Source organism: Tardiphaga sp. 709 (assembly GCF_032401055.1).
Classification (GTDB): domain Bacteria; phylum Pseudomonadota; class Alphaproteobacteria; order Rhizobiales; family Xanthobacteraceae; genus Tardiphaga.
Genome location: NZ_CP135529.1, coordinates 2,837,751 through 2,893,605, shown reverse-complemented (window position 1 = coordinate 2,893,605; position 55,855 = coordinate 2,837,751). Strand labels below are relative to the sequence as shown.

The 55,855-nt window shown below is 62.1% G+C and carries 57 protein-coding genes and 1 pseudogene (2 of these 58 only partly in view); 33 read left to right on the top strand and 25 right to left on the bottom strand.

The features are described 5' to 3' along the window. From RSO67_RS14230 to RSO67_RS14185, 9 genes are all read left to right on the top strand, one after another. Nucleotides 1–798, top strand: the 3' portion of a protein-coding gene (locus RSO67_RS14230) for a class 1 fructose-bisphosphatase (protein ID WP_315843973.1). It extends 240 nt beyond the left edge of the window; only the last 798 of its 1,038 coding nucleotides appear in the window; its start codon lies off the left edge, out of view; its stop codon occupies nucleotides 796–798. Between the two features lie 16 nt (nucleotides 799–814). Continuing rightward, complete coding sequence (locus RSO67_RS14225; protein ID WP_315843972.1) at nucleotides 815–1,690, top strand: phosphoribulokinase; 876 nt, start codon at nucleotides 815–817, stop codon at nucleotides 1,688–1,690. Further along, nucleotides 1,687–3,723, top strand: coding sequence for a transketolase (tkt, locus tag RSO67_RS14220; RefSeq protein WP_410001856.1), 2,037 nt, complete (start codon nucleotides 1,687–1,689; stop codon nucleotides 3,721–3,723). Before RSO67_RS14225 ends, tkt begins: the two co-directional genes overlap by 4 nt. 34 nt (nucleotides 3,724–3,757) lie before the next feature. Beyond that, complete coding sequence (fba, locus tag RSO67_RS14215; RefSeq protein ID WP_315843970.1) at nucleotides 3,758–4,843, top strand: class II fructose-bisphosphate aldolase; 1,086 nt, start codon at nucleotides 3,758–3,760, stop codon at nucleotides 4,841–4,843. Between the two features lie 49 nt (nucleotides 4,844–4,892). Then, nucleotides 4,893–6,356 (top strand): form I ribulose bisphosphate carboxylase large subunit, encoded by a 1,464-nt coding sequence (locus tag RSO67_RS14210; RefSeq protein WP_315843969.1) that lies wholly within the window; start codon nucleotides 4,893–4,895, stop codon nucleotides 6,354–6,356. Between the two features lie 11 nt (nucleotides 6,357–6,367). Continuing rightward, nucleotides 6,368–6,793 (top strand): ribulose bisphosphate carboxylase small subunit, encoded by a 426-nt coding sequence (locus RSO67_RS14205; RefSeq protein WP_068729086.1) that lies wholly within the window; start codon nucleotides 6,368–6,370, stop codon nucleotides 6,791–6,793. A 5-nt stretch (nucleotides 6,794–6,798) separates the two neighbouring features. Beyond that, on the top strand, nucleotides 6,799–7,713 hold the full coding sequence (cbbX, locus tag RSO67_RS14200; RefSeq protein WP_315844249.1) for a CbbX protein: 915 nt from the start codon (nucleotides 6,799–6,801) through the stop codon (nucleotides 7,711–7,713). Nucleotides 7,714–8,112: 399 nt separating this feature from the next. After that, complete coding sequence (locus RSO67_RS14190; protein ID WP_315843968.1) at nucleotides 8,113–8,277, top strand: hypothetical protein; 165 nt, start codon at nucleotides 8,113–8,115, stop codon at nucleotides 8,275–8,277. 120 nt (nucleotides 8,278–8,397) lie between these two features. Then, a complete protein-coding gene (locus RSO67_RS14185; protein ID WP_315840826.1) occupies nucleotides 8,398–9,558 on the top strand; it encodes an IS30 family transposase in 1,161 nt (386 codons plus the stop codon). A gap of 27 nt (nucleotides 9,559–9,585) precedes the next feature. Here the strand turns inward: RSO67_RS14185 and RSO67_RS14180 are convergent, their stop codons facing one another. From RSO67_RS14180 to RSO67_RS14110, 15 genes and pseudogenes are all read right to left on the bottom strand, one after another. After that, nucleotides 9,586–10,371: an amino acid ABC transporter ATP-binding protein gene (locus RSO67_RS14180; protein WP_315843967.1), complete on the bottom strand. Its 786-nt coding sequence runs from the start codon at nucleotides 10,369–10,371 to the stop codon at nucleotides 9,586–9,588. Beyond that, nucleotides 10,368–11,144 (bottom strand): SDR family NAD(P)-dependent oxidoreductase, encoded by a 777-nt coding sequence (locus RSO67_RS14175; protein ID WP_315843966.1) that lies wholly within the window; start codon nucleotides 11,142–11,144, stop codon nucleotides 10,368–10,370. Before RSO67_RS14175 ends, RSO67_RS14180 begins: the two co-directional genes overlap by 4 nt. Then, nucleotides 11,141–12,124: an NAD(P)-dependent oxidoreductase gene (locus RSO67_RS14170; RefSeq protein ID WP_315843965.1), complete on the bottom strand. Its 984-nt coding sequence runs from the start codon at nucleotides 12,122–12,124 to the stop codon at nucleotides 11,141–11,143. Before RSO67_RS14170 ends, RSO67_RS14175 begins: the two co-directional genes overlap by 4 nt. 1 nt (nucleotide 12,125) lies before the next feature. Next, nucleotides 12,126–12,797, bottom strand: a complete 672-nt coding sequence (locus tag RSO67_RS14165) for an amino acid ABC transporter permease (RefSeq protein WP_315843964.1) — start codon at nucleotides 12,795–12,797, stop codon at nucleotides 12,126–12,128. A gap of 9 nt (nucleotides 12,798–12,806) precedes the next feature. Next, the gene (locus tag RSO67_RS14160) at nucleotides 12,807–13,478 is read right to left on the bottom strand and encodes an amino acid ABC transporter permease (RefSeq protein ID WP_315843963.1); all 672 of its coding nucleotides are present in this window, start codon (nucleotides 13,476–13,478) and stop codon (nucleotides 12,807–12,809) included. 75 nt (nucleotides 13,479–13,553) lie between these two features. After that, nucleotides 13,554–14,417: an ABC transporter substrate-binding protein gene (locus tag RSO67_RS14155; RefSeq protein ID WP_315843962.1), complete on the bottom strand. Its 864-nt coding sequence runs from the start codon at nucleotides 14,415–14,417 to the stop codon at nucleotides 13,554–13,556. 34 nt (nucleotides 14,418–14,451) lie between these two features. Beyond that, the gene (locus RSO67_RS14150) at nucleotides 14,452–15,363 is read right to left on the bottom strand and encodes an allantoinase PuuE (protein WP_315843961.1); all 912 of its coding nucleotides are present in this window, start codon (nucleotides 15,361–15,363) and stop codon (nucleotides 14,452–14,454) included. Nucleotides 15,364–15,374: 11 nt separating this feature from the next. Further along, nucleotides 15,375–15,884, bottom strand: a complete 510-nt coding sequence (locus tag RSO67_RS14145) for an ureidoglycolate lyase (protein WP_315843960.1) — start codon at nucleotides 15,882–15,884, stop codon at nucleotides 15,375–15,377. Between the two features lie 197 nt (nucleotides 15,885–16,081). Next, nucleotides 16,082–16,702 carry a GntR family transcriptional regulator gene (locus RSO67_RS14140; protein ID WP_315843959.1) on the bottom strand — a complete coding sequence of 207 codons (621 nt, stop codon included), beginning with the start codon at nucleotides 16,700–16,702 and terminating at the stop codon, nucleotides 16,082–16,084. A 403-nt stretch (nucleotides 16,703–17,105) separates the two neighbouring features. After that, a pseudogene (locus RSO67_RS30495) lies at nucleotides 17,106–17,255 on the bottom strand (flagellar protein FlgN); the annotation flags it as partial. Between the two features lie 148 nt (nucleotides 17,256–17,403). Further along, nucleotides 17,404–19,122, bottom strand: a complete 1,719-nt coding sequence (locus RSO67_RS14130) for a bifunctional protein-serine/threonine kinase/phosphatase (RefSeq protein ID WP_315843957.1) — start codon at nucleotides 19,120–19,122, stop codon at nucleotides 17,404–17,406. Between the two features lie 71 nt (nucleotides 19,123–19,193). Further along, nucleotides 19,194–20,015 carry a formate/nitrite transporter family protein gene (locus RSO67_RS14125; protein ID WP_089265759.1) on the bottom strand — a complete coding sequence of 274 codons (822 nt, stop codon included), beginning with the start codon at nucleotides 20,013–20,015 and terminating at the stop codon, nucleotides 19,194–19,196. A 47-nt stretch (nucleotides 20,016–20,062) separates the two neighbouring features. Continuing rightward, a complete protein-coding gene (gene nirD, locus RSO67_RS14120; protein WP_374725601.1) occupies nucleotides 20,063–20,407 on the bottom strand; it encodes a nitrite reductase small subunit NirD in 345 nt (114 codons plus the stop codon). Between the two features lie 2 nt (nucleotides 20,408–20,409). Next, complete coding sequence (gene nirB / locus RSO67_RS14115) at nucleotides 20,410–22,887, bottom strand: nitrite reductase large subunit NirB (protein ID WP_315843956.1); 2,478 nt, start codon at nucleotides 22,885–22,887, stop codon at nucleotides 20,410–20,412. A 412-nt stretch (nucleotides 22,888–23,299) separates the two neighbouring features. Next, nucleotides 23,300–24,850 (bottom strand): methyltransferase domain-containing protein, encoded by a 1,551-nt coding sequence (locus RSO67_RS14110; RefSeq protein ID WP_315843955.1) that lies wholly within the window; start codon nucleotides 24,848–24,850, stop codon nucleotides 23,300–23,302. A gap of 227 nt (nucleotides 24,851–25,077) precedes the next feature. Here RSO67_RS14110 and RSO67_RS14105 point away from each other — a divergent pair, with 227 nt between their 5' ends. From RSO67_RS14105 to RSO67_RS14095, 3 genes are all read left to right on the top strand, one after another. Continuing rightward, on the top strand, nucleotides 25,078–25,314 hold the full coding sequence (locus tag RSO67_RS14105) for a ribbon-helix-helix domain-containing protein (RefSeq protein WP_315843954.1): 237 nt from the start codon (nucleotides 25,078–25,080) through the stop codon (nucleotides 25,312–25,314). A 94-nt stretch (nucleotides 25,315–25,408) separates the two neighbouring features. Next, the gene (locus RSO67_RS14100; protein WP_315843953.1) at nucleotides 25,409–26,665 is read left to right on the top strand and encodes an aminopeptidase; all 1,257 of its coding nucleotides are present in this window, start codon (nucleotides 25,409–25,411) and stop codon (nucleotides 26,663–26,665) included. Between the two features lie 51 nt (nucleotides 26,666–26,716). Further along, nucleotides 26,717–27,661 carry a GlxA family transcriptional regulator gene (locus RSO67_RS14095; protein ID WP_315843952.1) on the top strand — a complete coding sequence of 315 codons (945 nt, stop codon included), beginning with the start codon at nucleotides 26,717–26,719 and terminating at the stop codon, nucleotides 27,659–27,661. A gap of 149 nt (nucleotides 27,662–27,810) precedes the next feature. Here the strand turns inward: RSO67_RS14095 and RSO67_RS14090 are convergent, their stop codons facing one another. After that, nucleotides 27,811–28,473, bottom strand: coding sequence for an XRE family transcriptional regulator (locus RSO67_RS14090; RefSeq protein WP_315843951.1), 663 nt, complete (start codon nucleotides 28,471–28,473; stop codon nucleotides 27,811–27,813). Nucleotides 28,474–28,607: 134 nt separating this feature from the next. On the opposite strand from RSO67_RS14090, the gene RSO67_RS14085 reads away from it, so the two are divergent. From RSO67_RS14085 to RSO67_RS14065, 5 genes are all read left to right on the top strand, one after another. After that, nucleotides 28,608–29,501: a glutamine amidotransferase family protein gene (locus RSO67_RS14085; RefSeq protein ID WP_315843950.1), complete on the top strand. Its 894-nt coding sequence runs from the start codon at nucleotides 28,608–28,610 to the stop codon at nucleotides 29,499–29,501. After that, on the top strand, nucleotides 29,501–30,187 hold the full coding sequence (locus RSO67_RS14080; protein WP_315843949.1) for a protein glxC: 687 nt from the start codon (nucleotides 29,501–29,503) through the stop codon (nucleotides 30,185–30,187). The genes RSO67_RS14085 and RSO67_RS14080 overlap by 1 nt, the downstream gene beginning before the upstream one ends. Further along, complete coding sequence (locus tag RSO67_RS14075; RefSeq protein WP_315843948.1) at nucleotides 30,187–31,518, top strand: FMN-binding glutamate synthase family protein; 1,332 nt, start codon at nucleotides 30,187–30,189, stop codon at nucleotides 31,516–31,518. Before RSO67_RS14080 ends, RSO67_RS14075 begins: the two co-directional genes overlap by 1 nt. 36 nt (nucleotides 31,519–31,554) lie before the next feature. Further along, the gene (gene glnT, locus RSO67_RS14070) at nucleotides 31,555–32,859 is read left to right on the top strand and encodes a type III glutamate--ammonia ligase (RefSeq protein ID WP_315843947.1); all 1,305 of its coding nucleotides are present in this window, start codon (nucleotides 31,555–31,557) and stop codon (nucleotides 32,857–32,859) included. A 90-nt stretch (nucleotides 32,860–32,949) separates the two neighbouring features. Next, complete coding sequence (locus RSO67_RS14065) at nucleotides 32,950–34,101, top strand: DUF3095 domain-containing protein (protein WP_315843946.1); 1,152 nt, start codon at nucleotides 32,950–32,952, stop codon at nucleotides 34,099–34,101. Between the two features lie 14 nt (nucleotides 34,102–34,115). On the opposite strand, the gene RSO67_RS14060 is transcribed toward RSO67_RS14065, so the two are convergent. Both RSO67_RS14060 and RSO67_RS14055 read right to left on the bottom strand, forming a co-directional pair. Continuing rightward, nucleotides 34,116–34,559, bottom strand: coding sequence for a DUF2147 domain-containing protein (locus tag RSO67_RS14060; RefSeq protein ID WP_315843945.1), 444 nt, complete (start codon nucleotides 34,557–34,559; stop codon nucleotides 34,116–34,118). A gap of 144 nt (nucleotides 34,560–34,703) precedes the next feature. Continuing rightward, entirely contained in the window at nucleotides 34,704–35,228 is a 525-nt protein-coding gene (locus RSO67_RS14055; protein ID WP_315843944.1) for a GNAT family N-acetyltransferase, read from the bottom strand. A gap of 115 nt (nucleotides 35,229–35,343) precedes the next feature. Between RSO67_RS14055 and RSO67_RS14050 the strand changes: the two genes are divergently transcribed. From RSO67_RS14050 to RSO67_RS14000, 11 genes are all read left to right on the top strand, one after another. Further along, nucleotides 35,344–36,585 (top strand): MFS transporter, encoded by a 1,242-nt coding sequence (locus RSO67_RS14050; protein ID WP_315843943.1) that lies wholly within the window; start codon nucleotides 35,344–35,346, stop codon nucleotides 36,583–36,585. A 112-nt stretch (nucleotides 36,586–36,697) separates the two neighbouring features. After that, nucleotides 36,698–37,297: a superoxide dismutase gene (locus RSO67_RS14045; RefSeq protein ID WP_115032938.1), complete on the top strand. Its 600-nt coding sequence runs from the start codon at nucleotides 36,698–36,700 to the stop codon at nucleotides 37,295–37,297. A 170-nt stretch (nucleotides 37,298–37,467) separates the two neighbouring features. Further along, complete coding sequence (gene crcB, locus RSO67_RS14040) at nucleotides 37,468–37,842, top strand: fluoride efflux transporter CrcB (protein WP_315843942.1); 375 nt, start codon at nucleotides 37,468–37,470, stop codon at nucleotides 37,840–37,842. 89 nt (nucleotides 37,843–37,931) lie between these two features. Further along, on the top strand, nucleotides 37,932–38,144 hold the full coding sequence (locus tag RSO67_RS14035; protein WP_315844248.1) for a hypothetical protein: 213 nt from the start codon (nucleotides 37,932–37,934) through the stop codon (nucleotides 38,142–38,144). Continuing rightward, nucleotides 38,141–38,899, top strand: coding sequence for an ABC transporter ATP-binding protein (locus RSO67_RS14030; protein ID WP_315843941.1), 759 nt, complete (start codon nucleotides 38,141–38,143; stop codon nucleotides 38,897–38,899). The genes RSO67_RS14035 and RSO67_RS14030 overlap by 4 nt, the downstream gene beginning before the upstream one ends. 5 nt (nucleotides 38,900–38,904) lie before the next feature. Next, a complete protein-coding gene (locus tag RSO67_RS14025; RefSeq protein ID WP_315843940.1) occupies nucleotides 38,905–39,774 on the top strand; it encodes a metal ABC transporter permease in 870 nt (289 codons plus the stop codon). A gap of 11 nt (nucleotides 39,775–39,785) precedes the next feature. After that, nucleotides 39,786–40,679: a metal ABC transporter substrate-binding protein gene (locus RSO67_RS14020; protein ID WP_315843939.1), complete on the top strand. Its 894-nt coding sequence runs from the start codon at nucleotides 39,786–39,788 to the stop codon at nucleotides 40,677–40,679. Nucleotides 40,680–40,734: 55 nt separating this feature from the next. After that, nucleotides 40,735–41,775 carry a CobW family GTP-binding protein gene (locus RSO67_RS14015; protein ID WP_231079121.1) on the top strand — a complete coding sequence of 347 codons (1,041 nt, stop codon included), beginning with the start codon at nucleotides 40,735–40,737 and terminating at the stop codon, nucleotides 41,773–41,775. Then, complete coding sequence (locus RSO67_RS14010; RefSeq protein ID WP_410001855.1) at nucleotides 41,775–42,797, top strand: WD40 repeat domain-containing protein; 1,023 nt, start codon at nucleotides 41,775–41,777, stop codon at nucleotides 42,795–42,797. The genes RSO67_RS14015 and RSO67_RS14010 overlap by 1 nt, the downstream gene beginning before the upstream one ends. A gap of 96 nt (nucleotides 42,798–42,893) precedes the next feature. Continuing rightward, a complete protein-coding gene (locus tag RSO67_RS14005) occupies nucleotides 42,894–43,610 on the top strand; it encodes an MgtC/SapB family protein (RefSeq protein WP_315843938.1) in 717 nt (238 codons plus the stop codon). A gap of 106 nt (nucleotides 43,611–43,716) precedes the next feature. Continuing rightward, a complete protein-coding gene (locus RSO67_RS14000; RefSeq protein WP_315843937.1) occupies nucleotides 43,717–44,055 on the top strand; it encodes a hypothetical protein in 339 nt (112 codons plus the stop codon). 24 nt (nucleotides 44,056–44,079) lie between these two features. Here RSO67_RS14000 and RSO67_RS13995 read toward each other — a convergent pair whose 3' ends face one another. Then, complete coding sequence (locus RSO67_RS13995; RefSeq protein WP_410001888.1) at nucleotides 44,080–44,565, bottom strand: MaoC family dehydratase; 486 nt, start codon at nucleotides 44,563–44,565, stop codon at nucleotides 44,080–44,082. 218 nt (nucleotides 44,566–44,783) lie between these two features. Between RSO67_RS13995 and RSO67_RS13990 the strand changes: the two genes are divergently transcribed. After that, entirely contained in the window at nucleotides 44,784–45,524 is a 741-nt protein-coding gene (locus RSO67_RS13990; protein ID WP_315843935.1) for an acetoacetate decarboxylase, read from the top strand. A gap of 159 nt (nucleotides 45,525–45,683) precedes the next feature. Here RSO67_RS13990 and RSO67_RS13985 read toward each other — a convergent pair whose 3' ends face one another. The 6 genes from RSO67_RS13985 to RSO67_RS13960 form a co-directional block, all read right to left on the bottom strand. Then, complete coding sequence (locus tag RSO67_RS13985) at nucleotides 45,684–47,129, bottom strand: homospermidine synthase (RefSeq protein WP_315843934.1); 1,446 nt, start codon at nucleotides 47,127–47,129, stop codon at nucleotides 45,684–45,686. A 128-nt stretch (nucleotides 47,130–47,257) separates the two neighbouring features. Further along, entirely contained in the window at nucleotides 47,258–47,662 is a 405-nt protein-coding gene (rnk, locus tag RSO67_RS13980) for a nucleoside diphosphate kinase regulator (RefSeq protein ID WP_315843933.1), read from the bottom strand. A 271-nt stretch (nucleotides 47,663–47,933) separates the two neighbouring features. Further along, entirely contained in the window at nucleotides 47,934–48,320 is a 387-nt protein-coding gene (locus RSO67_RS13975) for a RidA family protein (protein ID WP_231079129.1), read from the bottom strand. 54 nt (nucleotides 48,321–48,374) lie between these two features. After that, nucleotides 48,375–48,971 carry an N-acetyltransferase gene (locus RSO67_RS13970; protein ID WP_315843932.1) on the bottom strand — a complete coding sequence of 199 codons (597 nt, stop codon included), beginning with the start codon at nucleotides 48,969–48,971 and terminating at the stop codon, nucleotides 48,375–48,377. 148 nt (nucleotides 48,972–49,119) lie between these two features. Then, nucleotides 49,120–50,262: a type III PLP-dependent enzyme gene (locus RSO67_RS13965; protein ID WP_068728986.1), complete on the bottom strand. Its 1,143-nt coding sequence runs from the start codon at nucleotides 50,260–50,262 to the stop codon at nucleotides 49,120–49,122. A gap of 874 nt (nucleotides 50,263–51,136) precedes the next feature. Next, complete coding sequence (locus RSO67_RS13960) at nucleotides 51,137–51,388, bottom strand: hypothetical protein (RefSeq protein WP_068728984.1); 252 nt, start codon at nucleotides 51,386–51,388, stop codon at nucleotides 51,137–51,139. A 131-nt stretch (nucleotides 51,389–51,519) separates the two neighbouring features. Between RSO67_RS13960 and RSO67_RS13955 the strand changes: the two genes are divergently transcribed. The 4 genes from RSO67_RS13955 to hemH all read left to right on the top strand — a co-directional run. Next, nucleotides 51,520–53,610 (top strand): M3 family metallopeptidase, encoded by a 2,091-nt coding sequence (locus RSO67_RS13955; RefSeq protein ID WP_315843931.1) that lies wholly within the window; start codon nucleotides 51,520–51,522, stop codon nucleotides 53,608–53,610. 13 nt (nucleotides 53,611–53,623) lie between these two features. Then, the gene (locus RSO67_RS13950) at nucleotides 53,624–54,259 is read left to right on the top strand and encodes a DUF1007 family protein (protein ID WP_315843930.1); all 636 of its coding nucleotides are present in this window, start codon (nucleotides 53,624–53,626) and stop codon (nucleotides 54,257–54,259) included. Between the two features lie 167 nt (nucleotides 54,260–54,426). After that, nucleotides 54,427–55,518 (top strand): nickel/cobalt transporter, encoded by a 1,092-nt coding sequence (locus tag RSO67_RS13945; protein WP_410001887.1) that lies wholly within the window; start codon nucleotides 54,427–54,429, stop codon nucleotides 55,516–55,518. A 71-nt stretch (nucleotides 55,519–55,589) separates the two neighbouring features. Continuing rightward, on the top strand, nucleotides 55,590–55,855 hold the 5' end (the start) of the coding sequence (gene hemH / locus RSO67_RS13940; protein WP_315843928.1) for a ferrochelatase. The gene runs 772 nt beyond the window's last position; only the first 266 of its 1,038 coding nucleotides appear in the window; its start codon is at nucleotides 55,590–55,592; the stop codon falls past the right edge of the window.

Sequence of the window (55,855 nt, the reverse complement as noted above, 5' to 3'; positions counted from 1 at the left end):
GTGACCCCCGTCGCCGCCATTCTGTCCGAAGAGGCAGACTTGCCAGAAATCCTCGACGTCGCTGCGCCGCTCTGTGTCGCGATCGATCCGCTGGATGGCTCCGCCAATCTTGAGAACAACATTTCTGTCGGCACCATCTTCTCGATCCGTCCGCGCGGCAACGACGCGGTTTCCACCTTCTTCGAGCCCGGCACGGCCCAATGCGCCGCGGGCTTCGTGGTCTACGGTCCCCAGACCACGCTGGTGCTGGCGCACAACGGGCGTGTCGACATCTTCATTCAGGACCGCCGCGCGCGTGAATTCCTGCTCGTCGCACAAGGCGTCAGGATTGCGCCCAATACGCCGGAATTCGCCATCAACGCGTCGAACCGGCGACACTGGCACGGTCCGGTGCGGGCCTATATCGACGAATGCGTGGCCGGCATGGGTGGCGACGGCGGTGCCGATTTCAACATGCGCTGGATCGGCTCGCTGGTCGCCGAGTCGCTTCGCATTCTCGTCCGCGGCGGCGTCTTCCTTTATCCGGCCGATGCGCGCCCCGGATACCGCGAAGGGCGCCTACGCCTTTTATACGAAGCACACCCGATGGCGTTGGTCATGGAATGGGCCGGAGGCTCCGCAACCACCGGCCGTCGCCGCATCCTCGAAGTCTCGGCGCGAACGCCGCACCAGCGCGTGCCGCTGATCATGGGCTCGATGCGCGGCGTTCGCGACGTCGCCGCCATTCACGAGGGGATCGAACCGATGTTCGACAATAGCGACGCGCCGCTGTTTGCGCGGCGCGGCCTGTTTCGCTGAGCCGGGGACAGAGCAAATGTCACGCAGCTATCCCATCATATCGATCACGGGTTCGTCGGGCGCCGGCACCACCTCGGTGAAAAAGACGTTCGAGAACATTTTCCGTCGCGAGAAGGTCGCCGCCGCCTACATCGAGGGCGATGCGTTTCATCGCTACAACCGCGTCGAGATGCGCACGAAGATCCTGGAGGAGGGCGAGAAGGGCAACAAGCACTTCAGCCACTTCAGCCCGGAAACCAACCTGTTCGAGGAGCTGGAGAAAGTCTTCCGCGACTACGGCGAGTCCGGCACCGGCACCGTCCGTCATTACGTGCATGACGAGGACGAAGCCAAATTATACGGGGCGGCACCGGGGACCTTTACCGAATGGAGCCCGCTGCCGGAAAAGTCCGACCTGCTATTTTACGAAGGCCTGCATGGCGCCGTGGTGACCGACAAAGTCAATATCGCCCAGCATGCTGACCTCAAGATCGGCGTCGTTCCCGTCATCAATCTGGAGTGGATCCAGAAGCTTCATCGCGACCGCAAGGATCGCGGTTACAGCCAGGAAGCCGTCACCGACACCATCCTGCGGCGGATGCCGGACTATGTGAACTACATCTGCCCGCAATTCACCGAGACTGACATCAACTTCCAGCGTGTGCCGACGGTCGATACCTCGAACCCTTTCATCGCGCGGTGGATCCCGACGCCGGATGAATCAATGGTGGTGATCCGGTTGAAGAATCCGCGCGGCATCGATTTCCCCTATCTGCTGTCGATGATCCCCAACAGCTTTATGTCGCGCGCCAACTCGATCGTGATCCACGGCTCGAAGCTGGATCTGGCGATGCAGCTCATCCTCACCCCGCTGATCCTGCAATTGATGGAACGCAAAAGGCGCACGGTATGAATATTCAGAGTCCCGCTCCCCAGATGGATCAAGCGACCGTTTCGCACGCGGATATGGCGAATGCGATTCGCTTTCTCGCGATCGACGCGGTGGAAAAGGCGAAGTCGGGCCATCCCGGCATGCCGATGGGTATGGCCGATGCGGCGACAGTGCTGTTCTCACGCTTCCTCAAATTCGATGCCGCCGATCCGTCTTGGCCAGACCGCGACCGCTTCATCTTGTCCGCCGGCCACGGCTCGATGCTGCTCTACGCGCTGTTGCATCTGACCGGATCGGCGGAGGTGACGCTCGATCAGTTGCAGTTGTTCCGGCAATGGGGCTCGAAGACACCCGGCCATCCCGAATACGGCCACACCGCGGGCGTCGAGACGACCACCGGCCCGCTCGGCCAGGGCATCGCCACGGCGGTCGGCATGGCTTTGGCCGAACGCCTGATGAATGCCCGCTTCGGCGACGGTCTCGTCGATCACTACACTTACGTGATCGCCGGCGACGGCTGCTTGATGGAGGGCCTCAGCCACGAGGCGATTTCGCTGGCGGGACATCTGCGGCTCAATCGTCTGATAGTGCTGTTCGACGACAACCAGATTTCGATCGACGGCGCGACCTCGCTGTCGTGTTCGGACGATCAGCTTGCGCGATTCACCGCATCGGGATGGTCGGCTGGCCGCGTCAACGGCCATGATCCCGAGGCCGTGGCCGCGGCGATTGCGCAGGCGCGTGACAACGACCGCCCGTCGCTGATCGCGTGCCGCACGGTGATCGGCTTCGGCGCGCCGAATCGACAAGGCAGTGAGAAGGCGCATGGCGCGCCGCTGGGCGCGGACGAGATCGCGAAGACGCGCGCCGCGCTGCACTGGCCGCACGCACCGTTCCACATTCCCGATGCGGTGGCGCGACAATGGCGCGCGGTCGGCGCGCGCGGACAGACGGCGCATGCGGAATGGGCCGGGCGCGTTGCGCGTCTCGACGGCGCTGTGCGGGACTACTTTCAGGCCGCGCTGAAGGGCCAGCTTTCCGGCGGATATGACGGTGCGCTGGCCAAGATCTGCGCCCATTTCTTGAAGGAGCGGCCGACGATCGCCACCCGGCAGGCCTCGCAGCTCGTCATCGATGTCATTGCCGGTGTCCTGCCGAATTTGCTCGGCGGATCGGCTGACCTCACCCATTCGAACCTCACGCGCGCCAGGATGCAGGCGCCGATCCAGCACGATGCCTTCGACGGCAGCTACGTCCATTATGGCGTGCGCGAGCACGCCATGGCGGCGGCGATGAACGGCGTCGCTTTGCATGGCGGCTTCATTCCCTATGGCGGCACCTTCCTGTGCTTTGCTGATTACAGCCGCCCCGCGATCCGGCTGGCCGCGTTGATGGGCATCCGCGTCATTCACGTGATGACGCATGACTCGATCGGGCTTGGCGAGGACGGCCCGACCCATCAGCCGGTCGAACACCTGGCCTCCCTGCGCGCCATTCCAAATTTGCTGGTGTTCCGCCCCGGCGACGCCGTCGAGACCGCCGAGGCCTGGGATTGCGCGCTACGGACGCCGCATGGGCCGTCGGTGCTCTGCCTGTCGCGCCAGGCGCTGCCTGTGTTCCGCGATGGCATCGATTCCACCAACCGGGTGGCGCGCGGTGCCTATGTCGTCATCGAGCCGGAGGGCGCGCGCGACGTCACCCTGGTCGCAACCGGCTCCGAAGTGTCGATCGCGATTGCTGCGGCCAGGCTGCTTGCCGATGACGGCATTCGTGCCGCTGTGGTCTCGGCGCCGTGTTTCGATCTATTCCGGCAACAAAGCGGCGAGTATCGGGCCGCAACTCTCGGCAGTGCTCCGCGGGTCGGTGTCGAGGCCGCGATCGAAGGCGATTGGGCGCGCTGGCTCGGTGACGGCGGTGAGTTTGTCGGCATGACCGGATTCGGGGCCTCGGCGCCTGCGGACGATCTGTATCGCGAATTCGGTATCACCGCCGCGGCGGTCGCAACGGCGGCGATGCGCTGCATCGCCCGCTCGCGCATCGCCGCAGCCGAATGAGTTGTTCGGGACAAGACAACGAAATGGAGGACCTATGGCACGCATTACACTGAGGCAACTGCTCGATCACGCCGCCGAACATGGCTACGGCGTGCCAGCCTTCAACATCAACAACATGGAGCAGGGCCTGGCGATCATGGAGGCCGCCGCCGAGGTTGACGCGCCGGTCATCATCCAGGCCTCGCGCGGCGCACGCTCCTACGCCAACGACATCATGCTGGCGAGGATGATCGATGCGCTGGAGGAGATGCATCCGCAGATCCCGCTGTGCCTGCACCAGGACCACGGCAACGAAGAGTCCACCTGCGCCACCGCGCTACAGCACGGCTTTACCTCGGTGATGATGGACGGCTCGTTGAAGGCCGACGCCAAGACTGCTGCTGACTACGATTACAACGTCGACATTACGCGTCGCGTGGTCGATATCGCGCACTGGATCGGTGCCTCCGTCGAAGGCGAACTCGGCGTACTCGGTTCATTGGAGCATGGCGGCGGCGAGCAGGAGGACGGCCACGGCGTCGAGGGCACCGTCAGTCACGACCAGTTGCTTACCGATCCGGATCAAGCCGTCGATTTCGTCCGCGCCACAAAGGTCGATGCGCTGGCGATCGCGATGGGGACTTCACACGGCGCCTACAAATTCTCGCGCAAGCCGGACGGCGACATTCTCGCCATGACGGTCGTCGAAGAAATTCACCGCCGGCTGCCGAATACGCATCTGGTGATGCACGGATCGTCATCGGTGCCGCAGCCGCTGCAGGACATCTTCAATCAATTTGGTGGCGAGATGCCGCAGACTTGGGGCGTGCCGGTCGAGGAAATCGTGCGCGGCATCAAACACGGCGTCCGTAAGGTCAATATCGACACCGACTGCCGCCTCGCAATGACCTCTGCCTTCCGCAAAGTCGCCGCGCAAACCAGAGGCGAATTCGACCCGCGAAAATTCCTGAAACCGGCGATGGACGCGATGCGCGACCTCTGCCGCGAACGCTTCGAACAATTCGGCACCGCGGGTCACGCCGCAAGGATCAAGGTGATTCCGCTGGCCGAAATGGCGAAGCGCTATCGCAGTGGCGCGCTCGACCCGAAGATCGGCAACATCGCGCAAGCTGCCGAGTGAACAGACCTTATTCCATCCGGTGACGCCGGATCCAAACGAGGAGGCCACCATGAATGAACATGTTTCGATCACGATCCGCGGCAAGGACCGCTACAAGTCCGGCGTCATGGAATACAAGAAGATGGGCTATTGGGAGCCAGATTATGTACCCAAGGACACCGACATCATCGCATTGTTCCGGGTGACGCCGCAGGACGGCGTCGATCCGATCGAGGCTTCGGCAGCAGTTGCCGGCGAATCCTCGACCGCGACCTGGACCGTGGTGTGGACCGACCGCCTTACGGCCGCGGAAAAATACCGCGCCAAGTGTTTTCGGGTCGATCCGGTGCCGAATTCGCCCGGCCAGTACTTTGCCTATATCGCCTACGATCTCGACCTGTTCGAGAACGGCTCGATCGCCAATCTGTCGGCCTCGATCATTGGCAACGTGTTCGGCTTCAAGCCGCTGAAGGCTTTGCGGCTGGAAGATATGCGGCTTCCGGTCGCTTATGTGAAGACGTTCCAGGGGCCGGCCACCGGCATCGTGGTCGAGCGAGAGCGTATGGATAAGTTCGGCCGCCCACTGCTTGGCGCGACTGTGAAGCCGAAGTTGGGGCTGTCCGGTCGTAACTACGGCCGCGTCGTCTACGAGGCGCTGAAGGGCGGGCTCGACTTCACCAAGGACGACGAGAACATTAACTCGCAGCCCTTCATGCATTGGCGCGAGCGCTTTCTCTATTGCATGGAGGCGGTCAATAAGGCGCAGGCGGCGTCCGGCGAGATCAAGGGCACATATCTCAACGTCACCGCCGGCACCATGGAGGACATGTACGAGCGCGCCGAATTCGCCAAGCAGCTCGGTTCCGTCATCATCATGATCGACCTCGTGATCGGCTACACTGCGATCCAGTCGATGGCGAAATGGGCGCGCAAGAACGACATGATCCTGCATCTGCACCGCGCGGGACACTCGACCTATACGCGGCAGCGCAATCACGGCGTCTCGTTCCGCGTCATCGCCAAATGGATGCGGCTCGCCGGCGTCGATCACATCCATGCCGGGACCGTCGTCGGCAAGCTTGAAGGCGATCCGGCGACGACGCGCGGCTATTACGACATCTGCCGTGAAGACTACAATCCGATGCGGCTCGAACACGGCGTGTTCTTCGAGCAGAACTGGGCCAGCCTCAACAAGATGATGCCGGTCGCATCGGGCGGCATCCATGCCGGCCAGATGCATCAATTGCTCGATCATCTGGGCGAAGACGTCATCTTGCAGTTCGGCGGCGGCACCATCGGCCATCCGATGGGCATCCAGGCCGGCGCCACCGCCAACCGCGTCGCGTTGGAAGCGATGATCCTCGCTCGCAACGAAGGTCGCGACTACCTGCATGAAGGTGAGGAGATTCTCGCCAAGGCGGCGATGACCTGCACGCCGTTGAAGGCGGCGCTGGAGACGTGGAAGAACGTTACCTTCAACTACGAATCCACTGACATGCCCGACTACGCCCCCACCGCCACCGTCTCGCTGTAAGGAGCACGATCATGCGCATTACCCAGGGCTGCTTCTCGTTCCTGCCCGATCTCACTGATGAACAGATTTCAAAACAGGTGCAGTATTGCCTCGCCAATGGCTGGGCCGTGAACATCGAATTCACCGACGATCCGCATCCTCGCAACAATTTCTGGGAAATGTGGGGGCTGCCGATGTTCGATCTGCGCGATGCCGCCGGCGTGTTGATGGAACTGACTGAATGCCGCAAGGTCTACGGCGACCGATACATCCGGCTGTCGGCTTTCGACTCCAGCCACGGCTGGGAATCGGTGCGGCTCTCCTTCATCGTCAACCGTCCGAAGGAAGAACCCGGCTTCCGGCTCGAGCGGCATGAGGTGGAAGGCCGCAACATCCGCTATACGACAAAATCCTACGCCGTCGATCGACCCGAAGGCCAGCGCTACGGTGGGTCGTGAGTACGCTGACGGTGGTCGATAGCGCCGGCGACGCGTTACCTGCGACGCAGGTCGATCTGCGCCGCGAGTTCGACGAGGTCGGCATCGGCGAGGTGCTCGATCAGCTTGATCGTGAATTGATCGGGCTGAAGCCGGTGAAAACGCGGATTCGCGAGATCGCTTCGCTGCTGCTGATCGAGCGCATCCGCAAGCGCATGGACCTGGCGTCGGGCAACCCGACGCTGCACATGTCGTTCACCGGCAATCCCGGCACCGGCAAGACTACGGTGGCGCTGCGCATCGCCAGCATCCTGCATAGACTGGGTTTCGTGCGGCGAGGGCAGGTGGTGTCGGTGACGCGCGACGAACTGGTCGGGCAATATATCGGCCATACCGCGCCGAAGACGAAGGAGATCCTGAAAAAGGCGATGGGCGGCGTGTTGTTCATCGACGAGGCCTACTACCTGCATCGGCCCGATAACGAGCGCGATTACGGCCAGGAGGCGATCGAGATCCTGCTGCAAGTAATGGAATCGCAGCGCGAGGATCTGGTGGTGATCCTCGCCGGCTACGGCGACCGCATGGACAAGTTCTTCGGGAGCAATCCCGGTTTCCGTTCGCGCATCGCCCACCACATCGATTTCCCCGACTATGCCGATGCCGAATTGCTCGCCATTTCCGAGTTGATGCTTGGGGATATGAACTACAAATTCAGCGCCGATGCGCGCGCGGCATTCGTCCGCTACATCGCGCTGCGCAAGACCCAGCCGCTGTTCTCCAACGCTCGTTCGATCCGTAACGCGCTCGACCGCATGCGGCTGCGTCAGGCCAATCGGCTGGTCGCCAATCTCGACCGCGTGCTGAGCGTCGATGATATCATGTCACTGGAGGCTTCGGATGTGCTCGCGAGCCGGGTGTTCTCGAGCGGTCCTGGCGGGTAATGGTGCCCGACCGACACGCTGCCGATTGGTCGATGTCTATTTTTGTGAATCTCGGTCTTCCTAGAAGCGCGGCTCAAACGAAAACACCAGCAGATTGCTGCGCTAATATCTTCCGCGTGGCACGGATCTGTCCCTGCATAGCCAGACTAAGCTCAGCGCAATAGCAACGCAGCTCATGAAACGCCGCGAAAGAGACATCGCTCTATCAAACCCAGCTGAGAAGTTTGCAAAATGTGTTGCAGCGATTTTCGAGGAAGGCAAATCGACCTTCCTAAGGGAGAGCCGGCGACATTCTGAGCGACACGGTGGTGGCATCGAGCATCTCGCTTCGTGAGACCAGATCGGGAGGGGCTTTCGCGCCCCACAATGCGCCGACGCGCAGTTGGTGATTACTGCGGTATGCTCGAATTCAATACGGCGACTGGCACGATCCTCACAATGATGACGGATAACGTCGTGGCCGCATCAACTATTCTCCTGCCCATGTCGGCAGGACTAATCGCACCGAAAATGCTTTTCGACGGGGCAGTCAGCATGTTGCTCAAGGAGAGAAGCGGCTGGTGATTACTGGCGCGATATCAACCGGATACTCATGTTGGCAGAGCGCTTTAGTGACGGATTCGGGCAGTGGGCTCAATTGGTCGGTGCAACACTCTAATCTTGTAGCAAAGATGGAGTGCGGACATGAACCGGCGACAACGCATTAACTACTCGGCGGCGCAACGATCCGAGATCTGGGATCGTTGGCAAGCAGGCGAACCGATGAGTTCGATCGGACGCCGGTTTGACCGCGATTCCTCATTGGTATTCTCGATCATATCGCCGACTGGCGGTATCCGGCCGCCGGATCGGTGCCGTGCCAAGCGAGCGCTTAGTCTGTCTGAACGGGAGGAGATTTCTCGTTGGCTCAGCATGTGCCGCTCCTTGCGGTCGATCGCACGTCATTTGGGACGATCGGCTTCAACCATCAGCCGTGAAGTCCGACGCAATGGTGGGGCGGATCGCTATCGGGCAGCCCGGTCCGATCAGGCCGCCTGGGATCGATCGCGGCGACCCAAGCTCTGCAAGCTGGCTTGTCGTCCGTTCTTGAGGCGGACAGTATCGACCTTGTTGGGGAGGCACTGGTCGCCGGAACAGATTGCCGGCTGGCTGAAGCGGACGCACCCGGCGGAGCCCGAAAAGCAGGTGTCACACGAGACGATCTATCGCAGCCTGTTCATCCAGGCGCGCGGCGTCCTGAAAAAGGAGCTTCTTGAGCACCTGAGAGCAAAGCGTACGGTTCGTCGCTCCAGGCATGCGAGCATGAAACGGAACGGGCTCGGCCAGATCAAGAACGCCGTATCCATCAGTGAACGACCGCCTTCCGTCGATGATCGTGCGGTCCCTGGCCATTGGGAAGGCGATCTGATCGGTGGATCGAGGAATAGCTATATCGCAACGCTTGTTGAACGGCATTCGCGCTATGTGATGCTGATTAAAGTCGCGAACAAAGATACCGAAAGCGTTGTCTCGGCGTTGATCAAGCAATCGCGGCGGTTGCCCAGCGAACTTTACAGGTCCCTGACTTGGGACAGAGGTAAGGAGCTCGCCGACCATCAGCGACTGGCATTGGCCGCCGACGTCGATATCTATTTTTGTGACCCTCGCTCCCCATGGCAGCGCGGATCAAACGAGAACACCAACAGGTTGCTGCGCCAATATCTGCCGCGGGGCACCGATCTCTCCTTGCACAGCCAAGCCAGGCTCAGCGCCATTGCAAGGCAGCTCAATGAGCGACCACGGAAAACCTTGCTTTATCAGACGCCGGCTGAGAGGTTTGCCGAATGTGTTGCAGCGATCGGTTGAACTCACCGCGTAAAGCGGACGCTTCGGTCATCGATGCATAATTTGTTTGAGGAATGCACGGGTTCGATCCTGTTTCGGATCCGAGAAGAAATCGGTCGGCGCGCCTTCCTCGATGATCCGGCCCGCGTCCATGAACACCACGCGGTCGGCGACCGTGCGTGCGAATCCCATCTCGTGGGTGACGCAGACCATGGTCATCCCTTCGCGGGCGAGGCCGACCATGACGTCCAGCACCTCCTGGATCATTTCCGGATCAAGCGCCGAGGTGGGTTCGTCGAATAGCATGACCTGTGGCTTCATGCACAGCGCACGCGCGATGGCGACGCGCTGCTGCTGGCCGCCGGAGAGCTGGTTCGGATATTTATCGGCCTGTTCGGAGATCCGTACGCGCTCAAGAAAATAGCGCGCGATCTCGTCGGCCTCCTGCCTCGTTGCACCGCGGATCTTGCGTGGCGCGATGGTGAGGTTCTGCAGCACGGTCAGATGCGGAAACAGGTTGAACTGCTGGAATACCATGCCGACATCGCGGCGGACCACGTCGACATTGCGCGTCGAGTGATCGAGCTCAACGCCATTCACCACGATGCGGCCGTCGCGATGTTCTTCCAGCCGATTAATACAACGGATCATCGTCGACTTGCCGGACCCCGAAGGCCCGCAGATCACGACGCGCTCGCCGCGCGCCACCGTGAAGTCGATGCCCTTGAGCACTTGGACGTCGCCATACCATTTGGTGACGCCGGACATCTGAATGATCGGCGCGGACGTCTCTGCAGGCGCTTGCACCATGGTGCTCTCCGAAACGTTGTTCATGACGCCATCCAGCCGCCATCGACGAGGATGTTTTCGCCCGTCATGAAAGTTGCCTCGTCGGAGGCCAGAAACAGCGCCGCATTGGCGACGTCGTCGGGACGGCCCAGCCGTGGCATCGGCGTGCGACTGGTAGAGTAATCCATCCAACGCGGCTCCGCGGCGCGGCCCGGTTTGCCGGTGACGATCTTGCCGGGCGCAACCGCGTTGCAGATGATGTGATCCTTCGCGTAGTCCGCCGCGATCTGCCGCGTCATGTAGACGACCCCGGATTTGGAGGTGCCATAGGCGATGTCTTCCGGGCAGGCGATCATGCCGTGTTGCGAGGAGATGTTGACGAGGCGGCCGCGGGCCTCGTTGCGGATATCCTGCGTCAGCATCTGGTTGACGGCGGCGCGCGACATCAGGAACACGCCGGTGAGATTGACCGCCAGCGTCCTGTCCCATTCGGCGAGGCTGGTATCGGTCAGACGTTTGCCGGTGCCGATGGCGGCGTCGTTGACGAGCACGTCGAGGCGGCCGTAGCGCGCAACGGTCTGTTGGACGGCGCGGACGGTGTCGTCCTCCGAGGCGACGTCAATCTGGATGAAATCGACCTCATAACCGTCGGCACGCAGCAGCTCCAATGTCGGAGTGCCGCCCTCGCGCACGTCCATGGTGAGATCCGCGAGCATGAGCCTCGCGTCCTCGGCAGCAAATCGGCGGGCGATGGCGCGGCCGATGCCCGAGGAGGCGCCGGTGATCAGAACGGACTTTCCAGCCAGACGCTTGCTCATGCGGGTTCTCCTGCCTGCGACAACCAGCCGAGATAGTCGCGCGCCGCGTCTTCCAGATGAAATTGAGGCTTGAAGCCGGCATCCGCGGCCAGTCGCGCAATGCTCAGCGGCGCACGGTCCTTCGGCAGGCCATAGATTACGTTGCCTTCCGCTTCGATCTCCGCCATCCGCCAGCGGAAGCCGGGCATGTGCGTCGCGATGATCTCGCACCATCGTGGCAGATCGGACAACACACCGCCGCTGACGTGATAGGTGCGGTGCTTCAGCGCGTCGGAGGCGCTCACCCTCGCGATGCCGAAGGCAGCGTCACGGGAATAGATCCAATCGCCGGCCATGCTGCGCGGGAGAATCGCTTCACGGCCGTCGAAGGCCATGCGGAGCACCTGATAGTGTGGGCTGAGCGCATCGCGGACACTGGTCTGCAATTCCCATGGGCCAAAGACCGGCCCGAGCCTAATCACGCGCACATCGAGCTTGTGAAGGTCGGCGATCCGCAGCGCCGCCTGTTCCGATGCGAGCTTTGTGATGCCATAGAGCGCGGCTGGCGCCGGCGGCGACAAATCCTCCTCGAACAGGCCCGACGTGGCCGGTTGCGAGAAGCCGTACACTGCGACCGAACTGAGCACGGTGACGCGTTTGATGGCGGGCCACAATGTTACGCGTTCGAGCAGATTGACGGTGCCGCCGATATTGACGTCGATGATCTGGCGGGCAGCGTCATGCTCGCGCTGCGCATTCGGCGTCATCGCGGCGGTGTGGATCACGCGGTCGATGCCGGCCGTGTTCAACGCGCGGTCGACGTCGTCGGCGTTTGTGACATCGCCGGTGACTAGCGTAGCGCCGGCGAGCTCGGAGCGCACCAGCATGTCGTAGCCGGGAGCCGAGAGGTCGAACAAGATAACGGTCTCGCCGTCGGCGATCAGGCGTTCGGCGAGCGCAAGCCCGATAAAACCGCTGCCGCCGGTGATCAGTGTGGCCATATCAGCGTGCTTTCAGCGCTTGCCGCTCCAGCCGCGCCACCCAGCGCGCGAACGGATACAGAATGACGAAGAAGATCACGGCGGCTGCCATCAACGGCGTCGGGTTGTAGGTCTGCTCCTGGGCGACGCGGGCTGAGCGCAGCAGTTCAGGCAGCGCAACCAAGGCGGCAATTGGTGTCGCCTTGACGAGTTCTAGCGAATTGCTGGCCAGCGGCGCCAGCACGTTGCGGATCGCCTGCGGCAGCACGATGGAGAACACCACATGCAGCGGCTTGAAACCGAGCGCCCGGGCAGCCTCGGTCTGGCCGTGGGGCACGGACAGGATACCGGCGCGGAAGATCTCGCCATAGTAGCCGGAATTGTTGAGCACGATGGCCAGCACGGCTGCGGCGAAGCTGCCGAGCGTCAGGCCCAGAAACGGCATGCCGTAGAAGATCAGGATCAGCAGCACCACCACGGGAAACGACCTGAACAGGTCGATATAAATCAGCAGCGCGATATTCACCCAGCGGTTCTTGAAGCTGTACAGCACGGCGATGGCGAGGCCGGCGAGAATGCCGAGCGGCAGCGCCACCACCGCGAGCCAGATGGTATAGATCAGCCCCTGCAGCAGCAGCGGATAGACCCGCAACAGCGACTCCCAGTTGGCGAAATTGTCCAGGAAATCCTGCATGCGATCCGCTCAACGCCCCGTGCTGTAGCGATATTCGACCCACCGGCTGGCGATCACCAGCGGCAGGAAGAAGGTGAGGTAGAACGCCGCGGCGAGCGTCAGTGGCGAGGGATTGGCAACCAGCGCCATCACGCTCTGCGCCTGTCCCAGCGTTTCCGGGAGCGACACGGCGGTGCCGAGCGCCGTGCCCTTGCTGATGGAGATGGCGCGGTTGGTCAGAAGCGGGATCGCGAGGCGAATGGCCTGCGGCAGGATGATGGTGACCAGCGTCCGCAGCCGGCTGAAACCGAGTGCGCTGGCGGCGTCCCATTGTCCGCGCGGCAGCGCCATGATTGCGGACCAGAAGATCTCGGTGGAAAAGGCCGACAGCACCATGCCGAGCGCCAGCACGGTGGTCGCGAAGGGGGACAGCGCCGGGCCCATATAAGGCAGGCCGAAATAGATGAAGACGATCACGACGAGCTGCGGCAGCGTGCGCAGCACGTCGACATAGGCGGTGATGATGAAATTGACCGGGCGCAGGCTGGCGCAGCGTAGCAGCGCCAGCGACAGGCCGAACAGTGTGCCGCAGACAATAATCAAAAGCGATACGATGACCGTCGTGCGAAAGCCCGCGAGCACCTGAGGGAAGGCGCCCGCGATGACTTCTGCATTGAAGTAGTATTCGACGATCCGGTCCATCGGGTGTCCGCCAACCGCAGTCGGACCGGCTCGGGCCGGTCCGGTGTTCACAGCTATCTTGTCAGAGCCAGCGTGCTACTTGCACGCCGGAACGTGCGAAGTGGGCTCGAAACCCTTGAAGCCGGGAGGGCCATAGCCGAAATACACAGTGTCGATGGCCGAGCCGGCATCGGGCGCTGCGCCATACCATTTCTCGTGCAGCTTGCGCAGGCGGCCGTCCAACTTCATGCATTCGATGACCGCCTCGACCTTGTTGCGATACTCAGTATCTTCCAGGCGGAATGCATAGGCGAAGTTGCGGCCGTTGAAGTCCTTGAAGCCGACCTTGATCGCCTTGTTCTGGCTGGCGGCATAGACGGTCGTCGGGATCTCATTTAGCGCTGTGAAGGCGCGGCGCGTCAGCACGGCCTGCACCGTGTCGGGGAATACATCGTAGCGCTGCACTTCGAAGCCGTATTTCTCGGCATTGGCGGTGGCCCAGGTATCCGAGATGGTGCCGCGGTTGACGGCGACGGCCTTGCCCTTGAGATCCTCGAAGCTCTTCATCTCGTCGGCGGCGCGGACGATGAAGCCGTTGCCGGTGGAGAATAGCGGCTCGGTGTAAAGCATGCGCTCGGAGCGTTCGGCGGTGAGGTTAAGCGGGTTGACGAGGAATTCGGCGCGCTTGGCGAACAGCGCCGCGAACAGGCCGGAGAAATTGATGTCGACGATCTCGACCTTCGGGCGGCCGAGATCTTTACCGATCTCGTTGATCAGATCCGCGCCGAAACCCTCGGGACCATTGGGGCCGCGCACCATCCACGGCGCGACGCCGAAATCGGACGCGACCACCATCGGCTTGTCGGACGGATGATCGGCTTCCTGCGCGCTGGCGCCGCCGGCGAATACCGCAGTCGACAGCATCAGCCCGAACAGCCAATGCGTGGGTTTCAGTTTCATGGGGACGTCCTTTCGGGTGCGGATGTGGTGGAGATCAGGGCGTGGGGGGATGAGTGGCCTGCCAGTGACGGGCGATGTCGCCGCGCCGGCAGACCCAGGCGTTGTCGTGCTTGGCGACGTGATCGAGGAAGCGCTGCAGGCCGGCGGCGCGGCCGGGATGGCCGATCAGGCGGGTGTGTAGTCCGACCGACATCATCTTTGGCGCGGTGGCGCCTTCCGCGTAGAGCATGTCGAAGGCGTCGCGCAGATAGACGAAGAAATCATCCGCCGTTGCCATCGCGCCGCGGCTGAACTTTGCGTCGTTGTTGGCAAGGCCGTAAGGCACCACGAGATGCGGCCTGCCGAGCACACGTGTCCAGTATGGCAATTCGTCGTTATAGGCGTCGGAATCGTAGAGGAAACCGCCTTCCTCGACCACGAGGCGCCGCGTGTTCACGCTCGGCCCATAGCGGCAATACCAGCCGAGCGGACGCTCGCCGATGGTGCGCTTGAGGCTCTCGACAGTCTTGCGAATGCGCTCGCGTTCGTCGGCCTCGGACAGCAACGGATGTCGCTCCCAGCGCCAGCCATGGGCGCAGACGTCGTAGCCATATTCGCGAATGGCGGCGCAGGCCTCGTCGTTGCGTTCCAGCGCCAGCGCGCAGCCCATGACGGTGGCGGTCATGCCGCGCTCGGACAGAAGGCGCAGCACGCGCCAAAAGCCTATGCGGCTGCCATATTCGAACATCGACTCGGCAGCGAGGTCGCGGCCCTCGAAGCCGCTGCCGCCACCTTCGGTCAGGGCCGTTTCGGTGACGCCGTCGCCATCGGCGAACGACGGCTCGGAGCCTTCTTCGTAGTTGATGCAGAAGTTGAGTGCGATTCTTGCTGCGCCCGGCCATTGTGGATGCGGCGGGGTGCGGCCGTAGCCGACGAAGTCGCGGGTGAGGTGATCATCATGCGGCATCGTTGCGATCCCTATGCGCTATGCGGCATCACGGCACGAACGTCGCCAGCGATATCGACGAACACGTCGTCGTCCTGCCGGCCGGTAATGCCCATGGCGACGGCGAATTCCATGGCCGCGCCGAGAACGGTCATGGGATGATGCCAGATATTGCGGGCGAAGGTGATGCTTTGATGCGCTCCGGCGATGAAGCACCGCAGGGTGGCCACATCAGGCAGGCCATCCGGGCCGGCATTGCACACGATCGCGAGGTATTGGCTGCTGCCGAGCGGGATGAAAGTCTGGGCGGAGAACGGATGACGCTCCAGCGTCGTGATCGGCAGGGGCAGACTGCCGAGCCTAGCGGCGCTGCTGATCCAGAAGGAAAAGGTGGCGGCGTCCTCGGTGCGATCGTCCGATGTCGGAAGATAGCGCCGGCGCACGTCGATCGGTCGCTCGGCTACATCGCCGAAGGCGGCAAAGGCGGCCGGGGACAGCGATTCGGCCGCGACGGTGTGGGAAGCAATGTGGTTTGGCGTCATTCAGGCGGGACATCTGGTTGGTCGGCGTTGCGGAGCGGCTTGATATTCCACTGGTATACCAGTGAACCGCCCATGCTGATTTCAGTCAAGCTGCGAAGCCCGGGAAGCTGCGTCAAATTTGGACGGAGTCCGACAAAATTGCGGGCAGCTGCAGAATCTTCGGACATGCACCCGCAGGGATTCTGCCTGATCTCGACCTAGCCGTGAGGCTCGGGCAGGAAGATCCCGAACCGTTCGAGCAATCCCTGCCGCACATTAGTGAGATGCAGGATCATCGCCTGACGGGCTGCGGCGGCATCACGATCGATGATGGCATCGATAATCGCCAGATGCTCGCGGGTGGCGGGCAGCAGCCGGCCTGGCTGGCGCTCTACATTGCACATCCGGATCTTCTGCCGGATTTCTCCAATCAGCTTCTCAAGCGAGCGATTGCCGCAATGCCGCGCGATCTGGTCATGGATTTCATCGTCGAGGGTCCAGTGAACCGTCCCGGACACTGTCGACGCAGCAATGATCTTCTCCAGCGCAGCCCTGATCGGTGCAAGGATATCCAGCGCGATGCGGGTCGCCGCAATGAACGTCGCTTCGCTCTCCAACACCATGCGGAGATGGATCAGTTCGAGCAATTCCGCCATCTCGATTGTGCGGACCACCACAGTGCCGTTGGACAATTGCTCGAGCCTGCCTTCGCCCAGCAACCGGCTGATGCCAGCCCGCAGCGGTGTCCGCGAAACTTTCAGCCGCAGTGCAAGCCGGCGCTCTTCAATCACCTCGCCGGGCTGCAGCTGTCGCGACTCGATCAGGTTGTGCAGCTTCAAATAGGTTGCGTCTGTTATGCTGCCATTGGTCCGTGCCGGGCGTTTGCTCGTTGATTTCTTTGCTTTGTTGACAGAAGGCACGGACGTTGCTTTCGACGATTGGATAGAAATGCCGCCATATCGGTAGACGTACGTTATGTTCTCACCGCTGGCCAAGCCGAAGCTCTGGATGAGCCATCCATTCTCAATTGGTGTCGCCTTTTATGCAAGACCTCGCGAAATTCCGCTGTCTTTGGATCTCCACATGACCGCCTCTGGCGCAAATCGGACGTCCGATTGCCGCTGCAATGTCACAGAGATGCAAAATCCGGAGGGGCGATCTCGTTGATCCGGTGGCACGCGACGAAGTGCTTGTCATGAGCCAGTCCTCATGGAGCCCGACGATCAGGTCGCGCATACGCGGCGACCGCGCACTGATGCGACCGTTGGCGCCGTAGGGCGCATTGTCGGATATCTGCTCCCGGATCGCGGCCATCACGGCGTCGATGCGGCGCTGGCTGGCCTCGATCGCTGCGCGCAGGCGAGTTACATTCTCGTCCATCGCGACGCTGAGCTGTTCGAGCCGGGTGAGTACCCGCCTCCTGCAACTGGCGATCGAAAATGCCGAGCAGCATGTTCTTGCGACCGACGGTGTTCCAGATATTTTGCAGGGAAAGAATGTGAGGCTTCCGCGAGAGGTGCGGGCCTGACTAGTGCCGCCACTAGCGCCTCGCCAGCAATACGATGACAGCTATAGCGAGCAGCAACGACAGGCCCTTCCAGACCATGTTCGGATTACGTTCCAGGAGCGGCACGGTCGGCGAATTGAGAAACTCCGCCTTCGGATTGCGCAGGTCGTAAATATACTCGGAGAGTTCCTCGTAGCGCTTCGCCGGGTCAGGGTGCACGGCCTCGCGCAACACACCGTCGATCCATTCAGGGATGTCGCTGGCGTCGTTGAGCAGCGATCGATAACGCAGTCTGCGGTGCTGCGCGGCGGTTGTCGCCTTCGCGACCTCAGCTCCGTAAGGCAGTGTCCCGGACAGCATCTGATAGGTGAGGGTCCCAAGCGCATAGAGGTCGGATTGCGATGTGGCGCGCTTGCCGAAAAACAACTCGGGTGCGGTGTATTGCGGCGTGCCGAGAATGTCGCTGTGCTTGCCGGGTGAATCAGCTTCGACGACGCCGTTGACACGGGTGGAGCCGAAATCGATGATCTTCACCGTGCCCGTCTTGTCGATCATGACGTTGTCTGGCCGGATGTCCTGATGGATCATTTCCATCCGATGAAATGCCTGCAAGCCGCGCGCGATCTGTTCGGTGATGCCGCGCACGGTTTCCAAATCCGGCTTCGGATTGTCGAGCATCCACTGCTTCAGCGTCTGGCCTTCGATGAATTCGGCGACGATGTAGAGGTAATTGCGCTTGCGCAACTGTCGGCACGGCTTCAGCACATGTGCGCTGTCGATGCGACGCGCTACCCATTCCTCAATCATGAACCGCTTGAGATAGACCGGGTCGTCGCGCAGATCGATCGACGGAATCTTGATGACAACCTGTTCGTCGCTCTCGACATCGACCGCGAGATAGATGTGGCTACGGCTACTGCCGTGCAGTTCGCGTATGATCCTGTAGCCGTCGAACGCCATGCGGGCTTCAAGCAGCGGCGGCAGCGGCAATTGCGACATCAGAATGTCGCTGGCCTCGCCGTCCGGCACCGCATCGATCCGCACGATCTGCACGGTGAGGTTGTCCGGGCTGTTCTGTGCATAGGCCTCGTCGACGATCAGCTTCGCGGCGGCGTCGAGATCGTTGGCGTGATCGGCGATCGCCGAAGTGATGAAACGCGGGCCAACGAAATCATAGACGCCATCGGTGGCGAGGATGAAGACGTCGCCATTGTCGATTTGCAGCGCCTGATAGTCGATCTCGATTTGCGGGTTCACGCCAAGCGCGCGGGCGAGGTAGCTCTGCTCGGATGAGATCACAACGCGGTGGTCGGTGGTGAGCTGCTCGAGTGCGCGGTCCGATACGCGATAGATGCGGGAATCGCCGACATGAAAGATGTGCGCTGCGCGTGCGCGTATCACCATCGCACTCAGGGTACAGACATAGCCGCGATCCTTGTCGTAGTGGTAGCGGCCGCGCTGCGTCTGGGATTGCAGCCATGAATTGGTCGCAGCGATGACGCGCTGCGCCGAAGTCTTCACCGACCAGGATTCGGATGTGCAGTAATAGTCGGTGAGAAACGATTTGACCGCAGATTCGCTGGCTTCGCCGCTGACCGCGCTGCTGCTGATGCCGTCGGCGATGACGACGGCAATGCCTTTGAGGCTCAACAGCGGCTCGGTCGGAATCAGAGCGCCGTGGAAATCCTGATTGGTGTCCTTGCGGCCCCTGTCCGAATGCTGGCCGATCGAAATCGTCAATTCACGCGGCATGGGTCACACTAATAAAATGACGCCCCAGCCGGAGAAGCCGGGGCGTCGTGTTGCGAGGGTTGCGGATCGGCCTAGCGTGCGAGACTAGCAACGCGCTTCGGAGCTGTCTTGATGTGTGTGGCATAAAGCGTCAGGCCGGTGAACGTAAGGCCGCCGATGAGGTTGCCGAGCACGGTCGGAATCTCGTTCCAGATGATGTAATCCATGATCGTGAACTTGCCGCCGAGCATCAGGCCGGCAGGGAACAGGAACATGTTGACGATCGAATGCTCGAACGTCATCGCGAAGAAGACCATGACCGGCATCCACATCGCGATGACTTTGCCGCTGACGGTCGTTGAGATCATCGCGCCGACCACGCCGGTTGAGACCATCCAGTTGCAGAGCATGCCGCGGATGAACAGCGTCAGCATGCCGGCTGCGCCATACTGCGCATAGCCAAGCGTGCGGCCTTCGCCGATATGGCCGATCACCTGACCCACCTTGTCCGGGGGCGTCGAGAAACCGAAGGTGAACACGATTGACATCATGATGGCGACGATGATCGCGCCCATGAAATTGCCGACGAAGACGAGCCCCCAATTGCGCAGCACGCCGCCGACAGTGACGCCGGGGCGCTTGTCAAGCAATGCCAGGGGCGTCAGCACGAAGACGCCGGTGAGCAGGTCGAAGCCGAGCAGATAGAGCATGCAGAAACCGACCGGGAAGAGGATCGCGCCGATGATCGGATAGCCTGTTTGCACCGTAACGGTGACGGCGAACACCGCGGCGAGTGCCAGGATAGCGCCGGCCATGAAGGCGCGGATGATGGTGTCGCGCGTGGACATGAAGATCTTGGATTCGCCGGCATCCACCATCTTGGTCACGAATTCCGAAGGGACGAGATAGGCCATTACTTGAAAACTTTCTTTGCAGCGGGGTTGGTTGATGGGGCGTGCGCCTATGGGGCGGCGGCGACGCTCATGTTGAGATAGATGCGGCCGTTCTCGAGCTTGACCGGGAAGCTGCGCGCGCAGCCTTTGTCAGCGCCTGAGGCTTCGCCGTCATCGAGATTGATGATCCAGTTATGCAGCGGGCAGGCGACCTTGCGACCGTGCACGATGCCTTCACTAAGTGGACCGCCCTTGTGCGGGCAGCGATTTTCCAGCGCGAACACCTCGTCGCTGGCGGTGCGGAATACCGCGATCTCGCGCCGCGGAGTCTTCACCGTGCGCGCGCCGCGTTGCGGGATCGCGCGCAGCGGGCCGACGTCGAACCAGAAGTCGTTGGATGGAACCATTGTCATGTTCATTCTGCCGGGACGGCTATAATCGAGTTGAGTGTTGCGAGCGGCGTAAATTCATGCTGTTCGCGGCCGGCGGCGCGTTCTGCCCAGGGATCCCTGCGGACCGCGCGCTGTGATTTCTCGAAGCGCGCCAGCAGCGCGCAACGGTTGTCGGCATCATCCATGATCGCCGCGCGTACCTTGTCGAGGCCGGCATTTTCGACCCACTTCCAGACGCGTTCGAGATAGCCCGCTTCCTCGCGGTACATCTGCATGAAGGCAGCGATGTATTCGATCGCCTCATCCTCGGTATCGACATGGCCAAGCAGATCGGTCTGGCGGACATGCAGCCCCGCCGCACCGGCGATGTGGATGTCGTAGCCGGACTCGACGCAGATCACGCCGATGTCCTTCACCGTGGATTCCGCACAATTGCGCGGGCAGCCGGAGACGCCGAGCTTCACCTTCGCAGGTGCCCAGGAGCCGCACATGAAACGCTCGAGCTTGACGCCGAGACCGGTCGAATCCTGCGTGCCGAAGCGGCACCATTCGGAGCCGACGCAGGTCTTCACTGTACGCAGACCCTTGGCATAGGCTGCGCCGGAGACGAGGCCCGCACTATTGAGCTGCGCCCACACCGCGGGCAAATCTTCCTTGCGTACGCCCAGCAAATCGATGCGCTGGCCGCCGGTGACTTTCACCGTCGGAATCTTGAAGCGGTCGGCGACGTCAGCGATGGCGCGCAGTTCGTCAGGTGTGGTCAGGCCGCCCCACATGCGCGGTACGACGGAGAAGGTGCCGTCTTTCTGGATGTTGGCGTGGACACGCTCATTGATGTAGCGCGACTGTGCATCGTCGGCATATTCGCCCGGCCACGCGCAGAGCAGGTAATAATTCAGCGCCGGACGGCAGGACGGACAGCCGCAGGAGGTCTTCCACGCCAGTTCCTGCATCACGGCAGGAACGGACTTCAGCTCCTTGGAGAGAATGAAGCCACGGACTTCGCTATGGGTGAGGTCAGTGCATTTGCACATCGGCTTGCGGCCGGCGGCGGAGTAGTTATCGCCGAGCGTGGCTGCGAGCAGCGATTCCACCTTCACCGTGCACTGGCCGCAGGAGGCTGATGCCTTGGTGCGGGCGCGCACATCGTCGAGGGTGGTGAGGCCGTGCGCGGTGATCGCCTGCGTGATCGCGCCCTTGCACACGCCGTTGCAGCCGCAGATTTCGGCATCGTCGGACAGCGCTGCGACAGCAGCGATCGGATCGAGTGCAACGCCGCCCTGATAGGCCTGGCCGAGGATCAGCGCGTTGCGCATGGTGCCGATATCGACGTTCTTTTTAAGGAGGTCGAAATACCACGAGCCGTCGGCCGTATCGCCATAGAGCACCGCGCCGATGATGCGGTCGTCGCGCAAGACGACACGCTTGTAGATGCCGCGGGCAGGATCGCGAAGCACGATCTCATCCTTGACATCGCCTTCAGCGAAATCGCCAGCGGAGAACAGATCTACGCCGGTGACTTTCAGCTTGGTCGAGGTGGTCGAACCGATATAGCCGTCCACGCTCTCGCCGGCGAGGGTCGCCGCGAGGGTCTTCGCCATGTCATACAGGGGCGCGACAAGGCCGTAGCACTGGCCGCGATGCTCGACGCACTCGCCGACCGCATAGATGTTGTCGTCGCTGGTTCGCAGATGATCGTCCACGACGATGCCGCGCTTGACGTTGAGGTCGGCGAGCTTGGCGAGTGCGGTGTTCGGGCGGATGCCGACCGCCATCACGACGAGATCGGCCGGCAGGGTCCGACCATCGTCGAGCCGGACTGACTCGACACATGTGTCGCCGAGGATGGCTGCTGTGTTGGCTCCGGTCAGCACCTCGATGCCCCGCGCCTCGATCGCCTTTTGCAACAGATAGGCGGCGTTGGGATCGAGTTGGCGCTCCATCAGTGTTGGCATCAGATGGACAACGGTCGTCGTCATGCCGCGCATGGCCAGGCCGGCTGCAGCCTCGAGGCCGAGCAAGCCGCCGCCGATGACGACAGCGTGGCCGCCCTTGCCGGCTGCATCGAGCATCAAGTTGACGTCGTCGAGATCGCGATAGGTGACGACGCCGGGCAGCTCTGCGCCGGGTACCGGAATGAGAATCGGCTTCGAGCCGGTTGCGATAATCAGCGTGTCATAAGCTTCGACCGCGCCGGATTGCGTGGTGACGGTTTTCGCAGCGCGATCGATCGCGACGACGAGTTCGCCGCGCCTGAGATCAACCTTGTTGGTCGCGTACCACTCATCGGTGTGGATCAGAATGTCGTCATATGCCTTCTCGCCGGAGAGCACCGGCGACAGCATGATGCGGTCGTAATTAACACGCGGCTCCGCGCCGAACACCACAACGTCGTAGCGGTCCGGTGCGCGCGCGAACAGCTCGTCCATGACGCGGCCGGCGGCCATGCCGTTGCCGAGGATGACGAGCTTCTGCTTCTTTGCGTTCGGTTGATCGAGCATGTGCAAACCTGTTTGGACCGCTGCCGATCGGAAACAGGGACTCGCTCACCAAGCCCGGTAGGGATGGAGTCACGATAACCGCTTCGCACCTGACAATCAGGAAGCGAGCTGTGTCCCTGCGCTTGAAACCAGCAGCGGTTTCAGCATCCGGCGGACGGCGGTCATCATTGACGTAGATATTATTAGCAAATGGCGTGCCAACGCACCTGTCGTCTAACATTCTGATTTTTCGACTATTTCTAAATGAGCTCTGCTGTCGCAGATCAGTCGTGCCATTAAAACGAGCGGCATTACTGATTTCCTAGGCAGATGATTAAATCTTGTGCGGTGCGCTGCAGGTTCGAGATGGCTCCCGATCTGTGCAGACCACAGGCTCGACGGCCGACGCGCGCTTGGCGAAGATCTCGTCAATTTATCGGCGAATAGTTGCAATGGTGAGTTGGCCATCCTCGGTGCTCGGCCGGCCACGGCGACGCAGTACGTAAAGCGTGCCGAGGGCAGGGCGCCCTGCTTCGAGGCGCAGCTCGGAATTCTCCTTGCATACGATTTCGAAGTCCTTCGCGGCGCAGGTTTCGAAATATGTCTCGCTATGAGCGAACCTGCCTGACGAGAGTAACGTGAAGTCGCCGTGACCCGCGGCCTCGATGCTCGCTGCGAAGAGGCCGCCTGCAGGGAGCACGCGCGCAATCAGGCCGATGAGTTCTTCCAGCCGGCCAAGATAGATCAGAAGATCGGCAGCGAAGACGAGATCGAAGCTGCGCGGGCTGTCCGCGAGATAGCTCATGACATCGGCCTTGACGAGGTCGTCGTAGGCGTTCCGTCGGGCCCCGACGGCGAGCATCTTCTCCGACAGGTCGATGCCGGTCAGTCGTGCGCCGAACCGCCCGAGCGGCCCTGCAGCAAGACCCGTTCCGCAGCCGAGATCGAGGATGCTCGCCAGTGTCGGTCGGCGGGACGCAACCATGTCGGCGAGTTGCTGCGGCACCTTGTAGCCGAGAATGTCCACAAGCTTGCTGTCGAAGCCCTCGGCGAATTCGTCGAAATGCGCCTCGACATAGGCTGCCGGCGCGCGGTCGTGTGTCTGTCCACCGACGGCATCCAGCAAGTAGCGCTGCACGGGATCGTCCGGCTGGCCTTGCAGTCGCAGACGTCCAACCGCGGCAGCGGCTTCGCGCATGCCATAGGCGCTGAACAGCGCGAATGCGGTACGCAAGACCTCGTCCAGTGGTTCGGTCTCTTGGCCCGCAAGTGTCGGGTAGCGGGCGATGGCGCCGTGAATGTCGCCGTCCAGCATCGAAGCGAAGGTGCGCGCACGGGCGTAGAGACGCAGTGTCACGCTTTCCAGTGGCACAAAGCCGTTTGCGATTGCCAAGGCATCGGCGCTCTCGCCAAACCGGCCGGCCATATAAAAGGCCTGTCCGAGGCAAAGTTGCGTGACCGCGTCGATGCCGCCCCAGGGTAGTGCGCGTTGCAGATGCACGATCGCTTGCTCGGGACGGCGGGAGCCGAGATACAGTACGCCCAGGCCGAGATGAGCGTCGCCAAGCGAGGCATCGCCCGACAGAGCGCGCAGATAGGCCGCTTCCGCATCGTCGATACGCTGCAGCCGGTAGGCGAGGCTCGCATATTGCAGCCATGTCGTCGCGTGGTCCGGGTCGATGGCGAGCGCCTGTCGCGCACATGCTTCAGCCAGTTCGTCGCGTCCGCTCAACTGGTAGTCCGAAGCAAGCGCGCGCCACGCGGCAACATCCGTCGGCATCAACGCAAGTGCAGTACGAAGCGCGTCGATAGCCGTATCGCTCTGACCACGATTGCGGCTGATCGATGCAAACTGCCACAGCGCCGAGCTTGCACCGTCGGCCTGTTCGATGAGCAGCGCAAAAGCGGCGTGCTCGCGCGTCCAGCGATCGATCTGATCGGCGACGTGTCGGGCGTCCGGAAGTGCGAGCGTAGTGGAATCCATCGAGTCAGTCAGGAAAGTCGAATCCGAAGTTGTGCACTATGCTGCTTCTGCCCAATGCGCGCCACGAAGGCAACGTATCGATAGTTCCGTAGAGGTTGTGTCGTGATCGAGAGGTTGTGTGCGAGTACTCGTCTAAGGTCGGATGATCTGATCTGTTGCCGCAGGTTTCAATCCGTATAAGCTGGCTGAAAAGAAACCGATCACTGGGTGGAAATGGAGAAGGCGCGGTGAAATCACCCGTCGTGAAACGATCGATCGTCGTCGCCGGACACAAGACGAGCGTCAGTCTTGAAGAGGCGTTCTGGACGGCGCTGAAGGAGATCGCCGGCATGCGCCGGATCACGATGTCGCAGCTCGTCGGCGAGATCGACAAGAATCGACAGCAGAACAACCTGTCCTCGGCGATCAGGCTTTACGCGCTGGCCCATTACCAGGCCCTCGTCCCGCAGCCCGCGGCGTCGTAGGCGTCCGGTAAGTCCTGCGGCGGACCGGCTGGCGGCAAGGCGCATCTGCGCCTACATTCGGTCCAGCCACTTCCACATCAGTCAGGGCCTCTGCATGACCGTTCACCAGCGCAATTTGTCCACCCCCATCGATCCCGTGAAGCTCGACCGTCTGGCCGAAGTCGCCGTGAAAGTTGGGCTGCAACTGGCGCCGGGGCAGGATCTGCTGCTGACCGGCCCCGCCGCGGCGCTGCCGCTGGTGCGCAAGATCGCTGAACATGCCTACAAGGCCGGCGCAGGCCTGGTGACACCGTTTTTCTCCGATGAAGAGATGACGTTGGCGCGCTATCGCTACGGTCACGATGTGAGCTTCGATCGCGCCGCCGGCTGGCTCTATGAGGGCATGGCCACGGCGCTCGGCAGCAACACCGCGCGCCTCGCCATCGTCGGCGACAATCCGATGCTGCTGTCCAATGAAGATCCGGCCAAGGTGTCGCGCGCCAGCAAGGCGAATTCCATCGCCTATCAGCCTGCGCTGCAGAAGATCGCTGGCTTCGACATCAACTGGAATATCATCGCCTATCCGACGCTCTCATGGGCCAAGCAGGTGTTTCCCGGCGACGAGGACGACGTTGCCGTGCAAAAGCTTGCGGATGCGATCTTCGCGGCGTCGCGTGTCGATGGTGCCGATCCGATCGCGGCATGGGCCAAGCACAATGCTGCGTTGCGTAGCCGCACCGAATGGCTGAACGCGCAGCGCTTCCACGCGTTGCATTTCACCGGGCCGGGTACCGATCTCGTGGTGGGTCTTGCCGATGGCCATGAATGGGAAGGCGGCGCATCGACGGCCAAGAACGGCATCATCTGCAACGCCAATATCCCTACCGAGGAAGTCTTCACCACACCGCATGCCGCGCGTGTCAACGGCCATGTCCGCTCGACCAAGCCGCTATCCTATCAGGGCACGCTGATCGACGACATCGCAGTGCGCTTCGAGGGCGGCAAGATCGTCGAGGCCAAGGCCTCACGCGGCGAGGAAGTACTCAACAAGGTGCTCGACACCGACGAAGGCTCGCGTCGGCTCGGCGAAGTCGCGCTGGTGCCGCATTCGTCGCCGATCTCGGCCAGCGGGCTGTTGTTCTACAACACGCTGTTCGACGAGAATGCCGCCTGTCACATCGCGCTCGGCCAGTGCTATTCGAAGTGCTTCGTCAATGGCGGCGATCTCACGCCCGAACAGATCGCAGCGCAGGGCGGCAACAAGAGCTTCATCCATATCGACTGGATGATCGGCTCTGGCGAAGTCGATATCGATGGTGTCCACACCGACGGCCGCCGCGTGCCGGTGTTCCGTAAGGGCGAATGGGCGTAACGCCGCGACGTTCATGATCTGAACGGGCGCGGAAACTGAGTCTTCAAATCTATGGCCCAGCCCCACCGCGTCGGCTTTCTCCTGATCGACGGCTTCGCGCTCATGTCCTTCGCCTCGGCGATCGAACCACTGCGAGCTGCCAATGTCCTGGCCGGCAAGAAACTGTATCAGTGGCTACAGATCTCGACCGGAGCCGACGCGATCCTAGCATCGAACGGATTGTCGGTGGCGTCCGATCACACCATTGCCGACGGCGTGCGCTATGACACTGTATTGGTTTGCGCCGGCGGAAATCCCGCTGGTTTCGATGATGCCAAGACGCTGGCCTGGCTGCGTCGCCTCGCGCGCTCGGGCTGCGCGATCGGCGGTGTATCCGGCGGGCCGTTCATTCTCGCCAAGGCCGGCATTCTCGATGGTGTGCGCTGCACGATCCATTGGGAGCATCTCGATGCCTTCATCGAAGCCTTTCCGGAGATCGAGCCGACGCGCACTTTGTTCGAGATCGATGGCAACCGCCTGACCTGCGCCGGCGGTGTCGCGGCGCTTGACATGATGCATGCGATCATTCGCCGGGATCACGGCCAGGCGCTGGCGGCGAAGGTCAGCGACTGGTTCTTGCAAACCGCCGTGCGCCTTGGCGATGACAGCCAGCGCATTTCATTGCGCGAACGCCTCGGCACCAGCAATCGCGCGGTGCTCTCGGCAATCACCGTGATGGAGCGGCGACTGGCTAGCCTTGCGCCGCGTGAAGAACTCGCGAAGGCGGCCGGCGTGTCCGTGCGACAGCTCGAGCGGTTGTTCACCGCGCATCTCGGCGTCACCATCGAGCAGCATTACCTGACCCTGCGCCTCGCCAAGGCGCGCGCGCTGTTGCAGCAGACCTCCATGCCGGTGGTCGAGGTCTCGGCCGAATGCGGTTTTGCCAGCGCTAGCCATTTCGCACGGATGTATCGGCGGCAGTTTGATGTGGCTCCGTCGCAGGATCGGATGATGTGAAAGGACAAGCTGCCGACCCATGCCGTCATTCCGGGGCGGGACCGGCGCCGCAGGCGACGGGACCGAGCCCGGAATCCAGAAATGGCTGAACACGCCGAGATTCCTGGGTTCGCGCGCGAAGATGCGCGCGCCCCGGAATGACAACCTGACTAACTCCGCCGCGGATAGATAATCACCGACAGATACGTCATCGGTGCCTTCACCAGTTCTTCCGGGCCGTGCCGCGCGGCTGCGTCGAAGAACAGCGTGTCGCCGGGCTCCATCAGATAGGTCTGGTCGGCGTGGCGATAGCGCACCTTGCCTGATAGCATGTAGATCATCTCGACCCCGGCGTGGCGAAAATTGGTATAGGCCTCGGCGTCCTCGTTGAGGGTGATCAGATAGGGCTCAACGCCGAGCTCGCCATGGATCGACTGGCCGAGCAATTGATAGTGATGGCCGGATTTCGTGCCGCGCCGTTCGATCTTGACACCCGCGCCGGCCTTCACGAATGAGCAGTCGCGCTCTTCCTCGGTCTCGCGAAAGAATCTGGAGATCGGCACGTTGAGCGCTTTCGATAGCGCGTTCAGCGTCCCCAGCGATGCGGAGATGCTGCCGGTCTCGATCTTCGACAACATGCCGGTCGAGATGCCCGCCGATGTGCTGAGCTCGGCCACCGTCAGCTCCAGCTCCTTGCGGAGCTGCCGCACCTCGTTGCCGATCTTGGATTCCAGCGAACCGCCGACTTCCAGCGGCGCGTTCGAACCTGTGCGCAATTCCTCCGGCTTTGATCGCGCGGGCGATGATTTCGCTTTCTTCGGTTTTGCTTTCACGTTGACGTTTCCTGCAGCGTTGATTTCCCGACAATAGCGATATTTCCTGTCAGGAAAACTATTTTCTCTCTGGTTGACATGGCGGTTTTGTTTCGGGCAAGGTCCACGGGCATTCAACGAGCGAGACGCGAGCCATGTGCGGCATTGCCGGTCTGTTTCTGAAAGATCAAAAGCTGGCCCCCGAATTAGGCGGGTTGCTCTCCGGCATGCTGGAAGCGCTGAGCGATCGCGGCCCCGACTCTGCAGGCTTTGCTGTTTATGGCGACGGCGATGCCGGACAGATCAAGCTGACGCTGCGTGCCGCGCCGTCGTTTGATTTCGCTGCATTGGTGGCGTCGCTCGGCAAGGTCGCCGGTGCGCCGATAGCGTATCAGGTGCATGATACTCACGCCGTCATCAGCATCCCCACCGATCGCGAGGCCGCTGTCGCATCTGCGCTCCTCGGCATGAAAGACGTAGACGTGGTTGCACGGGGCCGGCGCATGGCCGTGTTCAAGGAAGTCGGTCTACCCGCTGACGTGGCGAAGCGTTTCGGCCTGAATGCGATGACCGGCACCCATGCCGTCGGTCATACGCGCATGGCGACGGAGTCCGCCGTGACAACCAATGGCGCGCATCCCTTCACCACGGGCACCGACCAGTGCCTGGTGCATAACGGTTCGCTGTCGAACCACAACGACGTTCGCCGCAAGCTGATTCGCCAGGGCATGACGTTCCGCACCGAAAACGATTCCGAAGTCGCCGCCGGCTATATCTCATCGCAAATGGCCGCCGGTGCTTCGTTGCAGGATGCGATGACGTCGTCGCTCGCCGCGCTCGACGGCTTTTACACATTCGTCATCGGCACCGAGACCGGCTTCGGCGTGCTGCGCGATCCCATTGCCTGCAAGCCAGCCGTGATGGCCGAGACCGATCGCTGGGTCGCCTTCGGCACCGAATATCGTGCGCTGGTCGATCTGCCGGGCATCGACGTCGCCAGGGTCTGGGAGCCCGAACCCGCCAAAGTCTATTTGTGGGAGCGTCACTGATGCCCACGGTTGATCTCGCTTCGTCGCCGCTGCGCGAGCTCAACAGCGTGCTGCATCAGCTGACACCCAGCACCAATGAGACGCATTGGACCGTCACGAATCCGCGCGGCCAGCACAATATCGCGGTCGGTCTCGATTTCCCCGCCGAGATCGAGATCGACGGGCATGTCGGTTACTACTGTGCCGGCATGAACAAGCAGGCGCGCGTCACCGTGCGCGGCAATGCCGGGCAGGGTGTGGCCGAGAACATGATGTCGGGCTGCGTTCACGTTACCGGCGACGCTTCGCAGGCGGCGGGCGCCAGTGGCAATGGCGGGCTGCTGGTGATCGACGGTAATGCCTCGGCACGCTGTGGCATTTCCATGAAGGGTATCGACATCGTCGTGAAAGGCTCGGTCGGCCATCTCTCCGCCTTCATGGCGCAGGCCGGCAAGCTCGTGGTGCTCGGCGACGCCGGCGAGGCCCTCGGTGATTCCATCTATGAAGCGCAGCTCTTCGTGCGCGGCGCGGTGGCCAGCCTCGGCGCCGATTGTATCGAGAAACCGCTGAAGGACGAGCACAAGATTGAGCTGAAGAAGCTGTTGGATGACGCGGGTGTCGACGGCATCAGCCCCGACGAATTCAAGCGCTACGGTTCGGCCCGCAAACTCTATCACTTCCACATCGACAACGTCGGATCATACTGATGAGCGCGCAAGACCGCTGGATCCATACACCGCCGCGCAAGTCCGCGACCTTCGATGATGCCGCGATCGCGGAGATCCGTCGTGCGGCCGCGACCGGCATCTATGACATCCGCGGCGCCGGCGCCAAACGCAAGTTGCCGCATTTCGACGACCTGCTGTTTCTTGGCGCCTCGATCAGCCGCTATCCGTTGGAAGGCTACCGCGAGAAATGCGCCACCGATGTCGTCATCGGCGCGCGCTTTGCAAAGAAGCCGATCCATCTGAAGATTCCGATCACCATCGCCGGCATGAGCTTTGGCGCGTTGTCCGGGCCCGCCAAGGAAGCGCTCGGCCGCGGTGCGTCCGCCGTCGGCACGTCCACCACCACGGGCGACGGCGGCATGACGCCTGAGGAGCGCGGTCATTCCGATCTGCTGGTCTATCAGGTGCTGCCGTCGCGCTACGGCATGAATCCGGACGACCTGCGCAAGGCTGATGCAATTGAAGTCGTGGTCGGGCAGGGCGCCAAGCCCGGCGGCGGCGGCATGCTGCTCGGCCAGAAGATCACCGAGCGCGTTGCCGGTATGCGCCGCTTGCCTGTGGGCATCGATCAGCGCTCGGCTTGTCGGCATCCGGACTGGACCGGGCCTGACGATCTTGAAATCAAGATACAGGAACTGCGTGAGATCACCGACTGGAACACGCCAATCTACGTGAAGGTCGGTGCGTCCCGCCCATATTACGACATCGCGCTCGCGGTGAAGTCCGGCGCCGATGCCATCGTGCTCGATGGCATGCAGGGCGGCACGGCTGCGACGCAGGACGTCTTCATCGAGAATGTCGGCCTGCCCACGATGTGCGCGATCCCGCCGGCGGTGAAGGCGCTGCAGGATCTCGGCATGCATCGCAAGGTGCAGCTGATCGTCTCCGGCGGCATCCGCAATGGCGCTGACGTCGCCAAGTGTCTCGCGCTTGGCGCGGACGCGGTGGCGATCGGCACGGCTGCATTGATCGCGCTCGGCGATAATGATCCCGCGCTGGAAGCTGAATATCAGAAGCTCGGCACCACGGCCGGCGCCTATGACGATTGGCATGAGGGCCGCGATCCCGCGGGCATCACCACGCAGGATCCGGTGCTGGCCGCGCGTCTCGATCCCGTCGTCGCTGGCCGCAAGCTCGCGAACTACCTGTCGGTGATGACGCTTGAGGCGCAAGCCATCGCGCGCGCCTGCGGTAAGAGCCACGTCCACAATCTCGAACCGGAAGATCTGGTGGCGCTGACAATGGAGTCGGCAGCGATGGCGAGGGTCCCTCTCGCCGGAACGAACTGGATTCCCGGCAGCAATATCTAACAGGCCGTAACGGCTGGTTTACTTTCGGAGATGTCAATGACGACCTGGACCGAACTAGCCAAGCAACACGACCTCAAATATTTCCTCATTGCCTTTGTCGATCTGTTCGGCGGCATGCGCGCCAAGTTGGTGCCGGCGACCGCGATGGACAGCGTCGCGAAATCCGGCGCGGGCTTTGCCGGTTTCGCCGCCTGGTTCGATATGACGCCCGCCGATCCCGACGTCCTCGTAATGCCGGACATGGAGACGCTGACGCTGCTGCCATGGAAACCCGGCGTCGCCTGGGTCACCGGGGATCTCTATATGGGCGGCAAGCCGGTGGCGCAGAATCCGCGTCAGGTGCTGAAAGGCCTGATCGCAAAGGCCGCAGAGCAGGGCGTCGAACTCAAGACCGGCGTCGAGTGCGAATATTTTCTGATTTCGCCGGATGGTACTGCGATCTCCGATCCCGCCGATCAGCAGGCCAAGCCGTGTTACGACCAGCAGGCGCTGATGCGGCGCTACGAGATCGTCGCCGAAATCTGCGATGCGATGATTACGCTCGGCTGGAAGCCCTATCAAAACGATCATGAAGACGCCAACGGCCAGTTCGAGATGAACTGGGAATTCGACACCGCGCTGAAGACGGCCGATCGCCACGCCTTCTTCAAGTTCATGGTCAAGTCGATTGCCGAGAAGCACGGTTACAAGGCGACCTTCATGCCGAAGCCCTTCGCCAATCTCACCGGCAATGGCTGCCACGTCCATGCGTCGCTGTGGTCAACCAGGGACGGATCGAACGTATTTGAAGATGAGGCCGGTGAACTCGGTCTGTCGAAGACCGCCTATCACTTCATCGGCGGCCTCGTGCATTCGGCCGACGCGGTTTGCGCGATTACCAATCCGACGGTGAATTCCTACAAGCGCATCAACGCGCCACGCACGCTGTCCGGCGCGACTTGGTCGCCGAACACGGTGACCCATGGTGGCAATAACCGCACCCACATGATCCGCATTCCCGATGCGGGCCGTTTCGAATTCCGTTTGCCCGACGGTGCGGTCAATCCGTATCTGCTGCCTGCGGCGCTGTTGGCCGCCGGCCTCGATGGCATGGCTAACAGCCGCGATCCCGGTCCGCGGCTCGACATCAATATGTATACGGAAGGCGCGAAGGCGCCGAAGGCAAAGCAGCTGCCGCTGAACCTGCTCGACGCATTGCGGGCGCTCGAAGCATCCGACGTGTTGAAGGCACAGCTCGGCGAGGTCGTGGTCGGGTCGTACCTCAAGCTCAAACACAGCGATTGGAATGAGCACTGCCGTCAGCTCACCGAATGGGAGCGGCAGACGACTTTGGATTGCTGATACCGCACGCCCGTCGAAATTGCGTGCTATGAGTCCTCGCTCAGTAGCGTCTTTGGGTTGACGCAACGTGCCGCAGGATCATTTCGTATCATGACGACCGGCGTCAGCGCTTTTTACGCCGACATTTCAATATTTTACGGCTTCGATCGGGTGATGGACCCGGCGTTGTACAAGCCGCTGCCGGATGACTGGATCATCGGCGTCGCCGATATCGTGGAATCCACCAAGGCCATCGCCGAACAGCGCTACAAGGCCGTCAACATGGCCGGCGCTGCCGTCATTGCTGCCGTGACCAACGCGTTGGACGGCCGCGAATTCCCCTTCGTGTTCGGCGGCGATGGCGCGAGCTTCGCAGTCTCGCCGGACGATCTCGATCGCGCCAGTGGGGCATTGGCGACGACGGCCACCTGGGTGAAGCACGATCTCGATCTCGTGATGCGCGTGGCCCTGGTGCCGATTAAAGACATCCGCGCGCAGGGGCTGGATGTGTGCGTGGCGCGCTTCGGTCCGTCGAAGAACGTGTCCTATGCGATGTTTTCCGGTGGCGGATTGGGCTGGGCAGAGGCCGCGATGAAGCGCGGCGAATTCGCGGTGACGCCGGCACCTGTCGGGACCTATCCCGATCTCTCCGGACTCTCATGTCGCTTCGAGGAAATTCCATCGGCACATGGTTTGATTCTGTCGGTGTTGGTGACGGCTGCAGCGGGAGCCGACCCATCCGCATTTCGTCACGTTATCGAAGACATCATCGCACTGGTCGAACGCAGTCCTAATGCGGGCCGTCCCGTGCCTGCCGGCGGCCCAGCGCTGAGGTGGCCGCCTGCAGGGCTGGACTATGAGATCCGGGCCGGCCGGGGAGCGAGCTCGCTGGCGCGTTTTCGGATACGGGTGCTCGCGCGCACCCTGTTCGTCTATGTCGTGATGCGCTTTGGCATCAGCGTCGGCGGCTTCGTGCCGAAGACCTATGTGCAGCAACTGGTCGAGAATTCGGATTTCCGCAAATACGACGACAGCCTGCGCATGATTCTGGATTGCACGCCCGATCTCGAACGCGCGCTGGAGCAGCTTCTTGTTGCGGCGGCCTCGGAAGGAACGGTGCGCTATGGTCTGCATCGGCAGGATGCCGCGATGATGACGTGTTTCACACCGTCAGCCATCCGCAGCGATCACGTACATTTCATCGACGGCGCGCGCGGTGGCTATGCCTCGGCGGCCACCGCATTGAAGGCTATGTCAGCTTGAAAGAGATCGCCTGATCAGCGACCGACGCGGGTCCAGTTCTCGCCACCGCAGAATGCGCCGACGCAGCCTTCGACCTTCAGCGTGTTCGGACCGGTCAGCGCGACGTTGCTTGTATAGATCTTCCCGTCATCGGCATTGTAGATCCGGCCCGACCACGTGTTCGCTCCGGTTGGGCGCATATCGTAGAACAAGTGAATGCCGATCATCGAGCGCTTGGCCAGCGCGGGATCGGGATTCTTGTCGTCGATCGGCGGCTTACCGGTCTGCGGATCAATCTTGTCGCGCAGCGAGACGATGGTGCCGCACAGGATGGTGCCGCATTTGCTGACCCGCACTTGCGCATCGCCGGCCTGGGTCTGCCAGACGCCCGTCGCTTCGCCGCCCGATTGTGCTTGCGCAGCGGAGCCTGCGAACACTGCACCCAGCAATGCGATCATAACGGTGAATCTGGCGGCCATGCGTGTCTCCTCGGATCAGGCGGTCTGCATAACAAGAAATGGGATTTGTGCAATGCCGCGTCGCCGCGTTTGAGACTACTCAGCGTCTCAAATGATCATGATCGATTCAATTTGACGCGGCTTTCTCAGGTCAACCGGTGGTGGTCACCACGGCAGCCCGCAAAGGTCCATCTCGCCTTCATGCGGCGCCCGCTTCAGGTAGGACACCAGCGGGGTCATGACATCGAAGCGTACCCGCTCGCCATGCTGTTCGGCATAGACCTCGCCGATAAACGGCTTCCAGTTGCGGCCGGTGTAGAAATCCACATTGTGCGGTTCACAGAATAGCAGCGCAAAATCGGTGGCGCGTTCGTCTTTCAGCGTATGGAGAGCGGCGGTGAGCGCCAGGCTGGCCAGACCGCGACGACGATAGTCGGGATGCGTCACAACGCCGCCGATGCCGCCAATCCGCGTCTTGCGATCCTTCCACATGCCGTCGCGCCGATACAGGCCGACATGACAGACCGGCTGTCCGTCGTCCTCCACGATGACCCGCAATTCGGGATAGGCGAAGACCACGTGTCCCCAGGATAGTTTCTCGACGGCCTCGCGCGGCCAAACCAAGTCGAACAGCGGTTTGACGCTCGGCCATGAGGCATCGCCGGTCACAATCTCGATTTCGATGCTCATTTCGGTCGCCACCTCTGCGCTTTGTGCAGCCCTTATAGGTCGGTCCGAGGGTAGTAACCTGTCGAATCCAGTGCTTATCTGAGAATAATATTCTAGGGATCAAGGAAACGTTGGAATGACCGAGGCGGAGCTCTCCAAATACCAGCGCTGGGCGATTTTGGCCGGCGCGGCGACGCTGCTCAGCCTGGCCATGGGCATGCGCCAGAGCTTCGGCCTGTTTCAACCCTCGATTCTGCGCGACACCGCAATCACCACGGCCGATTTCTCGCTGGCCACCGCTTTGCAGAACGTGATCTGGGGCATCTCGCAGCCCTTCGTCGGTGCCATCGCCGATCGTTTCGGTACCCGTCACGTGATGATCATCGGCGTTTTGATTTATGCGGCCGGCCTCGTCTTCATGATGGTCGCGACCACGCCGCTGGTTTTCATCCTGGGCGCCGGCCTGTGTGTCGGCCTCGCACTGTCCTGTACTGCATCGAGCATGACCATGACGGTGGCCTCGCGCAGTGTGTCCGCTGCCAAGCGCAGTGTCACCATGGGTGCTGTGTCGGCCGCCGGCTCGCTTGGCCTCGTCATTGCCTCACCGCTGGCGCAGACGTTGATCTCGACTGCCGGTTGGCAGGTCGCACTGATCGGCTTCCTCGGTCTGGTTGCTGTAATGGTTCCTGCCGCATTGTTTGCCGGCCAGTCCGACAAGATCGAACGCGCAGCGATCGACGAGCTGCCGCAGTCGATGGGCGAAGTGGTGCAGTCCGCGCTCGGACATTCCGGCTATATCGTGCTCGCGCTGTCGTTCTTTGTCTGCGGCCTGCAGCTCGTCTTTATCACCACGCATCTGCCGAATTATCTGGCGATCTGCGGCCTCGACGCGTCGCTCGGCGCGACAGCGCTGGCGGTAGTCGGTCTGTTCAATGTGTTTGGTTCCTATGCCTTTGGCTGGCTCGGTGGCCGGTATCCGAAGCAGATTTTGCTCGGCGGAATTTACATCGTCCGCTCGCTGGCGCTCGCCACCTACTTCTATTTTCCGGCAACTCCTACCACGACCATGATTTTCGCGGCCGTGCTGGGATCGCTGTGGCTTGGCGTGGTGCCGCTGGTGAACGGCCTCGTGGCACAGTTGTTCGGCCTGCGCTTCATGGCCACGCTCACCGGTATCGCCTTCCTCAGCCATCAGGCAGGATCTTTCCTCGGCGCCTGGGGCGGTGGAATGATCTTCTCGCATCTCGGCAATTACGACCGTGCGTGGCAATTCGCCGTCGTGATCGGGCTGATCGCCGGATGCTTCCAGATGCTGATGAACGTGAAGCCACCGGTGCGACGCGATGCGGTCCCCGCTGCAATGCCGAGTGCCGCCTGATCGCGGAGGGGGAAGCGATCGAGATCGCGAAGATGGGAGTGTCGGAGCCGGACGGAACCTTCTATAAGGGTTCCCGTTAAGCCAACTCTCCCATTATTGCGGATCTGGACCCATGACCTTCACGCTTCCCAACCTGCCTTACGCCTATGACGCGCTCGCGCCGCATATGTCGAAGGAAACGCTGGAATTCCATCACGATAAGCACCATCAGGCTTACGTGACCAACGGCAATAACCTGCTGAAGGGCACCGAATTCGAAGGCAAATCGCTTGAAGAAATCGTGAAGGGCTCGTTCGGCAAGAATGCCGCGCTCTTCAACAATGCCGGCCAGCACTACAACCATCTCCACTTCTGGAACTGGATGAAGCCGAACGGCGGTGGCGACAAGCTGCCCGGCCGTCTGGAGAAGAAGATCACAGAGGATCTCGGCGGTCTCGAGAAGTTCAAGACCGACTTCGCCGCCGCAGGCGTCGGCCAGTTCGGCTCCGGCTGGGCCTGGCTCTCGGTCAAGAACGGCAAGCTGGAAATCTCCAAGACCGCGAACGGCGAAAGCCCGCTGGTCCATGGCGCGACCCCGATCCTCGGCGTCGACGTCTGGGAGCACTCCTACTACATCGACTATCGCAATCGTCGTCCGGACTATCTCAAGGCGTTCGTCGATCACCTTGTGAACTGGGACTATGTCGACGAGCAGTTCGGCAAGGCGGTCTGATCGCTTTCGATTTGCGTTTAATGACGCGTGGGAAGGGCGGTGGCGCAAGCTGCCGCCTTTTTTCGTTGTCGTGACGTTTTCGTGTCTTGGTCGGCCTGCCGCGACTTGCCGCCGCAGGCACGCTGCGGCAGAACGGAATGATGTGAGCCACCAAGCGCAGCGGGTGTTCGATGAATTATGTTTTGGTTTTTGTCGGCGGCGGGCTTGGCGCTACCTTGCGCTATGTCATCAACATGACCTGCGCCCGCTGCATGGGGATGGCATTCCCGTGGGGCACCTTCATCATCAATGTCACCGGCTCCGCGGTGATGGGCCTGATTGCCGGCTATCTCGCTTTCAAGGGCGAGGCCTCGCAGCCATGGCGGTTGTTCCTGATGACCGGCATCCTCGGCGGCTACACGACCTTTTCGGCCTTTTCACTGGATACGGCAGTGCTCTGTGAGCGCGGCGAATTGGGCCTCGCCCTGGCCTATGTGCTGGGCTCGGTGGTGCTGTCGATTGCCGGGCTCTTTGCCGGCCTGGCGCTGGTCCGCCACTTCGCTTGAGCCCTCTCGGGCTTGCGGTATGTTATATTATAACATAAATGAGGGTCAGGCGCCTTGGCGCCGGAGATTCATTGGCCAGGCCCGATTTCATGGCGCATTCCCATTCCCACGGTCATGACCATTCCGATGGTCACGCGCGCGGCCACGGTCATACCCACAGCCACGGCCCGGCAAGCCCGCATCCGGCCCAGCCAGCGCCCTGGTCGATCCTGCGCATGACGTTGCCGGCACGCCTCGGGGCGGCACTGGTGGTCTCCTCAGCGCTCTGGGCGGTGGTTCTGCTGGCGATGAGGCCATCATGACGGCACAGCTCGCTTTCCAGAATGTCACACTGGGCTATGACCGGCATCCGGCGGTGCATCACCTCAATGGCGAGATCGCAGCTGGCAGTTTGCTCGCGGTGGTCGGGCCGAACGGCGCCGGCAAATCCACGCTGTTTCGCGGCATCGTCGGCATCCTGAAGCCGCTGACGGGCGCGATCACGCTTGGCGGACTGAAGGCACGCGACATCGCTTACCTGCCGCAGAGCGTCGATATCGACCGCACATTCCCTATCTCGGTGTTCGACTTCGTTGGCACCGGCCTGTGGCGCGCGACGGGCATATTCGGCGGCCTTGGCAAGACCGCGCGCGCGCAAATAGGACAGGCGCTCGCCTCCGTCGGCCTCAATGGATTCGAGAACCGCAATATCGGCACGCTGTCAGGCGGCCAGATGCAGCGGATGCTGTTTGCGCGGGTATTGTTGCAGGACGCACGCGTCATCGTGCTCGACGAGCCGTTCAATGCGATCGACACCAAGACGTCGGCGGATCTGATTGCGCTGGTGCGTCACTGGCACGCGGAAAAGCGTACAGTGCTGGCGGCACTGCACGATATGGAGACCGTGCGCGCGCATTTTCCGGAGACGCTGCTGTTGGCGCGTGGCTCTGTCGCCTGGGGACCAACCCAACAAGTGCTGACGGCGGATAACCTGCTCGAGGCGCGGCGCATGTGTGAAGCCTTCGATGACGGTGCTGGTACCTGCGTCGTCGATCCCGCACATTCACGGGCGGCCTGATCGACATGCTTTACGATGCGCTGATCGCGCCTTTCCTCGAATTTGAATTCATGCGTCGTGCATTGGCCGGCGTCATCGCGCTCGCGCTTGGCGGTGCGCCGATCGGCGTGTTCCTGATGCTGCGGCGGATGAGCCTCGTCGGCGACGCGATGGCACATGCGATCCTGCCAGGGGCGGCGATCGGCTTCCTGTTCTCCGGGCTCAACCTGTTCGCGATGACGTTTGGTGGCCTGATTGCAGGCTTTTCCGTCGCACTGCTGGCGGGCCTGGTCTCGCGTGTCACCGTCATCAAGGAAGATGCGTCGCTTGCAGCCTTCTATCTCGTATCACTGGCAGTCGGTGTCACGATCGTTTCGATGCGCGGCACCAATATCGATCTGCTGCATGTGCTGTTCGGCAACATTCTCGCGCTCGACGATCAGACGCTGCTGGTGATCGCCTTCAACGCGACGATCACACTGGTGGTGATGGCGGTCATCTATCGCCCGCTGGTGATCGAATGCGTCGATCCGGTGTTTCTGCGCACGGTCTCGCGCGCCGGTGCACCCGCGCATCTGGCGTTTCTCGCGCTGGTCGTCGTCAATCTCGTCAACGGCTTTCATGCGCTCGGTACGCTGCTCGCGGTGGGACTGATGATTCTGCCGGCGGGGATCGCCCGGTTCTGGTCGCGCGATATCACGGGGATGATGATGATCTCCGTCGCGAGCGCGATGATCTCCGGTTACTTCGGTCTGGTGCTGTCGTTCCAGACCAAGGTGCCGTCCGGTCCCGCGATCATTCTGGTCGCTGCGGTGCTGTATGTGTTTTCGGTTTTGTTCGGCAATGTCAGTGGCTTGGTGAGGCAGCTATTCCCCGGCCGGCATCTTGAGGCGTAGGTGTGTCAGTCATGCGGAAATGCAGCGTATTTGTCCTTTGTGCCGTCCTGTCGCTCGTCAATGCGATCGTCCCGGCGCGTGCGCAGGACAAGACCCAGGACAGGATCGATGTCGTCGCCAGCTTCTCCATCCTGGGTGACTTCGTGCGCAATGTCGGTGGCGAGCGAGTCGCTGTCACGACCCTGGTCGGCCCGAATGGCGATGCGCATGTCTACACACCGACGCCGCGTGACGCGAAAAAGATCGCCGACGCGAAGCTCGTTGTCGTCAACGGCCTCGGCTTCGAAGGCTGGTTGCCGCGGCTGGTCAAATCATCGGGTGGTAAGGCTGTCATCGTCACCGCAACCCAGGGCATCGCACCGCGCAAGCTCGACTCGCACGAGGACCCGCATGCGTGGCAGTCTGTGGGCAATGCCAGGATCTACGTCGCAAACATTCGCGATGCGCTGGTCAAGGCCGATCCGGCCGGTGCGGACACCTACAAGGCGAATGCCGAGGTCTATCTCGCGAAGCTAGCCGTCCTAGATAATGACGTGAAGGCGGCCATCGCTACCATTCCCGCGGCACACCGCAAGGTGATCTCGACCCATGACGCCTTCGGCTATTTCGCAGCAGCCTATGGCATCGAATTTATTGCGCCGCAGGGCGTTTCGACGGATTCCGAGCCCAGCGCCAAGGATATCGCGGTCATCATCACCCAGCTCAAGATCTCGAAAATTCCGGCGGTTTTTCTGGAAAACATCGCCGATCCCCGGCTGATGCGCCGGATTGCCGCCGAGACCGGGGCAAAAATCGGCGGAACGCTGTATTCCGACAGCCTGACGCCCGAAAACGGCGATGCACCCACTTACATTGATATGGTCAGGCACAATATAAAGGCGCTGACGAGCGCGCTGACCAGTTAGCGCAGGGGCACCCCTGCTGCCGGCGCTGCCCCTGAAAAGACCCGCCGGAGAAATCATGTCTGAAGCGACTGCCAACAAAATTCCCGTGACCGTGCTGACCGGCTATCTCGGCGCCGGCAAGACCACCCTCCTGAACCGCATCCTGTCGGAAAACCACGGCAAGAAATACGCTGTGATCGTCAACGAATTCGGCGAGATCGGCATCGACAACGACCTCATCATCGGCGCGGACGAAGAAGTGTTCGAGATGAACAACGGCTGTGTCTGCTGCACCGTGCGCGGCGACCTCGTGCGCATTCTCGACGGCCTGATGAAGCGCAAGGGCAAGTTCGACGCGATCATCGTCGAGACCACGGGTCTCGCCGATCCCGCGCCGGTCGCGCAGACCTTCTTCGTCGACGAGGATGTGCAGGCCCATGCGCGGCTCGATGCCGTCGTGACCGTAGCCGATGCCAAATGGCTGAGCGACCGCCTCAAGGACGCGCCGGAAGCGAAGAATCAGATCGCCTTTGCCGACGTCATCGTGCTGAACAAGATCGATCTGGTCTCGAAGGCTGAGCTCGCCGAAGTCGAAGCGCGCATCCGCGCGATCAACCCCTATGCCAAGCTGCACAAGACCGAACGCGCGCAGGTGAAGCTGTCCGACGTGCTGGAGCGCGGCGCGTTCGATCTCGATCGTATTCTGGAGATTGAACCGGAATTCCTCAACGCGGACGACGGTCACGATCATCATGACCACGATCACGGCCATCATCACCACGATCACGGTCATGGCGGGCTGAAGCACTACCACGACGAGGACATGCACTCGATGTCGCTGCGCACCGACAAGGCGCTCGATGCCTCGACCTTCATGCCCTGGCTGCAGGACCTGATGGCCAAGGAGGGCGGCAAGATTCTGCGCTCCAAGGGCATCCTGTCGTTCTCTGGCGACGATGACCGCTACGTGTTTCAGGGCGTGCACATGATGCTGGAAGGCGATCATCAGCGGCCGTGGAAGGATGGCGAGAAGCGCGAAAGCCGCCTCGTCTTCATCGGTCGCGATCTGCCCGAGCAGTTAATCCGCGACGGCTTCGAACGCTGCATCCCCGCCTGATGATGTCCGATTTCAATCCGCTGCAGGAGCAGGAATCCATCGTTTCGGTCACCGACCGCGTGCTGCCGGTGGCCATCGGTGCGTCGGTCACATCAGTGCATTTTCTCGGTGACAAGGCTGCCTTCGTTGGCGCCGAGGAGAAAGTCACATTGGTCGATCCGGCGGGTGCCATGTCGCCCGTCGAGGTCGCATTCGGTGGCATCCTGTGCTCGACCTCCGACGGCAAGCGCATCGTCATGGGCTGTGACGACGGCAAGGTCGTCGTGCTCGACCGCGACGGCGCAGTCTCGACCTTTGCGACCGACGCCAAGAGGCGCTGGATCGACAGTGTAGCTTTGCATCCCGACGGCGCTGTTGCGTGGTCGGCGGGCAAGACGGCCTTCGTGCAGGCGCCGAAGGGCGAGGTGAAATTCTTCGAGGTGCCATCGACCGTTGGCGGCCTTGCATTCGCGCCCAAAGGGCTGCGGCTCGCGATAGCCCACTACAACGGCGTGACGCTATGGTTTCCCAACATGGCCGGCAATGCCGAAGTGCTGGAATGGGCCGGTTCGCATCTCGGCGTGACCTTCAGCCCGGACAACAAGTTTCTGGTCACCGCAATGCATGAGCCGGCGCTGCATGGCTGGCGTCTCGTGGACGGCAAGCACATGCGCATGACCGGCTATCCGGCACGCGTGCGCTCCATTGCCTGGAGCGCCGGCGGCAAGGGTCTGGCAACCTCGGGCGCCGATACGGTTATCATCTGGCCGTTCGCGAGCAAGGACGGCCCGATGGGCAAGGAGCCGGCGATGCTGGCGCCGCTCAAGGCCAAGGTCACCATGGTGGCCTGTCATCCCAAGCAGGACATCCTGGCCGCCGGTTACAGTGACGGCACCATCCTGATGGTCCGCATGACCGACGGCGCGGAAATTCTGGTGCGGGCCAACAAGGGGCAGCCCGTCAGCGCGCTGGCCTGGAATGCCAAGGGTACGCTGCTGGCTTTTGCCGATCAGGACGGCGACGCCGGGTTGCTGGAGCTGTAGCTCTTTCACCTCCCCTGTGGGGAGAGGGAGTTCACGACGGTTGGTGCGAGGCGGCATTGTCATCCGCCCGTCACTTCCTGTACGCATGCAGGCATCATGCGATTTTTGGCGACATTCCAGACTTACGACTTCCTCGATACGCTGCTCAGCCTGGCCACGGCCTTTGTGCTGGGCACGCTGATCGGTGCGGAGCGACAATATCGCCAGCGCACCGCGGGCCTGCGCACCAATGTACTGGTGGCGCTCGGGGCGGCCGCTTTCGTCGATCTTGCGATGCAGCTGCACGGTGCCGATGGCGCGGTGCGCGTGATCGCCTATGTCGTCTCCGGCATCGGCTTTCTCGGTGCGGGCGTCATCATGAAGGAAGGCACCAATGTGCGCGGCCTCAATACGGCGGCGACGCTGTGGAGTTCCGCGGCGGTCGGCTCCTGCGCCGGCGCGGACATGATCGCACAGGCTATCGCGCTTACGTTTTTCGTGCTGGCCGGCAATACGCTGCTGCGGCCGCTGGTGAATGCGATCAACCGGGCGCCGCTGGACGCGAAGTCGTCGGAAGTGACCTACTACGTGCGGCTCACGGTCTCGCCCGAGGTAGTACCCGAGATGCGCGAGCGCCTGCAGGAGACGCTGGAAGCCGCAAAATATCCAGTCGGCGATGTCGATGTGATCGAGCAGAGCGACACCCAGCAGGAGATCGTCGCCACGCTGGTCTCGACGGCCGTCGATCCCAAGGAGCTGGATGCTGTGGCCGCCCGGCTCGAGGCGTATGCGGGTGTGCGCAACGCCACATGGGACGTCAGCACCAAGGACTAGTCGTCCAAAAGAAGTCCAAGGCGCCATCGGCGATCTGCGACTTTCCGGCTCGGGAACTTTGGCGGCGGGCTCCCGTTGTCACCGCACATTAACTGCGGTGGATGCCATGATCTCGACGACCCAGATGCGCGTGTTCCGGACTTATTTCGCGATCGCGATCTTGGCGACGGCTGCAGGATTGGGCGCATCGACGTCGGCAATGGCGCGGCTCACGCTGACACCACAATCCGCGCGACTGGCGCAGGCGACGCCGCCGTTGCAGTCGACACCAGGTGCTGAAAGCAAGCCAGCAGCACCGTCTGAGCCGGCGACAACCGGCCAGCGTCCGCAGGAGACCCCGCCGCAGCCGGCCCGTCCGGATGCAGAAGCGCGAGATGCCGGTGCCAAGCCGGCGCTGCCGCCGGCGCCTGCGGAGAAAACGGCGCCGCCGATTACGGCGAAGTAGTCATACGCTGAGCGAGCGATGCGTTCAGTCGGTGTTGGGATCCAGCAGCGCCAGCGTGATCCAGTACGCTTCTAAAGCCGGTTTGGTCACACCTTCCACTTCGATAACCGCATCCCAGGCCGATTGCAGCGAAACCACGCGTTCGGTCAGCTTGACCAAGCGAAACTTGCCGCGCACCCGCGTGCCGGATTTGACCGGACTGTTGAACCGCACGCGCTCGAAGCCATGGTTGACGCCCATCCGCGTTCGCTCGACGCCCGGCATCGCATCGAAAGCCAGCGTCGACAGCAATGACAACGTTAGAAATCCATGGGCGATCGTACCGCCAAACGGCGTCTCAGCCTTGGCGCGCTCGGGATCGGTGTGGATGAACTGATGATCGCGGGTGGCGTCTGCAAACGTATCGATCATCGTCTGATCGACCATCAGCCATTCCGACACGAGTTCGGGTCCGTTGAGTAGCTTGCGATATTGTTCCAGCGGAATCAGCTTGGCGCGGATCGCTTCCATTTCGGCTGCACGTCTCTCGTCTGACACTCCGGCTTCCCAATATTTGCGCCCGTCATGGACGGCGTTTCAAACGGCACTTTTTAAGCTCATATGTCATCGTGGTCTCGTGTTTTCACGTGTCCACGGCGGCTGGCTGGGTCAGATGCCCGCAATCTAGTCTCGCCAGCTTCACCGGTCGCCTCCATACTCCCTGCGCACGAGATCACAGGGGGGGCTTCATGAAAATCGACGACGTCCGACGCAACGCCTATTCGATGCCGCTGACCAATCCGTCGTTTCCGCCCGGGCCCTACAAATTCTACGACCGCGAATATTTTATCATCAGCTATCGCACCGACATGGAAGCGCTGCAGGCCGTGGTGCCGGAGCCGCTCGAAATCGTCGATAATATCGTGAAATACGAATTCATCCGCATGCCGGATTCCACCGGCTTCGGCGACTACACCGAAACCGGGCAGGCGATTCCGGTGCGCCTCAATGGCGTCGAGGGTGTCTATATCCACTCGATGTATCTCGACGACGATGCGCCGATTGCGGGCGGCCGCGAGCTTTGGGGCTTCCCGAAGAAGCGCGCGACGCCAAAGATCGCCGTGGAAAGCGACGTGCTGGTCGGCACGCTGCATTACGGTTCGGTGCTCTGTGCGTCCGGCACCATGGGCTACAAACATCGCCCGGTGGATCATGACACGGTGATGCATGCGCTGACGGTGCCGAACTTTATTCTCAAGATCATCCCGCATGTCGACGGCACACCGCGCATCTGCGAGCTGGTGCGCTATCACCTGGAAGAGATCAATCTGAAGGAAGCCTGGACCGGACCCGCGGCACTCGGGCTGTTCCCGCATGCGCTGGCGGATGTGGCGCGTTTGCCGGTGAAAGAGGTCGTGTCGGCGTTGCACTTCAAGTGCGACCTGACGTTGGGATTGGGCGAAGTGGCGTTTGATTATCTAGCGAAATAGGGAGCGGGCGCCTCTGTCCGACCCTCATGGTGAGGAGGCGCTTCTTCAGCGCTGTCTCGAACCATGAGGGCACGGAGCCCGCGGCCATCCTTCGAGACGCAAATGGCGGCTGCGAGATGCAGCCGCCATTTGCTCCTCAGGATGAGGGCGGAGTGTTCGCTAACGCACCAGCACGTTCTTGAACTGCCAGGGATCACTCGTGTCGATATCTTCCGGGAACAGGCCCGGGCGACCTTCGAGCGGCGTCCAGTCGGTGTAATAGCCCTTCACCGGGCCGAGATAGGGCGTCTGGATCTCCAGCAGACGCTCGAAGTCGATCTCGTCGGCCTCGACGATGCCTTCGTTCGGGTGCTCCAGCGCCCAGACCATGCCGCCGAGCACGGCCGAGGTCACCTGCAGGCCGGTGGCGTTCTGATAGGGCGCGAGTTCACGCGTCTCCTCGATGGAGAGCTGCGAGCCGAACCAGTAGGCATTGTTGCCGTGGCCGTAGAGCAGCACACCGAGTTCGTCGATGCCGTCGACGATTTCGTTTTCGTCGAGGATGTGGTGCTTCGTCTGCATCTTGCCGGAGCCGAACATCTCGTGCAGCGACAGCACGGCATCGTCCGCCGGATGATAGGCATAGTGGCAGGTAGGCCGGAAGACCGCGGTGCCCGAAGCGTCACGCACCGTGAAATAATCGGAGATCGAGATCGACTCGTTGTGGGTGACGAGGAAGCCGTATTGCGCGCCGCGCGTCGGGCACCAGGTGCGCACGCGCGTATTGGCTCCGGGCTGCATCAGGTAGATCGCAGCGCCGCAGCCGGCCTCATGCGTGTGTGCATTCTCCGGCATCCACTTTTCATGGGTGCCCCAGCCGAGTTCGGACGGCTGTACGCCTTCCGAGAGGAAGCCTTCGACCGACCAGGTGTTGACGAAGACCTCCGGCGGCTTCGGCGACTTGGAGCGTTGCGTGTCGCGCTCAGCGATGTGGACGCCCTTGATGCCGGCCTGCCGCATCAGGTCCGCCCATTCGGCCTTGGTCTTCGGCTGCGGGGCATTGAGCTTCAGGTCGGAAGCAACGTTCAGCAGCGCCTGCTTGACGAAAAAGGAGACCATGCCGGGGTTGGCGCCGCAGCAGGAGACGGCTGTGGTCGAGCCGGGCTTACGTGCCTTCTTGGCGGCCAGCGTCGTTTCGCGCAACGCGTAGTTGGAGCGCGCTTCGGCGCCCTTCGAGGCGTCGAAATAGAAGCCGAGCCAAGGCTCGTTGACCGTGTCGATGTAGAGCGCGCCAAGCTCGTTGCAGAGCTCCATGATATCGACCGAGCCGGTATCGACCGACAGGTTCACGCAGAAGCCCTGGCCGCCGCCTTCGGTGAGCAGCGGCGTTAGCAGTTCGCGATAATTCTCCCGGGTCAGCCCCTGCTGGATGAAGCGCAGGCCATGCTTGTCGCACAGCGCCTTGCGGCCCTCATCCTTGGGGTCGAGCACGGTGATGCGCGACTTGTCGTAGTCGAGATGCCGCTCAATCATTGGCACCATGCCTTTGCCGATCGAGCCGAAGCCGACGATCACGATGGGGCCAGTGATCTTCGCGTAGATCGGCGAGGCGGGGGATGAGGACATCAGCTTCTAACTCCAGACAGGATCAAGATGAACGCGCTGCGTCTTGCGCGGTTGGGAAAGGACAGTGACGATGTGACATCAGAATGAAATTTCGGGAATGAAATCTCGATGCCAGTATTAAATGCAGCTCAGCGCCGTGTGCCGACCGAGAGAACGGTCAGCGAACGTGGTTCCCCCGAGGGCGTCTCGAATGTAATGGACTGCCCCGCAGAAAGGCCGATAAGCGCGGCTCCGATCGGGGTCAATACCGAAATTCGCCCGGCGTCCACGTCGGCGGAGGTCGGATAGACCAGTGTGACGTGCTTTTCCTGCCCGCTGATATCGTCGCGGAACGTCACATCGGACTCCATGCCGACGATCCCGGGCAATGGATGAGCGTCAGGCACGATCGTCGCGCGCTCAACTTCGCCGGCCAGAAAGTCGGCGGTCACAGGGTATTTCTCTGCAGCGGCGTCAGCTAGCACGCCGAGACGCTCACGGTCGCTACGGCGGAGTGTGATGGGCGGCAGCTCAGTGCGAAGGGTATGGATCATGGGTTTCACAGCCAAATGACGCCCGGCGCGCAAAGCGCCCGAGCATGCCAAGAATGATGAGGATGCTGAAATCGAACAAGCCCGGACGGCACGCGCGCGTGCGCCCGGGTCACATTCCTGCTTGAAGGTGACCGGCGCGGAGCAGTAAGCGGTTGCGGGGCAGGTTCGTCATGATGGCCGAAACCTATGTATCCTGCACTGAAAGTCAACCGGCGATGGCGCCGTTGATAGCAGCGACGTCCAACGGATGTGTCTGACGCGCGGTTGACGATCAGCTGCGCCGCTTGGCGGTCACTTCGATTTCGACTTTCATCTCGGGCTTGTAGAGCCCGGCGACCACGAGAAGCGTGGCAGCGGGCCTGATCTCGCCGAGATGGGCGCCGGTCACCGCGAACACCTTGTCGGCGTCGCTGGCGTCGGTGATGTAGTAGATCGCGCGCACGATATCGGCCATGGCAAAGCCGGCCTCCTTCAGCGCGGCTTCAATGGTCTTGAAGCAGTTCTGTGTCTGTGCCGTGACATCGGCCGGCAAGATCATGGTGGTGTAATCGTAGCCGGTGGTTCCGGACACGAAGCAGAAATCGCCGTCGACCACCGCACGGCTGTAGCCAGCGGTCTTTTCGAATGGCGATCCGGTGGAAATCAGTTTGCGCGTCATTACCGGGCTCTCCTGCAGAGGTGAGCCCCGCAATGCCGTGTCTTGGTGGTCAAATCAAGCTGCGTGGGCCAGACCGGCAGGCTCAGCAGCCTTGCGGACCCATTTACCGCTTCCGAAGATGATGCCGCGGGCGCCATCCAGCGCTCCGGGCTTCAGTTCGAGGCCGAGCAGGCGGTCGCGCTCGAACGGGCCGGGCAGCGCCAGATCGGTCATTTTCCGGGGCATGAAGCCGAAGCGAGCGTAATAAGGGGCGTCGCCGAGCAGCACGACGGCACCGTGGCCGCGCGCCGAGGCCTCGGCGATCGCGTGATTCATCAACGCGGCGCCAAGGCCAAGGTCGCGGGCACCCGGATCGACCGCCAGGGGGCCGAGCATCAGTGCTGCTCGGCCCCCGGCGTCGACATGCCAAAGCCTGATCGTGCCGACCAGCCTGCCATGCACCACCGCCGAGAAGGCCAGGCCTTCGGCGGGCAGTCGTCCGTCACGCAGTCGCTGGCAGGTGCGGGCATGGCGCGAAGCGCCGAAGCACACATCCAGCAGAGATTCACGGGCGGCGACGTCGGAGCCACGTTCCGCACGGATCTCGTACGAAGGGGCTGCGATGGGCAGGGCAACAGTGTTGTTCGTGGCGGTCTCGTGCAGATCGGTCATGGCATGTCGGTCCCCACTCCGTTTTTCAGGCGGAGTGTTGTCATCCAGAATTGGAAGGTGACGGGATGAGAGCCGGCGGGCCGGCTCTCCGATTAGTCATATCCGGGGTGGATGCCCGATATAGTGAGCGACGTCAGATTTACAACGCTCAGATATGGAAGGTGCGCAGCGGCGGGAAGCCGTTGAACGCCACCGCCGAATAGGTCGACGTATAGGCGCCGGTGCCTTCGATCAGCAGCTTGTCGCCGATCTCGAGCGTCACGGGCAGTGGATACGGCAGCTTCTCATACATCACGTCGGCCGAATCGCAGGTCGGGCCGGCGAGCACGCAGGGTGTCATCTCGGCGCCGTCATGCGGCGTCTTGATGGCGTAGCGGATCGACTCGTCCATGGTCTCGGCGAGACCGCCGAACTTGCCGATGTCCAGATACACCCAGCGCACATCGTCCTCGTCGCTCTTCTTCGAGATCAGAACGACTTCGGCTTCGATGATGCCGGCATTGCCGACCATGCCGCGACCCGGCTCGATGATGGTCTCCGGAATCGCGTTGCCGAAGTGCTTGCGCAGCGCACGGAAGATCGAACGGCCGTACTGCACGACCGCCGGGACTTCCTTGAGGTACTTGGTCGGGAAGCCGCCGCCCATATTGACCATGGACAGGTTGATCCCGCGCTCGGCGCAGTCACGGAACACCGACGAGGCCATCGCCAGCGCGCGGTCCCATGCCTTCACCTTGCGCTGCTGCGAGCCGACATGGAACGAAATGCCATAGGGCTCCAGGCCAAGACGCTTGGCGAGGTCCAGCACGTCGACAGCCATTTCCGGATCGCAGCCGAACTTGCGCGACAGCGGCCACTCGGCGCCGGCGCAATCGTAGAGGATGCGGCAGAACACGCGGGCGCCGGGAGCGGCGCGCGCGATCTTCTCAACTTCAGCGGCGCAGTCGACCGAGAATAGGCCGATGCCGAGCGCATGGGCGCGCGCGATGTCGCGTTCCTTCTTGATGGTGTTGCCGAAAGAGATGCGGTCCGGCGTGGCGCCAGCGTCGAGCGCCATCTGGATTTCCTGCACCGACGCGCAGTCGAAGCACGAGCCCATCGAGGCCAGCAGCGACAGCACTTCCGGCGCCGGGTTTGCCTTCACCGCGTAGAACACGCGGCTGTCGGGCAAAGCCTTCGCAAAGCTCTGGAAGTTGTCGCGCACGACTTCGAGGTCGACGACGAGGCACGGCTCGACATCGGTGCCCTCGTTGCGGCGGGCGCGGAGGAATTCCTGAATACGTTCGGTCATAGCACTCTCCCAAACGGCCCTGCGAAAGGGTCACGTTCAAAAAATGATGACGGTTCAGCGCTTTCGGACCCAGGCACGCGATGGAGGCGTGACAAAGCCAAAAGTACAGACCGTAAGTGCTGCCGTGGATTGGTTGGGGGGGACCCTACCGCACACCTGGCAATGAAGGACAAGCCTCTTCGGTATTCGCGCTGGCTGTTGGAAAGCCAGCAGAGACCAAAAAAGCCCGCTCCGTCGTTGCTTTAAGTCGCGTCCCCCGTTGAGAACGAGGTGCGCCGGTTCGCCTCCGGCTGCCAGTCACGGTTGCAAAGAACAAAGTCACCTTCAACGGCATCTCTGGAGAGAGATGCTGGCCTTTCGCAAAACTCCGCGAACGACCCTCGGCTTCTTCATCCCTTGGCGGCTGTCCGGCCTCTTGTCCGGATACCTACCGACTGACACACGACCACAGGCACGTGCGAAATTGGGCAAGACCGGAAATAGGTTCTTTGACCCTGCTACGCAACAATTTTTTTGGGCTGTGGGGCATTTTATTCAACGCCATCGCGCAGCGTTGCAAACGAGACGCACTCAGCGCGCTCAACATGAACGGATGTTAAGTTCGGTTAAGGAATTGGCGTAGTCTGAGGCTGGCGTGGAGTGCTGAACTACACCAGCGTCACGTTCCTGTAGTCGTCCTCTCGTGCGGCTGTGATCTCGCTCTCGGTGTCTTCCTCCGCAAGGGGGAGGATTCCGTAAACGCTACAGCCGGCGACGAATCACGAGCAGCCCGGGTGACTGGCGCTCGACTCAAGCACGCAATCGCGCGCCTGGCTGGGCAATGACGGTCGAGTGTGAGGAAGCCGGAGAGTGGAGCTGCGCGGGCGCGCAGCGATCAGCCGCGGCGGGTGAACGGCTCGATCCGCGCGGCGGTGCGCAGGAAGGCGACCATGATGGCGACGCCGCACAGGAACAGGCAGACTTGCAGGATGTGCTCGCCGGTGGTGGAGAGGCCGAACAGGATCGACAGCGCCCAGCCGCCCGCGAAGGCGGCGCCGAACACTTCCGCGCCGATCAGGATCGCCGCCGAGATGACGGTGATGACGCTGGGCCAGTAGATGCGGCGGGGGGCGGTGGAGGTGGTCATAATCTCAAGGTCCTGTTTCGGGCCGCAATCTCTCCGAAAAAGCCTGCTGCGGCAAGCACTAAAGGGCCCAAAAAAGCCCCATCGCGTGGTATAGATCGACGCATTCTCTGGGCTTCAAAGCAGGATTTCTTATGTCAGAAACGTCGGTCTCGCCGGTTGCGTCGAAAGGTCACGAAAATCCGCTTCTGAAAGCCTGGCAGACCCCGTTCGAGACCCCGCCATTCGACGAGATCAGGCCCGAGCACTTCATGCCGGCCTTCGAACAGGCGTTTTTCGACCATTCGGCCGAGATTGCCGCGATCGTGAACGATCCGGCCGCGCCTGACTTTGCCAATACGATCACGGCGCTGGAGCGCTCCGGCAAGTTGCTCAGCCGCGTGGCGTCGGTGTTCTACGATCTGGTGTCGGCGCATTCCAATCCGGCGATCCTGGAGATCGACAAGGACGTGTCGTCGCGGATGGCGCGGCACTGGAATCCGATCATGATGAATGCCGTGCTGTTCGGCCGCATCGTGGCGCTGCACGACAAGCGCGCCGAGCTCGGCCTCACCACAGAGCAGATGCGTCTCCTGGAGCGGACCTATACGCGCTTTCATCGTTCGGGCGCCGGCCTCGACGAGGCCGCCAAGGCGCGGATGGCCGAGATCAACGAGCGGCTGGCGCATCTCGGCACCAGCTTTAGCCATCATCTGCTGGGCGACGAGCAGGAGTGGTTCATGGAGCTCGGCGAAGGCGATCTCGATGGGCTCGCCGAGAGCTTCGTCGCCTCTGCCAGGGCCTCGGCCGACGAGCGCGGCATGACCGGCAAGGCGATCATCACCACGTCGCGCTCATCGATGGAGCCGTTCCTGAAGAGCTCAGCGCGGCGCGACCTGCGCGAGCGGGCCTACAAGGCCTTCATCCAGCGCGGCAACAACGGCAATGCCAACGACAACAACGACACCATCGTCGAAATCCTGAAGCTGCGCGAAGAGACCGCGAAGATCCTGGGCTTCCCGACCTTCGCCGCCTACCGCCTGGAAGACTCCATGGCAAAGACGCCGGAAGCCGTGCGCGGTCTGCTGGAGCGCGTCTGGAAGCCGGCCCGCGCCCGCGCACTGGCCGACCGCGATGCGCTGCAGGAGCTGATTGCGGAGGAGGGGGGCAACTTCAAGCTCGCCGCCTGGGATTGGCGCTATTATGCCGAAAAGCTGCGCCAGCGCCGCGCCAATTTCGATGATGCGGCGATCAAACCCTATCTCACGCTCGACCATATGATCGCGGCGCAATTCGACACCGCGACGCGCTTGTTCGGTATCACCTTCGCCGAGCGCAAGGACGTGCCGGTCTGGCATCCCGACGTTCGCGTCTGGGAGGTCAAAGATGCCAAGGGGGCGCTCAAGGCTATCTTCTATGGCGACTACTTCGCCCGGCCGTCGAAGCGCTCCGGCGCCTGGATGACCTCGCTGCGCGACCAGCAGAAGCTCGACGGCGACGTGGCGCCGCTGGTGCTGAACATCTGCAACTTCGCGAAGGGCACCGACGGCCAGCCATCGCTGCTGTCGCCGGACGATGCGCGCACGCTGTTCCATGAATTCGGCCATGGCCTGCACGGCATGCTGTCCAACGTCACCTATCCCTCGCTGTCGGGCACCTCGGTGTTCACCGACTTCGTCGAACTGCCGTCGCAGCTCTATGAACACTGGCAGGAGCAGCCGCAGGTGCTGCAGACCTTCGCCAAGCACTACCAGACCGGTGAGCCGCTGCCCGACGATCTGCTGAAGCGGTTCATCGCTGCCCGCAAGTTCAATCAGGGCTTTGCCACGGTGGAGTTCGTGTCATCCGCGCTGATCGATCTCGAATTCCACACCCAGCCGGCTTCGGCCTTCGCCGATGTCGCGGCCTTCGAGAAGAAGGAGCTGGAGAAAATCGGTATGCCCGAGGAAATCGCGCTGCGGCACCGCCCGACCCAGTTCGGACACATCTTCTCAGGCGATCATTATGCGTCTGGCTACTACAGCTACATGTGGTCCGAAGTGATGGATGCGGACGCCTTCGGCGCCTTCGAGGAAGCCGGCAATATCTTTGATCCCGTGGTGGCCAAGCGATTGCATGACGACATCTATTCGTCGGGCGGTTCTGTCGATCCGGAAGCGGCCTATATTGCATTCCGCGGTCGTGCCCCGGCACCGGATGCGCTGCTGCGGCGGCGTGGGTTGCTGGAAGAGCCTGAGGCGGCGTGAGGTGATGCTTCTGATGAACCGCTTTCTCGGTCTGATCGCGATCATGGCTGCGCTGGCCGGCGGCATCACCGCCGCCTCCGCCCACCCGCATGTCTTTGTCACGGCATCGAGCGAACTAATCTACGCGCCGGACGGCACCATCACCGGCGTGCGCCATGCCTGGGTGTTCGACGACATGTTCTCGACCTATGCGTTGCAGGGCATCGAGAGCAAGACCAAGGGCGTCTATACCCGCGAGGAACTGGCGCCGCTGGCCCAGACCAATGTGGAGTCGCTGAAGGAATTCGCCTTCTTCACCTTCGCCAAGGTCGAGGGTAAGAAGCAGCGCTTCAACGATCCCGTCGACTATTATCTGGAGAAGCGTGACGCCGCGCTGGTGCTGCACTTCACGCTGCCGTTCAAGACGCCGTTCAAAGCCAAGAAGATGGAGCTGGAAATCTTCGATCCGAGCTTCTTCGTCGATTTCGGTCTGGAGAAGAAAGATCCGATCAAGCTGGCCGGCGCGCCGGCCTCCTGCACGATGGCGATCCAGCGCCCGTCGGACGGCGCCGCCAAGGCGCAGACCATGAATGAAGACACCTTCATGAATGGCGAGAACAGCAATTACGGCGCCATGTTCGCCAACAAGATCACGGTCGATTGCCCATGAGTGTAACTTCATCGACAGGTCTCTCCCCGCGTCATGCCCGGGCTTGTCCCGGGCATCCACGCCTAGACACCGGCATCCGGAAGACGTGGATGGCCGGGACAAGCCCGGCCACGACGAGCGGATGGAGTGTCGTTCTTGTTTGTGCGGCAGTGCTGGTCGTCGCCGCCATGACCGACGCTTCGCTGCATCACGCTCTCGCGCAAAATCCCTTCGGAGCGCCGAAAGGCGTGCCGGACTCACAGGTCGGCGGCATCATCGGCTGGCTGCTCACCAAGCAGTCCGAATTCTATCGCGCGATGTCGGCGACCATCCGTGCTGCGAAGTCCGACGGCAGCGCGGTGTGGACGCTGCTGGCGATCTCCTTTGCCTACGGCATCTTCCACGCCGCCGGCCCCGGCCACGGCAAGGCGGTGATCTCGTCCTATCTGGTCGCTAATGAAGAGACCGCCAGGCGCGGCATTGCGTTGTCCTTCGTCTCGGCGCTGATGCAGGCGCTGGTGGCGATGCTGATTGTCGGCATTGGCGCGTGGCTGCTGAATGTCACCGCCAAGACCATGTGCAGCACCGAGCGCTGGGTAGAAATCGCCAGCTACGGCCTGATCGCGGCGTTCGGCGCGCGGCTGGTCTGGAGCAAGGGGCGCGGCTTTGTCCGTGCGTTGCGACCGTCGCTGCCGGCTGCCGGCCCACAGCTCGCGATGGCGCATGCCAGCGCGTCCGCGCATACGCACGATCACGGCCATGACCACCATCACCACGAGCACGCTCATAGCCACGCGCATGCTCATGCGCACGCCCATACGGCGCATGCCGAGGCGACGGCTTCAGCACATGCGCACCATGACCACAGTCATCACGATCACGTTCATGACGAGCATTGCGGCCATTCCCACGGCCCGACGCCGGACCAGCTCGCAGGCCCCGGCGGCTGGGCGCGCGGACTGTCGGCCGTGTTCACGGTGGGCATCCGGCCGTGTTCCGGCGCGATCCTCGTGCTGGTCTTCGCGCTGGCGCAGGGCATGTTCTGGGCCGGCATCGCTGCTACTTTCGTGATGGGTCTGGGAACCGCGATTACCGTGGCGACCATTGCCGTCATCGCCGTCTCCGCCAAGGGCCTTGCCGGCCGTCTGGCCGGTGGCCGCGATGGCAGCGGCGCGCTGGTGATGCGGGGGATTGAGTTCGGCGCGGCGGCGCTCGTGATGCTGTTTGGCGTTGGTCTGCTGCTGGGCTATGTCGCGGCCGAACGCGTCACCTGTTTCTGATCGCTGTCCTGCCCTGATGGACAGTCCGTCGTCTTGACAAGGTCAAGCCAAAGCGCGAAGCCACCGGCATCATGACAAATGTCGTTTCCCTCGAGCAGCCACCGGCCTCCACCCTGGAGATACCGGAACGCGTCGGCGTCTTGCTGGTCAATCTCGGAACTCCCGACACGGCGGATACTCGCGGCGTGCGCGTCTATCTCAGAGAGTTCCTGTCCGATCCACGCGTGATCGAGAACCAGGGTCTGCTGTGGAAGCTGATCCTCAACGGCATCATCCTGACCACACGGCCGCGCCGCAAGGCCAAGGACTATCTGAAGATCTGGAACACGGAGAAGAA

What these genes read in the sequence shown, in the direction of transcription:
- fba (WP_315843970.1), top strand. Translation starts at nt 3,758, where the DNA reads ATGGCACGCATTACACTGAGGCAACTGCTCGATCACGCCGCCGAACAT.
- RSO67_RS14055 (WP_315843944.1), bottom strand. Translation starts at nt 35,228, where the DNA reads ATGAGCATCGAAATCGAGATTGTGACCGGCGATGCCTCATGGCCGAGC.
- RSO67_RS14185 (WP_315840826.1), top strand. Translation starts at nt 8,398, where the DNA reads ATGAACCGGCGACAACGCATTAACTACTCGGCGGCGCAACGATCCGAG.
- RSO67_RS14035 (WP_315844248.1), top strand. Translation starts at nt 37,932, where the DNA reads ATGGCGCATTCCCATTCCCACGGTCATGACCATTCCGATGGTCACGCG.
- RSO67_RS13960 (WP_068728984.1), bottom strand. Translation starts at nt 51,388, where the DNA reads ATGACCACCTCCACCGCCCCCCGCCGCATCTACTGGCCCAGCGTCATC.
- RSO67_RS14080 (WP_315843949.1), top strand. Translation starts at nt 29,501, where the DNA reads ATGCCCACGGTTGATCTCGCTTCGTCGCCGCTGCGCGAGCTCAACAGC.
- RSO67_RS14005 (WP_315843938.1), top strand. Translation starts at nt 42,894, where the DNA reads ATGCGATTTTTGGCGACATTCCAGACTTACGACTTCCTCGATACGCTG.
- RSO67_RS14205 (WP_068729086.1), top strand. Translation starts at nt 6,368, where the DNA reads ATGCGCATTACCCAGGGCTGCTTCTCGTTCCTGCCCGATCTCACTGAT.
- RSO67_RS14150 (WP_315843961.1), bottom strand. Translation starts at nt 15,363, where the DNA reads ATGCCGCATGATGATCACCTCACCCGCGACTTCGTCGGCTACGGCCGC.
- RSO67_RS14190 (WP_315843968.1), top strand. Translation starts at nt 8,113, where the DNA reads ATGCTCGAATTCAATACGGCGACTGGCACGATCCTCACAATGATGACG.
- RSO67_RS14045 (WP_115032938.1), top strand. Translation starts at nt 36,698, where the DNA reads ATGACCTTCACGCTTCCCAACCTGCCTTACGCCTATGACGCGCTCGCG.
- glnT (WP_315843947.1), top strand. Translation starts at nt 31,555, where the DNA reads ATGACGACCTGGACCGAACTAGCCAAGCAACACGACCTCAAATATTTC.
- RSO67_RS14050 (WP_315843943.1), top strand. Translation starts at nt 35,344, where the DNA reads ATGACCGAGGCGGAGCTCTCCAAATACCAGCGCTGGGCGATTTTGGCC.
- RSO67_RS13975 (WP_231079129.1), bottom strand. Translation starts at nt 48,320, where the DNA reads ATGACGCGCAAACTGATTTCCACCGGATCGCCATTCGAAAAGACCGCT.
- RSO67_RS14160 (WP_315843963.1), bottom strand. Translation starts at nt 13,478, where the DNA reads ATGGACCGGATCGTCGAATACTACTTCAATGCAGAAGTCATCGCGGGC.
- RSO67_RS14000 (WP_315843937.1), top strand. Translation starts at nt 43,717, where the DNA reads ATGATCTCGACGACCCAGATGCGCGTGTTCCGGACTTATTTCGCGATC.
- RSO67_RS14225 (WP_315843972.1), top strand. Translation starts at nt 815, where the DNA reads ATGTCACGCAGCTATCCCATCATATCGATCACGGGTTCGTCGGGCGCC.
- RSO67_RS13945 (WP_410001887.1), top strand. Translation starts at nt 54,427, where the DNA reads ATGACCGACGCTTCGCTGCATCACGCTCTCGCGCAAAATCCCTTCGGA.
- RSO67_RS13955 (WP_315843931.1), top strand. Translation starts at nt 51,520, where the DNA reads ATGTCAGAAACGTCGGTCTCGCCGGTTGCGTCGAAAGGTCACGAAAAT.
- RSO67_RS14170 (WP_315843965.1), bottom strand. Translation starts at nt 12,124, where the DNA reads ATGGCCACACTGATCACCGGCGGCAGCGGTTTTATCGGGCTTGCGCTC.
- RSO67_RS14075 (WP_315843948.1), top strand. Translation starts at nt 30,187, where the DNA reads ATGAGCGCGCAAGACCGCTGGATCCATACACCGCCGCGCAAGTCCGCG.
- RSO67_RS13970 (WP_315843932.1), bottom strand. Translation starts at nt 48,971, where the DNA reads ATGACCGATCTGCACGAGACCGCCACGAACAACACTGTTGCCCTGCCC.
- rnk (WP_315843933.1), bottom strand. Translation starts at nt 47,662, where the DNA reads ATGATCCATACCCTTCGCACTGAGCTGCCGCCCATCACACTCCGCCGT.
- RSO67_RS13950 (WP_315843930.1), top strand. Translation starts at nt 53,624, where the DNA reads ATGAACCGCTTTCTCGGTCTGATCGCGATCATGGCTGCGCTGGCCGGC.
- nirD (WP_374725601.1), bottom strand. Translation starts at nt 20,407, where the DNA reads ATGACAATGGTTCCATCCAACGACTTCTGGTTCGACGTCGGCCCGCTG.
- RSO67_RS14180 (WP_315843967.1), bottom strand. Translation starts at nt 10,371, where the DNA reads ATGAACAACGTTTCGGAGAGCACCATGGTGCAAGCGCCTGCAGAGACG.
- RSO67_RS13990 (WP_315843935.1), top strand. Translation starts at nt 44,784, where the DNA reads ATGAAAATCGACGACGTCCGACGCAACGCCTATTCGATGCCGCTGACC.
- RSO67_RS14100 (WP_315843953.1), top strand. Translation starts at nt 25,409, where the DNA reads ATGACCGTTCACCAGCGCAATTTGTCCACCCCCATCGATCCCGTGAAG.
- nirB (WP_315843956.1), bottom strand. Translation starts at nt 22,887, where the DNA reads ATGCTCGATCAACCGAACGCAAAGAAGCAGAAGCTCGTCATCCTCGGC.
- crcB (WP_315843942.1), top strand. Translation starts at nt 37,468, where the DNA reads ATGAATTATGTTTTGGTTTTTGTCGGCGGCGGGCTTGGCGCTACCTTG.
- RSO67_RS14065 (WP_315843946.1), top strand. Translation starts at nt 32,950, where the DNA reads ATGACGACCGGCGTCAGCGCTTTTTACGCCGACATTTCAATATTTTAC.
- RSO67_RS14155 (WP_315843962.1), bottom strand. Translation starts at nt 14,417, where the DNA reads ATGAAACTGAAACCCACGCATTGGCTGTTCGGGCTGATGCTGTCGACT.
- RSO67_RS14125 (WP_089265759.1), bottom strand. Translation starts at nt 20,015, where the DNA reads ATGGCCTATCTCGTCCCTTCGGAATTCGTGACCAAGATGGTGGATGCC.
- RSO67_RS14010 (WP_410001855.1), top strand. Translation starts at nt 41,775, where the DNA reads ATGATGTCCGATTTCAATCCGCTGCAGGAGCAGGAATCCATCGTTTCG.
- RSO67_RS14210 (WP_315843969.1), top strand. Translation starts at nt 4,893, where the DNA reads ATGAATGAACATGTTTCGATCACGATCCGCGGCAAGGACCGCTACAAG.
- RSO67_RS13985 (WP_315843934.1), bottom strand. Translation starts at nt 47,129, where the DNA reads ATGTCCTCATCCCCCGCCTCGCCGATCTACGCGAAGATCACTGGCCCC.
- RSO67_RS14085 (WP_315843950.1), top strand. Translation starts at nt 28,608, where the DNA reads ATGTGCGGCATTGCCGGTCTGTTTCTGAAAGATCAAAAGCTGGCCCCC.
- RSO67_RS13995 (WP_410001888.1), bottom strand. Translation starts at nt 44,565, where the DNA reads ATGGAAGCGATCCGCGCCAAGCTGATTCCGCTGGAACAATATCGCAAG.
- RSO67_RS13965 (WP_068728986.1), bottom strand. Translation starts at nt 50,262, where the DNA reads ATGACCGAACGTATTCAGGAATTCCTCCGCGCCCGCCGCAACGAGGGC.
- RSO67_RS14020 (WP_315843939.1), top strand. Translation starts at nt 39,786, where the DNA reads ATGCGGAAATGCAGCGTATTTGTCCTTTGTGCCGTCCTGTCGCTCGTC.
- RSO67_RS14110 (WP_315843955.1), bottom strand. Translation starts at nt 24,850, where the DNA reads ATGGATTCCACTACGCTCGCACTTCCGGACGCCCGACACGTCGCCGAT.
- RSO67_RS14025 (WP_315843940.1), top strand. Translation starts at nt 38,905, where the DNA reads ATGCTTTACGATGCGCTGATCGCGCCTTTCCTCGAATTTGAATTCATG.
- tkt (WP_410001856.1), top strand. Translation starts at nt 1,687, where the DNA reads ATGAATATTCAGAGTCCCGCTCCCCAGATGGATCAAGCGACCGTTTCG.
- RSO67_RS14145 (WP_315843960.1), bottom strand. Translation starts at nt 15,884, where the DNA reads ATGACGCCAAACCACATTGCTTCCCACACCGTCGCGGCCGAATCGCTG.
- RSO67_RS14060 (WP_315843945.1), bottom strand. Translation starts at nt 34,559, where the DNA reads ATGGCCGCCAGATTCACCGTTATGATCGCATTGCTGGGTGCAGTGTTC.
- RSO67_RS14095 (WP_315843952.1), top strand. Translation starts at nt 26,717, where the DNA reads ATGGCCCAGCCCCACCGCGTCGGCTTTCTCCTGATCGACGGCTTCGCG.
- RSO67_RS14165 (WP_315843964.1), bottom strand. Translation starts at nt 12,797, where the DNA reads ATGCAGGATTTCCTGGACAATTTCGCCAACTGGGAGTCGCTGTTGCGG.
- RSO67_RS14030 (WP_315843941.1), top strand. Translation starts at nt 38,141, where the DNA reads ATGACGGCACAGCTCGCTTTCCAGAATGTCACACTGGGCTATGACCGG.
- RSO67_RS14015 (WP_231079121.1), top strand. Translation starts at nt 40,735, where the DNA reads ATGTCTGAAGCGACTGCCAACAAAATTCCCGTGACCGTGCTGACCGGC.
- RSO67_RS14130 (WP_315843957.1), bottom strand. Translation starts at nt 19,122, where the DNA reads ATGCCGCGTGAATTGACGATTTCGATCGGCCAGCATTCGGACAGGGGC.
- RSO67_RS14175 (WP_315843966.1), bottom strand. Translation starts at nt 11,144, where the DNA reads ATGAGCAAGCGTCTGGCTGGAAAGTCCGTTCTGATCACCGGCGCCTCC.